We start from the raw sequence: 56,013 nt of genomic DNA, 5'->3' as shown, positions 1-56,013 counted from the left end.
GGCAAGCAGTGCCGGCAGGGCCTGCTCCAGGTCCTCGGCATCGCGCAGCACCTGTAATTGGCGCAGGCGCTCATCGCTGCGACGCTGACGGCTTGGGGCGAACGGGTCGAGCACCTTGCCGCCCCCCAGGGTGCGCTGGGCACGCTGGTCGCGCAGTACCAGACGATCGCCGTGTACCGCCTGCAGCGGCGCGTTCAGCAGCAACTGGGCGAACATGCGCTGGCCCGCCGCCAGGGTTTCACCTTCGAGCAAAGCCACCCGGGCGGTTACGTCCTGGGTGCCGAGGTGCACGTGCACAGCGCTGAAATGTTCGAAGGTACGGGTCTCGCCCGGCAACAGGTTCAGCTCGATATCCACCCGCACGCTGGGAGCGTGCAGCCACTCGGGCACCAGCCAGTCACCCCGGCGCACCTGCTCCACCGTCAGCCGTTCGGCAGCGATGTTCAGTGCCACCCGCTGGCCCGCCTCGGCCACCAGCGCGGCCTGGTTCTGTGCATGCAGGCCACGCACCCGCACCGGTTTGCCGGCCTTGCCCAGCAACAGGGTGTCGCCGGCACTCACCCGCCCGGCCAGCGCCGTGCCCGTGACCACGACACCCGCACCGGTAACGGCGAAGGCGCGGTCGACGGCCAGACGGAACCCGCCACGCACGCTGCGCTGGCGTACGCGCTGTTGCGCGGCCAGCAAGGCCTGGCGCAGGGCATCGATACCTTCGCCGGTCACACTCGACAACGGAAACTGCCGTGCACTGGCATAAGGGCCCGGCGCCAGCAGTTCGCTGACCTGTGCCTGCACTTCGGCCAGACGGGTTGGCTCTACCCGGTCGCATTTGCTGATCGCCACCAAGGCCAGGGGGATCCCCAGCAGTTCGATGATCGCCAGGTGCTCTCGGGTTTGTGGCATCACCCCGTCGTCGGCCGCCACCACCAACAGCACCAGGTCGATACCGTGGGCGCCGGCCAGCATGTTGTGGATAAAGCGCTCATGGCCCGGTACGTCGATGAAGCCGGTCAGCGCTACCCCCTCGGTCAGCGCCGCATAGCGGTAGCCAAGGTCGATGGTCATGCCACGGGCGCGCTCCTCCTGGCGATGGTCGCCGGCTTGGCCGGTCAGGGCCTGGAGCAGTGCGGTCTTGCCGTGGTCGATGTGGCCGGCGGTACCAACGATCACTGTACCGGCCCCAATTGCAAGGCAAGCAACTGCGCCAGCCACTGGGCTTCGTCATCCAGTTGGCGCAGGTCCAGCCACAGTGCGTCATCGGCGATACGGCCGAGCACCGGCACCGGCAAGTCACGCAAGGCCCGCTCCAGAACATGCAGGCTGCGCCCGCGCAACTTCTTCGACACCTGCGGGCGCAGGCACAACGCCGCGCTCGGCAGGCGGGCCACCGGTTGGCTGCCACTGCCGATCATACCCAGCGCCGGTTCCACGCTGACCGCCCATTGCTCGCCGAGGCGGGCTTTGAGCTCTGGTGCCAGACGCTCGGCCTGGGACTGGATTTCGGCTTGGCTGCGGGTCAACAGGCGCAGACTGGGCAGGCGCTCGGCCAGGCGGTCGGGGTTGCGGTACAGCGCCAGCACCGCTTCGAGTGCGGCCAGGGTGATCTTGTCGACACGCAGCGCGCGCTTGAGCGGGTTCTTCTTGATCCTGGCGATCAGCTCCTTGCGCCCGACGATGATCCCGGCTTGCGGCCCGCCCAGCAGTTTGTCGCCGCTGAAGGTGACGATATCGGCGCCGTCAGCCAGGGCCTGGCGCACGGTCGGCTCGGCGGGCAGGCCCCAGCGGGTAAGGTCAAGCAGGCTGCCGCTGCCCAGGTCTTCGAGCAGCGGCAGGTCATGTTGGTGGGCGATGCGCGCCAGCTCGCCGGTGTGCACCTGGGTAGTGAAGCCCTGGATGCTGTAGTTGCTGCAATGCACCCGCATCAGCAGGCCGGTACGTGGGCTGATGGCGGCCTCGTAGTCACGGGCGTGGGTGCGGTTGGTGGTGCCGACTTCGTGCAGCTTCACGCCGGCGCGGGCCATGATGTCGGGGATGCGGAAGGCACCGCCGATCTCGATCAGTTCGCCGCGGGAGATGACCCCCTCCTTGCGGGCGCCCAGGCTGTTGAGCGCCAGCAGCACGGCGGCGGCGTTGTTGTTGACCACGGTTACGGCTTCGGCGCCGGTCAACTCGCGGATCAGGCCTTCGATCAGGTCATCACGATCGCCGCGCTTGCCGGTGGTCAGGTCGAATTCCAGGTTGAGCGGGTAGCGAGCGGCGGTCTGCATCGCCTCGATGGCCTCCTCTGGCAACAGGGCGCGGCCTAGGTTGGTGTGCAACACGGTGCCGGTAAGGTTGAACACACGGCGGACCTGGCTGCGTTGCTGTGTAGCCAAGCGTTCGCCAGTGCGGCCCAGCAGGACTTCAGCAGCCAGTTCGGCAGCGCTGAGCTGGCCGGTGCGGGCGGGGTCGCGCAGGTCATCGAGCAATTGCCGCAGGGTGGCGAGGACCGCGTCGCGGCCGTGGCGGTCGATCAGCGGGAGGCAGGCTGGGTGGCGCAAAAGGGTGTCGATGGAGGGCAGGCGTGGGGTGTCGCTGGCAAGGCTGGAGGACATGCGGTACTACCTTGGACTGATCCGTTGTCTGTACTGGCCTCTTCGCGGGTAAACCCGCTCCCACAGCGGCAGCGCAAGCCTCAATAGCTGCGCTGGCCCCGCGGGAGCGGGTTTACTCGCGAAGAAGGCGACTCGGTCTTACAGTGTAGACACTCTCCACTACCCGGGTGCGAGCATCAGGTTCGGTGCCAACCGATGAAAGCCCTCCTCGTCCAGGCGAATGTCCAGTGCCAGGCTGGCCAGGTCATCGGCCAGCGGCTCGGCCGCAGCATCGTTTTCCAGGTAATTCTGCTTCAGGTAGCTCTCGCACTCCGGGCAGCACTCCGCGCGCAGCGGCGCCTTGCCCGGCGCATGGCGGTCATCGTCAAGGCTGGTATAGCGCAGGTCCTTGCTCGACTCGCAGTACACGCACTTGACCCGCACCACATGCCATTCGCAGGCACACAGCGAACAAGCCAGGTAGCGCAGGCCATTGTGCTTGCCGCGGTTGCGCACCACCCCGGCCATCGCCGGCGAACCGCAGGCCGGGCACTGGGCCAGGCTGCCGGCAGGCTTGAGCTCTGGCGTGGGCAGCGCCAGCAACCAGCTGGACCAGGCCGCCTGCAAGGCCGCCCCTATGAACGGCACCAGCGCCGCAGGCACGGCATCGTACTGACCGGCAAGCAAGGCAATGCCCCAACCCTTGCGTTGATGGTCGTCACTGCTGTGCAGGGCTTGCAGCGCCTCCCCCAACGGACCACTGGTGTACGTGTCGAGATGCTCAAGCAAGGCTTGCAACCAGACCAGCCACGGCCCCTCACGCACCAGGCTGTCCGCCGCCAGAGGCGGCAAACCATGACTTATGCACAGGCGCTGACGCTCCTCGGCCACCGGCATGCCAGCGGGCGGGTTATTCACAAGCTGCTGCTGGATAAGGCACAAACGAGCCACCAGCTTCAGGTATTCGCCAAGGGCATTGCCCTCGGCCAACTGCTCCAGGCGCGCGGCGCGCAGTTCGAACAGGTTGGCGGGGGGCAGGTGCAGAAACGGCGGCATTACCGCCGACGCTTCGATCTGCCCGGGTTCGAGTATCGTGCTCAAGCGCTCATCCTTCTTTTCGTCCGTGATTGCCCGGCGTCTTGTCGCCGGTCACTTCGCGGTACCACAACTCATGGTGCTTGCGCGCCCAGGCGCGGCTGACCCAGCCATGCAGCATGGCGCCGATCGAACCTTTGATCCAGATGCCGGCGTAGATGTGCACGATGATGCTGAGGATCAGCACAAACGCCGCCAGGGCGTGGAGCAGCGCGGACAGGCGAATGACCTCGATGCCGAACAAATGGCTGAAGTATGCGCGCCAGATCACCACGCCGCTGACCAACAGAACCAGCATGCACACCAGCAGGGTCCAGAACAACAGTTTCTGCCCGGCGTTGTACTTGCCGATCGGTGGTACACCCTCCTCCTTGTTGAGCATCACCCGGTCCACGCGGCGCAGCCACAGGCGATCGTTGGCAGTGATGAAGTTGGCCCGCCAGAAACGCAGCACCAGGCCGAGGAAGAACACGAACATCGCCACCCCGATGAAGGGGTGCAGGATGCGTGTCCACGGCCCACCGCCGAACAGGTTGCTGAGCCAGAACAGTGCCGGATGGAACAGCGCAAGCCCCGACAAGCCAGCCAGGACGAACAGGATCGCGACGACCCAGTGGTTGCTGCGCTCGTTGGCGTTGTAGCGCAGGATGGGTTTGTTGTCGTTCATGGCCGCTGCTCCCCTTGCCCACCGGGCTTGGTCGGATCATAGACATGGACCGACGGGTCCACCTGGTGCACGCTTTCATCCGCAGGTATCGGATGTTCGTCCTCTTCCACCCGCTGTGGCCCGACCCGCACATAGTGGAAAAACCCGGCCAGCACCGCCGCGCCCATGGCAAGCAGCGCCAGCGGCTTGGTGAAGCCCTTCCACAGCCCCACCAGCGGGCTGATCACCGGCTGGTCCGGCAGGCCGGCGTACAGCTTCGGCGTGTCGGCATGGTGCAACACATACATCACGTGGGTGCCACCGACGCCATCCGGGTCGTACAGCCCGGCCTTGTCGTAGCCCCGCGATTTGAGGTCGACGATGCGTTCGGCTGCATGAACCTTCATCTCGTCCTTGGTGCCGAACACGATCGCCCCGGTCGGGCAGGTTTTCACACAGGCCGGCTCCAGGCCCACGGTCACGCGGTCGGAACACAGGGTGCACTTGTACGCCTTGTGGTCCTTCTGCGAGATGCGCGGGATGTTGAACGGGCAACCGGTGATGCAATAGCCACAACCGATGCAGTGGTCCTGGTTGAAGTCGACGATGCCGTTGGCGTGCTTGATGATTGCCCCCGGGCTCGGGCACGCCTTCAGGCAACCTGGCTCGGCGCAGTGCATGCAGCCGTCCTTGCGAATCAGCCACTCCAGGTTGCCGTCGTCGCGCTCGTGTTCGGTGAAGCGCATCAGGGTCCAGGTCTCGGCGGTGAGGTCCTGGGGATTGTCGTAGGTGCCGTGGTTGTGGCCGACCTCGTCACGCAGTTCGTTCCACTCCGAACACGCCACCTGGCAGGCCTTGCAGCCGATGCACTTGGTAGTGTCGATCAGCTTGGCGACTTCCTGCTGCTGGCGTACCGAAGGCGGTACGGTGGTGGTGGCCGAGCGGGCGATGATGTCTTGGCTGGCCATCAGAGTTTCTCCACTTTGACGAGGAACGACTTGGACTCTGGCGTCTGGGTATTGCCGTCACCCAGGAAAGGCACCAGGGTGTTTGTCAGATAGCCATGCCGCGTAGCCCCGGTGAAACCCCAGTGCAGTGGGATGCCGATCTGGTGCACGGTCTGGTTGTTGACCTTGAGCGGGCGAATCCGCTTGGTCACCACCGCCACCGCATCGATATGCCCGCGCTTGCTCGACACCCGCACCCGGTCGCCGGCCTTGATACCTTTCTCGTTGGCCAGCACCTCGCCGATTTCGACGAACTGCTCGGGCTGGGCGATGGCGTTCAGCCGGCAATGCTTGCTCCAGAAGTGGAAGTGCTCCGTCAGCCGGTACGTGGTCGCCGCGTAGGGGAACTCGTCGTGCTTGCCGAGGCTGTCCCACACCGAATCGAAGACCCGCCCAGCCGGGTTGCTGGTGGCCTTCTTGTTCTGCGGGTGCAGCGGATTGATGCCAATCGGCGTCTCGAACGGCTCGTAGTGCTCGGGGAACGGGCCTTCGGCCATCTTGTCGATGGCGAAGAACCGCGCCACGCCTTCGGGGTTCATGATGAACGGGTTCATCCCCGCCTCAGGCGGCGAGTCGACCTTGAAGTCAGGCACGTCTGTGCCGGTCCAGGCCTTGCCGTTCCACCACACCAGGCGTTTCTTCTCCGGGTCCCACGGCTTGCCTTGCGGGTCGCTGGAGGCACGGTTGTAGAGGATGCGGCGGTTGGCTGGCCAGGCCCAGGCCCAGTTCTGCACCTGGTGCATGCCGTACGGGTCGCTGTTGTCACGACGAGCCATCTGGTTACCCTGCTCGGTCCAGCTACCGGCGAAGATCCAGCAGCCGGACGCGGTGCTGCCGTCGTCCTTGAGCTGGCCAAAGCCCGCCAGTTGCTGGCCGGCCTTGATCACTGCGCCAGTCGGGTCGGTGACGTCGGTCACCGCCCAGCCGTTCATTTCCTTGGCCAGCTCCTCCGGGGATGGCTCTTCAGGGACCTTGTACGGCCAGCTGATGTTCATCAGCGCATCAGGGTAGGCGCCGCCCTCGGCCTGGTAGCGTTGGCGCAGGCGCAGGAACAGCTCGCTCATGATGTGAACGTCGGTGCGTGTCTCGCCCGGGCCGTCGGCGCCCTTCCAGTGCCACTGCAGCCAGCGGCTGCTGTTGACCAGCGAGCCGTCTTCCTCGGCAAAGCAGGTGGTGGGCAGGCGGATCACTTCGGTCTGGATATTGGCCGTGTCGACATCGTTGAACGGCCCGGCGTTGCGCCAGAACTCCGAGGTCTCGGTGGCCAGCGGGTCCATGATCACCAGCCACTTGAGCTTGCCCAGGGCCGCGGTTACGCGGTTCTTGTCCGGCAACGCGGCAATCGGGTTGAAACCCTGGCACATGTAGCCGTTGACCTTGCCTTGGCCCATCATCTCGAACATGCGCAGCACGTCGTAGGCCGGTACATCGAGCTTGGGCAACCAGTCGTAGCCCCAGTTGTTCTCTGCGGTGGCATTGGCGCCGTACCAGGCTTTCATCAGGCTGACGTGGAACTTGCCGTAGTTCTGCCAATACGACAGTTGCCCAGGGCGCAGCGGCTTGGAGGCGCGCTTGTCGATATAGGCGGCATAGTCCTGCTCTGCGTCGCCAGCCAGGGTCAGGTAGCCCGGCAGCGAGTTGGACAGCAGCCCAAGGTCGGTCAGGCCCTGGATGTTGGAGTGCCCCCTCAAGGCGTTGACACCGCCACCTGGCATGCCGACGTTGCCAAGCAGCAACTGGACCATGGCCGCGCTGCGGATGATCTGAGCGCCGATCGAGTGCTGCGTCCAGCCCAGCGCGTAGAGGATCGTCATGGTCTTGCCCGGTACCGAGCAGGTGGCGATCTCTTCCCAGATCTTCAGCATGGCGTCCTGCGGCATGCCACAGGTCATGCTCGCCAGTTCCGGGGTATAGCGGCTGTAGTGCTGCTTCATCAGCTGGAACACGCAGCGCGGGTGCTGCAGGGTCGGGTCGACCTTGGCAAAACCGTCCTCACCCAGCTCGTAACCCCAGCCGGACTTGTCGGCATACACGCGCTTGGCCTCGTCGTAGCCGCTGAACAGGCCATCCTCGAAGCCATAGTTCTCTTTGACGATGAACGACACATCGGTGTAGTTGCGCACGTACTCGTGCTGGATCTTGTCGTTGCTCAGCAGGTAATTGATCAGCCCGCCCATGAAGGCGATATCGGTACCAGTACGGATCGGTGCGTAGTAGTCCGCCACCGAAGCGGTACGGGTAAACCGCGGGTCGACCACGATCAGCCGCGCCTTGTTGTGCGCCTTGGCCTCGGTCACCCACTTGAAGCCGCACGGATGCGCTTCTGCTGCGTTGCCACCCATTACCAGGACCAGATTCGCGTTGGCGATATCGGACCAGTGATTGGTCATGGCGCCACGGCCGTACGTCGGGGCAAGACTTGCCACCGTCGGGCCATGTCAGACACGAGCCTGGTTATCGAACCCCAGCATGCCTGTTGCGCGGACGACCTTGTGGGTCAGGTAGCCAGCCTCGCTGGAGGCGGCGGAAGCAGCGAGAAAACCGGTGGTGATCCAACGGTTGACCGTTTGCCCCTGGGCGTTCTTTTCTATGAAGTTGGCGTCGCGGTCCTGCTTCATCAGGTCGGCGACGCGATCGAGCGCCTCATCCCAGCTGACCCGCACCCACTCCTGGCTGCCCGGCTTGCGTACCTCGGGGTAATGCAGGCGGCTCGGGCTGTGGATGAAGTCCAGCAGGCCAGCGCCTTTCGGGCAGAGGGTGCCGCGGTTGACCGGGTGGTCGGCGTCACCTTCGATATGGATGATGTTCTGTTTGACGTTCTTGCCCGCATCGCCCTGGCTGTACATGATCAGGCCGCAGCCGACCGAGCAGTAAGGGCAGGTGTTACGGGTTTCCTTGGTATGCGCCAGCTTGAAGTGACGCACCTGCTCGGCAAATGCTGGTGTAGGGGCCATGCCCAACGCCGCAAGGCTCGAGCCTCCAAGGCCGACGGCGGCGACCTTGAAGAACTGCCGACGGTTCAGGTCCATCGTGCACTCCTGATCAGGTGGTGGACGCACGGAACATGGCCGGCGCCTCTTGGTAGTCACGGTGGCGGCCAATTGATGGCCGCCAAGAGTTAAGACTAGCCAAGAATCGAGAAGGTGCGATGACATGGGTCAGTTGAAGGCGCTGTGTTGCCTGATTCGCGGGTAAAAACGCTCCCACAGGTACTGCACATGCCCGAAGCACGGCGCTATTTCTGTGGGAGCGGGCGTGCTCGCGAACACCGGCAACGCCGGTGCCATCCACCATCGGCCGATCAGCAAAGCGGCAGGTTGCGCACCACGTTCAGCGCCGCGCTGCTCTGCGCCACCGGCATGATCTCGATGGTATTGATGTTCACATGCGCCGGCTGCTCGGCAATCCATGCCACCGTGGCCGCGATGTCCTCGGGCAGGATGGCCTCCACATCCCGATACAGCGCCTGCACGGCATCCAGGTCACCATTCAGGCGCACCACCGAGAAATCGGTCCCCGAGCACAGCCCAGGCTCGATGTTGCTCACTCGCACGCGGGTGCCCGCCAGGTCGGCGCGCAGGTTGAGGCTGAACTGGCGGACAAAGGCCTTGCTGGCGCCATACACATTACCGCCTGGGTAGGGGTAGGTGCCGGCGATCGAGCCGATGTTGATGATCATGCCACTGTCGCTTTCCACCATCTGCGGCAGGATCTTGTGCGTGACCATGGCCAGGCCGGTGATGTTGGTGTCGATCATTCGCTGCCAGTTTTCCGCACTGCTTGCCTGGGCACGGTCCACGCCCAGCGCCAGCCCGGCATTGTTGACCAGCAGGTCGATCTGCAGCGAAGCATCACGAATCTGCTCGACCGCCGTCTCGAGCGACAACGGGTCGGTGACGTCCAGCGCCAGCGGAATGAAATTGACGCCCAGCTCGGCCTCCAGCGCTTGCAGCTTGTCCATGCGCCGGGCACCACCGATCACGCGGTAGCCTTTGCCGATCAAGGTACGGCAGATGGCGCGGCCAAAGCCCGAGGAGGCGCCGGTTACGAATGCGGTTTTCATCAGTTGTCTCCTATGGAAGGGTCAGGCCAGGTACTTCACGCCCAGGCTGGTGAACAGGCAGAGCATCGAGAACACCAGCGCCTTGCGCACCACTTCGTTGCCTTTGCGCAGGGCCAGCGCGCTGCCAAGGTGGTTACCGAGGATGTTGCAAGCCACCAGCGGCAACGCCAGCAGGTAGACGACCTTGCCGGCAATGACGAAGGCCACCAGGGCGCCGATATTGGATGCGAAGTTGAAGGTTTTGGAGTTGGCCGAGCTGGAGACCAGGTCCATGCGCAGCAGGTAATGGAAAGCGATGATGAACATGCTGCCGGTACCGGGACCGAAGAAGCCGTCATAGAAACCGATGGCCAGGCAGGTCAGGGGGACCACGGTGAACAGCATGCGCGATGACAGTTCGCGCTCTTCGACCGGGCGGTCCTTGGGAGTGAGGAAGATGAGGATGCCGAAGGGGATCAGCGCCAGGATGATCTTGCCTACGGTTTCCTGGGAGATCGACACGATCAGGTGCGCTCCAAGGTAGGCACCGAGCAGCGAGAATGGCACACCGACCAGCGCTACCTTCCAGACCATCTTGCTGTTCGCCAGGAAGTTGCGGATGGCCGCCAGCGTGCCGAGGGTACTGACCAGTTTTTCCTGGCCGAGGGCAACCTGGGGTGGCATGCCAACCAGCAGAAAGCCCGGCACCAGGAACAGCCCGCCGCCACCGGCAATGCTGTCGACGAAGCCGGCAACGAAGGCAATTGCCCCGAGCATGAGGATCGCCAACAACCAGTGTTCCGCCCAGAAAGCGCCTAACAGTTCCATAACAGTACGTCCATCGAGTCAGTGAAAGAGATCAGGAGAGAACTTCGTAGAGGTGATCGGCCCGGGCGAAGTGCACCCGGTTCAGGTCGTTTACTGCGAACAGACGCAGCAGCCAGCGGTCGGCACCATCGTTCTGTGGCTCGAAGCCATCGCGGGCATGCAGCACGCGCTGGTTCTTGAAGATCATGAAATCGCCAGGCAGCAGCAGGTGCGGCTCATCGAAGCGGCGGGTTTCCAGCACGCTGCGCAGGCTGCCCAGGGCCTGTTCGGCACGCAGGTTCAGGCCGTGGGTGTTTTCGCTGTCGAAGCGGCACAACCATTCGCCAGCGTGACCACGCGCCAGGACAGGCAACTCGGCGGTGCAACGACGGTTGCCTGTGAAGGAGTCCGGGCGACGGATTTCGAACTGGGGCAGGCACAGTTCGCGCACGGTCGATGCGGGTAGTGCTGCGACCACGGCATCGAGGTTTACCAGTGTGGTGCTGATGCGCGGGTCACAGCGCATACCGAAGAACGACAGGTACTCCGGGCAGCAGGAAGCGGTGCCAAGCGGCTCGGAAGAAAGCGGCAGGTCCGGGTTGTCCACATGATAGGAAAAGCGCAGCCGCGAACCATGGGAGCTCTTGTGGCTGGACGAACTGCGCGACGGTATGACATGGCGGAACAGGTGACCATCGTTCTCCCCTTCATAAACCACTGGGTTGATCCCCATCAGACTCTGCATGGTCAGGCTGACCAGGCAGGCAATGGGTGTGCTGCGCGGGCTGAGCACGCCCGAATAGGGCGTGGGCGGGATATCCCGGTCGCGCGGGCAGTTGCGCACGATCATGCTGGTCAGGTGCGGGTCTTCGACAAAACCGCGGATCTGCTGGCACAGCGCCTTGCCCAGCACTTCCTGCGCCTGATCCTTGATCTGTGGGTAAAGCTCTTTGCTCGTCTCGAAATCGAGCGGGGTGTTGTTCAGCAGGGTTTGCCAGGCGCTGGAGGTGACCCACGGCAGGCGGATCTCCAGTGCGGTCCGAGGCTCGGCCCCTTGATGCAGTTGTGCGCTTTCCATTTCGAGTGATATTCCATTGAGGCGGCTTGAGGCCGTTCGGTGTCGTGCTAAGCCGGGCAGAGGCGGCAGACGTTGTATTTTTTGAAGCCGTTCACAGCTGTGCGACGCCAGCGATTGACGCCGCTGGCCGCAATCGCACATTGCATCGACTCAATCATTGTAATTACAAAAATAAAATCGATTCAATTCATTTTCGATAGCGTAAACCTCCAGGATTGAATCGATTCAATCAACTCATTGATTTCAAAAGGTTTCTATCTATCGTCACGAGATACGGTGTACGACCGGCGAAAGGATCGCCTTTTGACGACGGGTGTCCGCTACGAACGCACAACAACCCAAAGCGACTCAATCAAGGTAATTTACCTGTACGAAAACACAATTACTTCCATCAGACCTTTCGTGCTAGGCTTCCGCGTTCTCGCAGATTCTGGTGCCATTTCTATGTGGGTTCCTCACTACAGCGACCTGGCGCAGCCGGTCTACCTGATGATTGCCGACGCCTTGGAACAAGACATTGGCAGTGGCCGGCTGGTGGCTGGCGAACGCTTGCCGACACTCAAGGATCTGGCCGAGTCCCTGAACGTGACCCCCGGCACCATCGGGCGCGCTTACGACGAAGCTGCCAAGCGCGGCCTGGTGGTAGGCGAAGTCGGCCGCGGCACCTTCGTGCTGCAGCAACGGCAGCTGCAAAGCTCTCCTCCTGCCCCGGTCGCACAGCCAAAGCCCGTGGCCGCCGAACGTGAGAGCGGCCAGATTGACCTGTCGATCATCAAGCCCAACGATGCCCACATGACCGACTGGCTGCGCGGAGCCATAAACGAGCTGGCCGCGTCGCCCGGCCTGGCGCAGGTACTCGACTACGTCACCGATGGCGGCCATGCGACCCACAAGCAGGCCGGTGCCGCCTGGATCCAGCGCTGGCTGCCCGAGGCGCGCTGGCAGCAGGTAGTTCTGACTTCAGGGGCCCAGCACGGCCTGCTGGTGGCCATCAGCAGCCTGTCGAAGAGCGACGATGTGGTGCTGTGCGAGTCGTTCTGCTACCCAGGCATCATCTCCCTGGCCCACAGCATGGGCCGCCGCCTGCGCGGCGTGGCCATGGACGAGCACGGCCTGATTCCCGAGGCACTGCGCGCGGCGTGCCTGGAGCACCGCCCTTCCCTGCTGGTGTGCGTCACCACCCACCAGAACCCGACCAACTCGATCATGCCCCACGCACGGCGCCAGGCCATCGCCGAGATCGCCCGCGAGTTCGACCTGTTCATCGTCGATGACGATATCTACGGTTTCCTTGAACCCGCACCGGATTACCAGCCACTGGCGGCGTATGCGCCCGAACGCTCGGTATACCTCACCAGCCTGTCCAAAAGTGTGCTGCCAGCACTGCGCATCGGATACCTGTATGCCCCACCGCAAACCCTCTCGCGGCTTTCGTCGATGGTACGCAGCAGTGTCTGGATGCCCTCTCCGTTGATGGCGCAATTGGCCAGCAACCTGGTCAACAGCGGCATGGCTGACCAGTTGGTGCGGGTGCAACAGGAGGAGGCGGCCGAGCGCCAGCAAATGGCCCGGGAGATCCTTGGCAAGTACAAGATCCGCAGCCAGCCCAACAGCTTCCATATCTGGCTGGAGTTGCCCGAGCCTTGGACAAGCGACGAATTCGCCAACCTGGCACGTAACAACGGAGTCACGGTAGTCAGTGGCAGCCAGTTCCTGCCAGAACGCAGCCACGCCAGCTGCGGCGTGCGCATCGCCCTGATGGCCCCCAGCCGCCAGGAACTGGGCTTTGCCCTGACCAAGCTGGTCAGCTTGCTGGACTCACCGGAGCCGCGGTTGTTTTATTGAACTGGACTGGTATTGGTGTAGCCGTGCCATTTTGGGGCACTATGCACCCGTTTCGCGACGCGAGGCCACTACAACAGGCACTCGGTGTCACAGGGTTTGATTTGTAGCCGTCAACAAAACAGGTGCAGCAGAACGGCACCAGCCAAGAACTGAGGGCAGACTGTCAAGTAAGAGGCATAACTTTAATCAATGACGCATGTGACTCTAACAAGGCCCGAGCATACTCGCTCGACTACAAGTCGATGAACACACTGAAATTATCGCCTTCCAGATATCGGACAGAAACCTGACCGCTAACATCTTGCCCATCTTCCGTTACAAACTTGTAATGGGACAGGAGAAAATCCTCCCGATAAACAATGCCTTCATCCCGCTGTTTCCCGCCCCACGCCATTATCAACCCGCCGGCAATTGCAACGAGGCCGGAGTTCGCTTGTATGTATTGAATCAGAGTAGGGCCTGAAAGCCGGTCATAATAAATAACCTCAGGACCGAACAGGAAGATGCCAAGGCCCAGTGCGGAAATTGCCAATCCAATGCCTATTAATACTCGACCGTAAAACGCAGCATCCCCAGCAGGCCCCTCAAGATGAGCTGCATATATCTCGGAAAAACCGGAGACATTGTAGTTTCGCGCCTCTGATTTCAGGTTTATTTGACCTAACAGGCATTCCTTCTCAGCACTTTGCATGATCCACTCCTTTAAAAAGTGAATACTAAGCGATCAGCATAGGAAAAAGTGCGCCCCACTAGAATTTCAGAAGTCTCTGACATTTACGGTCAGCGTTTCCTATAACCAATAAAGTTGGTAACTTCTTATAGGCACTTTTCCTGCTCAATGGGCTGCCGAGTTTCCCGCAATATCGCGAAGCTGGCGCCCTATCTTCGCCGCTTTCTTTTTAGAGGAAAGCCCGCACAGCACCACACTGTTTGCTCATAAAAAAACCCAAGACATCTGCCTTGGGTTTTTGGTTTTTTGCCAACTGCTTAACGGCTTGGATCAGAACGGAATATCGTCATCGAAGCTGTCGAAGTCAGCCGCTGGCTGAGGGGCTGGCTGCTGCGGTGCCGGGCGCTGAGGGGCCTGTTGCGGCCGTGGGGCCTGCTGGCGCGGCGCCTGGTTGTACTGTTGCTGCTGGCCACCGCCGTAGTTGCCGCCACCCTGGTTGTATGGGTCACCGCCCTGCTGCTGGTTCTGCGGACGACCGCCGAGCAGCTGCATGGTGCCGTTGATGTCGACGATGATCTCGGTGGTGTAGCGCTTGATGCCGTCTTTTTCCCACTCGCGGGTCTGCAGCTTGCCTTCGATGTAGCACTGCGAACCCTTGCGCAGGTATTCTCCGGCGATTTCGGCAACCTTGCCGAACAGCGACACACGGTGCCACTCGGTACGCTCGACCTTCTGACCCGACTGCTTGTCGGTCCACTGCTCACTGGTAGCCAGGCTCAGGTTGGTCACGGCGTTACCGTTGGGCAGGTAGCGGACTTCGGGATCCTGGCCACAGGTACCGACCAGAATGACTTTGTTAACCCCACGGGCCATAACGTTCTCCTAGGCTTCGCACGCCGAAGAGGCCGGGTTCACCAGGCGCTCAAGGGTCGTACGGTCCAAAATTTTCGTATCCAGTTTGATATAGATGGCGGCTTCTTCCGCCACCACGACGGCGTCGGTCACACCTGGCACAGCCATCAGGCGCTCGGTCAGGCCGGCTTCCCGCACTGCCTCTGGCGTCAGCGGCATGCGCAGACTGGTCACATAGGGCGGCTCGTTCATGCGCAAGGCAACAACCAACCAGATGGCACACAGTACCGCACAACCGAGGAACACCATGTTCAGCCCGCCATGCTGGAACAACCAGCCACCAAGGATTCCTCCCAGGGCAGCACCGAGGAACTGGCTGGTAGAGTAGACCCCCATCGCCGTCCCCTTGCCACCTGCAGGCGACACCTTGCTCACCAGTGAAGGCAGCGATGCCTCCAGCAGGTTGAATGCAGTAAAGAATACCACGGTGCCGATCACCAGTCCGCGCAAACCGTCAGCCCACTGCCAGAAGAATACCTCCACCAGCAGCAACACACTGACCGCCCCGGCCAACACGCGTTTCATCTTGCGCTTTTTTTCGCCATAGATGATGAACGGGACCATTGCAAAAAATGAGATGAACAACGCGGTCAGGTACACCCACCAGTGCTGCTCCTTCGGCAGGCCGCCGCGCTCGACAAAGGCCAGCGGCAGTGCGACGAAGCTGGCCATGAGGATCGCGTGGAGGATGAAGATGCCCACATCCAGCCGCAGAAGGTCCGGATGGCGCAGGGTCGGGCCGATGGCCTGGCGCGCCACACCTGACTCACGATGCTGCAGGATGCTGTGGGTATTGGGCACCACAAAGGCGATCAGCAGGATGCCGACCAAGGCAAGTCCTGCCGTGGCGAGGAACAATCCTGACAAGCCAAAGGCACGAGTCAGCAATGGGCCGACAACCATGGCGACCGCAAACGACAGGCCGATGCTCATGCCGATCATGGCCATGGCCTTGGTTCGATGCTGCTCGCGGGTGAGGTCGGACAGCAGTGCCATGACCGCAGCGGAAATCGCTCCGGCGCCCTGCAGGATACGCCCGGCGATCACTCCCCAGATGGAGTCGGCCTGGGCCGCCAATACACTGCCCAGCGCAAAGATGACCAACCCCAGGTAAATCACCGGCCGGCGGCCGATGCGATCGGAAATCATCCCGAACGGGATCTGCAATACGGCTTGCGTCAGGCCATAGGCACCAATGGCCAGGCCGATCAGCGCAGGCGTGGCACCGGCCAGGTCCATGCCGTAGGTGGCCAGCACCGGCAAGACCATGAACATGCCCAGCATACGAAAGGCAAAGACCAGGGCCAGGCCGCCAGCGGCGCGGGTTTCGCCGCCACTCATGCGCTCGTTGTGGGTGTCGTGCATGGATTAACCTCGTGTGAACCGGCGGCGATTCTATCAGTCCGACAGCTTGACGGCATCTACGCGACGCTTTGCCGCGTACTGGCAGGGCGCCGTATACTTCTTTGTTTATGCCCGCCGAGCGAGGCCGCAGTGGACAAGATCCTGATTCGTGGGGCACGTACCCACAACCTGAAGAACATCGACCTGACCCTGCCCCGGGACAAGCTGATCGTGATCACCGGCCTGTCCGGTTCCGGCAAGTCGTCCCTGGCGTTCGACACCCTGTACGCCGAAGGCCAGCGCCGCTATGTGGAATCGCTGTCGGCCTACGCCCGGCAGTTCCTGTCGATGATGGAAAAGCCCGACGTCGACACCATCGAAGGCCTGTCGCCAGCCATTTCCATCGAGCAGAAGTCGACCTCGCACAACCCCCGCTCCACGGTCGGTACCATCACCGAAATCTACGACTACCTGCGCCTGCTGTACGCCCGCGTCGGCACTCCGCGCTGCCCGGATCACGATATCCCGCTGGAAGCGCAAACGATCAGCCAGATGGTAGACCTGGTCCTGGAGCGCCCGGAAGGCAGCAAACTGATGCTGCTGGCGCCCGTTGTGCGCGAGCGCAAGGGCGAGCATCTGGCAGTGTTCGACGAGTTGCGCGCCCAGGGCTTTGTGCGCGCTCGGGTCAACGGCAAACTCTATGAACTCGACGAACTGCCCAAGCTGGACAAGCAGAAAAAACACAGCATCGATGTGGTGGTGGACCGCTTCAAGGTCCGCGCCGACCTGCAACAGCGCCTGGCCGAGTCGTTCGAGACCGCGCTCAAGTTGGCCGACGGGATCGCCCTGGTGGCACCGATGGATGACGAACAAGGCGAAGAGACGATCTTCTCCGCGCGTTTCGCCTGCCCGGTCTGTGGCCATGCCATCAGCGAGCTGGAGCCGAAGCTGTTCTCCTTCAACAACCCCGCCGGCGCCTGCCCTACCTGCGATGGCCTGGGGGTGAAGCAGTTCTTCGACACCAAGCGCCTGGTCAATGCCGAGCTCACCTTGGCCGAAGGCGCGATCCGCGGCTGGGACCGGCGCAACGTGTACTACTTCCAGATGCTGGGTTCGCTGGCCGCGCACTACGGCTTCAGCCTGGAGGAGCCGTTCGGCCAGCTGTCGGCCGAGCACCAGAAGGTGATCCTGCAAGGCAGCGGCAAGCAGAGCGTCGACTTCAAGTACCTCAACGACCGAGGCGACATCGTCAAGCGCTCGCACCCCTTCGAAGGCATCGTACCGAACCTGGAACGTCGCTACCGGGAGACCGAATCGGCCACCGTGCGTGAAGAACTGGCCAAGTTCCTTGGCACCCAACCCTGCCCAGATTGCCGCGGCACCCGTCTGCGCCGAGAGGCACGGCACGTGTGGGTGGGCGAGAAGACCCTGCCGGCGGTGACCAACCTGCCGATTGGTGAAGCCAGCAATTATTTCGGCGAGCTGACCCTGACCGGTCGCCGTGGCGAGATTGCGGCGAAGATCCTCAAGGAAATCTGCGAGCGCCTGCAGTTCCTGGTCAACGTCGGTCTCGACTATCTCACCCTGGACCGCAGCGCCGATACGCTGTCCGGTGGCGAGGCGCAGCGAATCCGCCTGGCCAGCCAGATCGGCGCTGGTCTTGTGGGGGTGATGTATATCCTTGATGAACCGTCCATCGGCCTTCATCAGCGAGACAATGACCGCCTGCTTGCCACCCTCAACCACCTGCGCGACCTGGGCAACACGGTGATCGTGGTGGAACACGACGAGGATGCCATCCGCCTGGCCGACTACGTGGTGGACATCGGACCGGGGGCCGGCGTGCACGGTGGGCAGATCGTCGCCGAGGGCTCGCCGCAGGAGGTCATGGACCACCCCGACTCGCTGACTGGCAAGTACCTGTCCGGCCGCAAGAAGATTGTCGTGCCGGCCAAGCGTACCCCGCGCAACAAGAAGCTACAGCTCAAGCTAAAGGGCGCACGTGGCAACAACCTGCAAAACGTCGACCTGGAAGTCCCGATCGGCCTGCTGACCTGCGTGACCGGTGTATCCGGCTCAGGTAAGTCGACGCTGATCAACAACACTCTGTTCCCACTGGCCGCAACTGCCCTGAATGGCGCAAGCAGCCTGGAGGCGGCGCCGCATGCCAGCATGGATGGCCTGCAGCACCTGGACAAGGTCGTGGACATCGACCAGAGCCCGATCGGCCGCACACCTCGCTCGAACCCGGCGACCTACACCGGCATCTTCACGCCGATCCGCGAGCTGTTCTCCGGTGTGCCGGAGTCGCGTTCGCGCGGCTATGGTCCGGGGCGTTTCTCGTTCAACGTCAAGGGGGGCCGTTGCGAGGCCTGCCAGGGCGATGGCCTGATCAAGGTGGAGATGCACTTCCTGCCGGACATCTACGTGCCGTGCGACGTGTGCAAGAGCAAGCGCTACAACCGCGAAACCCTGGAGATCAAGTACAAGGGCAAGAACATCCACGAGGTGCTGGAGATGACCATCGAGGATGCCCGCGAGTTCTTCGACGCAGTGCCGGCGCTGGCGCGCAAGCTGCAGACGTTGATGGATGTGGGGCTGTCGTACATCAAGCTGGGGCAGTCGGCGACCACCCTGTCGGGTGGTGAGGCCCAGCGAGTCAAGCTATCGCGCGAACTCTCCAAGCGTGACACCGGCAAGACACTGTACATCCTTGATGAGCCAACCACGGGCCTGCACTTTGCCGATATCCAGCAGTTGCTGGATGTGCTGCATCGCCTGCGCGACCACGGCAATACCGTGGTGGTGATCGAGCACAACCTGGATGTGATCAAGACCGCAGACTGGCTGGTGGATCTGGGGCCGGAGGGTGGCTCGAAAGGTGGGCAGATCATTGCCTGCGGTACGCCGGAAGAACTGAGTACGATGAAACAGTCGTATACCGGGCACTACCTCAAACCGTTGCTGGAGCGGGATCGGGCGTAAGGCCTTGGGGGCGCTTTGCGCCCCTTTCGCGGCACAAGGCCGCTCCTACAGGCGATCGCGTAATCTCTGGATTGACGCGTTCAAATGTATGAGCGGCCTTGTGTCGCGATAGGGCTGCAAAGCAGCCCCAGGCTTTTACATCTGCGACTGCAGGTAATTCTCGAGGCCAATGGCCTTGATCAGCCCCTGCTGCTTCTCCAGCCAGTAGGTGTGATCTTCTTCGGTATCAGCCAACTGAGCGCGCAGAATGTCGCGGCTGATGTAATCCTTGTGCAGCTCGCACAGCTCGATGCCTTTGCACAGCGCGCCGCGTACCTTGTACTCGAGCTTGAGGTCGGCCTCGATCATTTCCGGCACGGTGCTGCCCACTTCCAGGTCGTCCGCGCGCATGTCGGGGGTGCCTTCAAGCATGAGGATGCGACGCATCAGAGCATCGGCGTGCTGCGTCTCTTCTTCCATTTCGTGGTTGATGCGCTCGTAGAGCTTGGACAGGCCCCAGTCTTCGTACATACGCGAGTGAATGAAGTACTGGTCGCGCGCCGCCAGTTCGCCCTTCAGCAGCGTAACGAGGTAATTGATTACGTCCGGGTGACCTTGCATCGCCCTGCTTCTCCATGTGAAAACGTCTATGCCATATAGTGTGAACCAGCTTTTGCCTGGGGTCACTGAAAACCGCGCAATCAGAAGCAAAAAATCGGTTAAACAGTAGTGATATTCATTGAAAAACCGCCCAAATGAGGGCGGTTCTTCTTATCACTTCGACTTAGGCGAGATTGATGCCCAAGGCCTTGGCAACCCCTTCGCCATAGGCCGGATCGGCCTTGAAGAAGTATTGCAGCTGACGCTGGATCACATCTTCGCTGACGCCTGCCATGGTGCCGGCAATGTTGTTTATCAGCAGGGCTTTCTGCTCATCGTTCATCAGGCGGAACAGCGCACCGGCGTGGCTGTAGTAGTCGGTGTCTTCGCGGTGGTCGTAACGGTCTGCGGAACCATTCAGGGCCAGCGCAGGCTCGGCGTGGCGTGGCGACTGCTTCGGTGCATCGTTGTAGCTATTGGGCTCATAGTTCGGCGCGCTGCCATAACTGCCAGCGGCCATGGAACCATCACGCTGGTAGCTGTTGACCGGGCAGCGTGGTGCATTCACCGGCAGCTGCTGGTGGTTGGTACCCACCCGGTAGCGGTGCGCGTCGGCGTAGGCGAATACCCGCCCTTGCAGCATGCGGTCCGGCGACAGGCCAACACCCGGCACCATGTTACTCGGGCCAAACGCAGCCTGCTCGACCTCGGCAAAGTAGTTCAGCGGGTTACGGTTGAGCTCCAGCACGCCCACTTCAATCAACGGGTAGTCCTTCTGCGACCAGGTCTTGGTAACGTCGAAGGGGTTTTCGTCGCGGCTGGCAGCCTCGGCTTCGCTCATCACCTGGATGCATACGGTCCAGCGTGGGTAATCGCCCCGCTCGATGGCTTCGAACAGGTCGCGCTGGGCGTAGTCCGGGTCGGTACCTGCCAGGCGCGCGGCATCTGCCGGTGCGAGGTTCTTGATGCCTTGCTGGGTCTTGAAGTGCCATTTGACCCAGGTGCGTTCACCCTTGGCATTGATCAGGCTGTAGGTATGGCTACCGAAGCCGTGCATGTGGCGGTAGCCGTCCGGAATGCCGCGATCGGAGAACAGAATGGTGACCTGATGCAGCGCCTCGGGAGAGTGCGACCAGAAGTCCCACATCATCTGAGCGTTCTTCAGGTTGGATTGCGGGTGACGCTTCTGGGTGTGGATAAAGTCCGGGAACTTCAGTGGGTCGCGGATGAAGAACACCGGCGTGTTGTTACCGACGATGTCCCAGTTGCCTTCCTCGGTGTAGAACTTGACGGCAAAACCACGGGGGTCGCGCTCGGTATCTGCGGAGCCACGCTCACCACCAACAGTGGAGAAGCGCAGAAAGGTATCGGTCTGCTTGCCAACCTGTTCAAACAACTTGGCACTGGTGTAACCGGTGATATCGCGGGTGACGGTAAAGGTGCCGTAGGCGCCCGAGCCTTTTGCGTGTACGCGGCGCTCAGGAATGTTCTCGCGGTTGAAGTGGGCGAGCTTCTCGATCAGGTGGAAGTCGTCGAGCAGCAGCGGGCCGCGCGGTCCGGCGGAACGGGAATTTTGATTATCTGCTACAGGTGCACCACTGGCTGTGGTGAGAATCTTGCTCATGGGCTCTCCTTATCGGTCTTCAAGCGCCGGCTAATCGGCTCTGGAGAGAGTATTGACGAGCAAGGTTACAAGAACAAATGCATTACATGACTTGTATCAATAGAAATAAACAATAAACCTTGAAACAAAAAACCGGGCACTAGGCCCGGTTTTTTGTAGCAGACAGAACGTCTTACTCAGCAGCTTCTACAGCACCGCCGACCGGACGATCAACCAGCTCGACGTACGCCATAGGAGCGTTGTCGCCAGCGCGGAAACCGCACTTCAGGATGCGCAGGTAGCCGCCCTGACGGGTGGCGTAACGCTTGCCCAGGTCGTTGAACAGCTTGCCAACAGCGGACTTCGAACGGGTACGATCGAAGGCCAGACGGCGGTTAGCTACGCTGTCTTCCTTGGCCAGGGTGATCAGCGGCTCGGCAACGCGGCGCAGTTCCTTGGCTTTCGGCAGGGTGGTTTTGATCAGCTCGTGCTCGATCAGCGACACTGCCATGTTCTGGAACATAGCCTTGCGGTGAGAGCTGGTACGGCTCAGGTGACGTCCACTTTTACGATGACGCATGATTCATTCCTTACCAAACACTACGTTCGGTGATTACGACGATCAGGCGGTCGCCTTGTCGTCTTTCTTAAGACTTGCAGGCGGCCAGTTGTCGAGGCGCATGCCGAGAGACAGACCACGAGAGGCCAGGACGTCCTTGATTTCAGTCAGGGACTTCTTGCCCAGGTTAGGAGTCTTCAACAGCTCTACTTCGGTACGCTGAATCAGGTCGCCGATGTAGTAGATGTTCTCCGCCTTGAGGCAGTTGGCCGAACGTACAGTCAGTTCCAGGTCGTCAACCGGACGCAGCAGGATCGGATCGATCTCGTCTTCCTGCTCGACTACGACAGGCTCGCTGTCACCTTTGAGGTCGACGAACGCGGCCAACTGCTGTTGCAGGATGGTCGCAGCGCGGCGGATAGCCTCTTCAGGATCCAGGGTGCCGTTGGTTTCCAGATCAATGACCAGCTTGTCCAAGTTGGTACGCTGTTCAACACGGGCGTTCTCGACCACATAGGCGATACGACGCACCGGGCTGAACGAAGCGTCCAACTGCAGACGGCCAATGCTACGGCTTTCGTCTTCGTCGGTTTGACGGGAGTCGGCCGGCTCGTAACCACGACCACGAGCTACAGTGAGCTTCATGTTCAGGGCGCCGTTCGACGCCAGGTTCGCGATTACGTGATCGGGGTTGACGATCTCGACATCGTGATCCAGCTGAATATCGGCAGCGGTAACCACCCCCGAACCCTTTTTCGACAAGGTCAGCGTAACTTCGTCACGACCGTGCAGTTTGATAGCCAGGCCTTTCAGGTTCAACAGGATTTCAATTACGTCTTCCTGAACACCTTCGATCGCGGAGTACTCGTGGAGTACGCCGTCGATCTCGGCCTCGACTACTGCACAGCCAGGCATGGAGGACAACAGGATGCGGCGCAGCGCGTTGCCCAGGGTATGGCCGAAGCCACGCTCGAGAGGCTCGAGCGTGATCTTGGCGCGGGTCGGACTGACTACCTGCACATCAATGTGGCGGGGAGTCAGGAACTCATTTACCGAAATCTGCATGGATGCACCTATTTTCTAGCCCTTACTTGGAGTAGAGCTCGACAATCAGGTTCTCGTTGATGTCGGCAGACAGGTCGCTGCGAGCAGGAACGTTCTTGAAAACGCCCGACTTTTTAGCAGCATCCACGTCAACCCACTCAACGCGGCCACGCTGGGCGCACAGTTCAAGGGCTTGAACAATGCGCAGCTGGTTCAGCGACTTCTCGCGAACCGCGACCACGTCACCCGGACGAACTTGGTAGGATGGAATGTTTACAGTCTTACCGTTGACGCTGATCGCTTTGTGCGAAACCAGCTGACGGGACTCGGAACGAGTCGAGCCGAAGCCCATACGGTAGACGACGTTATCCAGACGGCACTCGAGCAGTTGCAGCAGGTTCTCACCGGTTGCGCCTTTTTTCGAGGCTGCAGCTTGGTAGTAACCGCGGAACTGACGCTCCAGAACACCGTAGATACGACGAACTTTTTGCTTCTCGCGCAGCTGGGTACCGTAGTCGGACTGACGGCCACGGCGCTGGCCGTGGATACCTGGGGCTGCTTCGATGTTGCACTTCGATTCCAGAGCGCGAACGCCGCTCTTCAGGAACAGGTCAGTGCCTTCACGACGAGACAGTTTGCATTTTGGACCAATGTAACGTGCCATTTATCTGTCTCCTGATTACACGCGACGCTTCTTCGGCGGACGGCACCCGTTGTGCGGGATTGGCGTCACGTCGGTGATGCTGGCGATCTTGTAGCCGCAGCTGTTCAGTGCACGAACGGCGGACTCACGACCTGGACCTGGACCCTTGACGTTTACGTCGAGGTTCTTCAGACCGTATTCCAGCGCAGCTTGACCAGCACGCTCAGCAGCGATCTGTGCTGCGAACGGGGTGGATTTGCGCGAACCACGGAAACCCGAACCACCGGAGGTCGCCCAGGACAAAGCATTGCCCTGACGGTCGGTGATGGTCACGATGGTGTTGTTGAAAGAGGCATGGATGTGGGCGATGCCATCAACCACTGTCTTTTTGACTTTCTTACGAGGACGAGCAGCAGGTTTTGCCATGTCTATATTCCTGGGCGATTACTTGCGGATCGGCTTACGCGGGCCCTTACGGGTGCGTGCGTTGGTCTTGGTGCGCTGACCGCGAACCGGCAGACCTTTACGATGACGCAGGCCGCGGTAGCAACCCAGGTCCATCAAGCGCTTGATCTTCATGTTGATGTCACGACGCAGGTCACCTTCGGTGGTGAACTTCGCGACTTCGCCACGCAGGGTTTCGATTTGCTCGTCGCTCAGATCCTTGATCTTAGCGGCTGGGTTTACACCAGCGTCTGCACAGATCTTCTGTGCAGTAGTGCGACCGACACCATAGATGTAGGTCAGCGAGATAACAGCATGCTTGTTATCTGGAATGTTGACGCCTGCAATACGGGCCATTCAGTGGGACTCCAATTGACAGCTACCTACGCCCCGGAAGCCAAGAAATAGGGCGCGAGATAATATCGCTGTAGAAACGAATAATCAACCCAGCAGCACACTAGCTGCTGGGTTTGAAGCGCAGATCACACTCAGCCTTGGCGCTGTTTGTGACGCGGTTCCGCGCTGCAGATCACTCGTACGACGCCTTCGCGACGGATGATCTTGCAGTTACGGCACAGCTTTTTCACCGATGCACGAACTTTCATTACCGACTCCTCGAACCTTAGGGGCGTATCAGCGCAGCAGACCGCTGCCACCGTAGCCTTTCAGGTTGGCTTTCTTCATCAGGGATTCGTACTGGTGCGAAACGAGGTGCGATTGTACTTGGGACATGAAGTCCATCACAACCACTACCACAATCAGCAACGAGGTCCCGCCAAGGTAGAACGGCACATTTGCTGCCACCACCAGGAACTGGGGCAGAAGGCAGACGGCCATCATGTAAAGAGCACCGAACATGGTCAAACGGGTCAGAACGCCATCAATGTAGCGTGCCGACTGCTCACCAGGACGGATACCCGGAATAAAGGCACCGGACTTCTTCAGGTTTTCCGCTACGTCTTTCGGGTTGAACATCAGCGCTGTGTAGAAGAAGCAGAAGAAAATGATCCCCGCACTAAACAGCAGAATGTTCAACGGCTGACCAGGAGCGATCGACTGCGAGATGTCCTGCAGCCAGCCCATACCCTCGGACTGACCGAACCAGGCACCCAGCGAAGCCGGGAACAGCAGAATGCTGCTCGCGAAAATGGCCGGGATTACCCCCGCCATGTTCACCTTCAGCGGCAAGTGGCTGGTCTGCGCAGCGAAGACCTTGCGGCCCTGCTGACGCTTGGCGTAGTGAACGGCGATACGACGCTGACCACGCTCAATGAACACCACGAAGCCGATAATCGCTACTGCCAGCAAACCGATAGCGACCAGGGCGAAAATGTTGATATCGCCTGTACGCGCAGACTCGAAAGACTGCCCGATTGCTCTCGGAAGACCGGCAACGATACCCGCGAAGATCAACATCGAGATACCGTTGCCCACACCGCGCTCGGTGATCTGCTCGCCCAGCCACATCATGAACATCGCGCCCGCCACGAAGGTGGAGACGGCGACGACATGGAAGCCCAGGCCTACAGAAAACGCCACGCCCTGGTTGGCCAGGCCAATGGACATGCCAATGGCTTGAACCAGTGCCAGGATAACGGTGCCGTAGCGGGTGTACTGGCTGATCTTGCGACGGCCAGCTTCACCTTCCTTCTTCAACTGCTCCAGTTGCGGGCTGACCGCAGTCATCAGCTGCATGATGATCGATGCCGAGATGTACGGCATGATCCCCAGTGCAAAGATGCTCATGCGCTCGAGCGCGCCACCGGAAAACATGTTGAACAAGCTAAGAATGGTCCCCTCATTCTGCCGAAACAGATCCGCCAGACGGTCTGGATTGATGCCAGGAACCGGGATATGCGCACCTATCCGATAGACGATGATCGCCATGAACAGAAAGCGCAGACGAGCCCAGAGTTCCGACATCCCGCCCTTACCGAGCGAAGAGAGAGCACCTTGCTTAGCCATTTATTCCTCGAACTTGCCGCCAGCTGCTTCGATAGCCGCACGCGCACCCTTGGTGGCTGCGATACCCTTGATGGTGACTGCGCGAGTGACTTCGCCAGACAGCATGATTTTCACGCGCTGTACGTTCTGGCCGATCACGTTGGCATCCTTCAGGGATTGCACGGAGATCACGTCGCCTTCCACCTTGGCCAGCTCGGACAGACGCACTTCGGCGCGGTCCATGGCTTTCAGGGAAACGAAGCCGAACTTCGGCAGACGACGGTGCAGCGGCTGTTGACCGCCTTCGAAGCCAGGAGCGATCGAACCACCCGAACGGGAAGTCTGACCTTTGTGACCACGGCCGCCAGTCTTACCCAGACCGCTACCGATACCACGACCTGGACGATGCTTCTCGCGACGGGAACCCGGCGCTGGACTCAGATCATTGAGTTTCATCGATTAACCCTCGACCTTCAGCATGTAGTAAGCCTTGTTGATCATCCCGCGGTTTTCGGGAGTATCCTGGACTTCTACAGTGTGACCGATGCGACGCAGACCCAGGCCCTTAACGCACAGCTTGTGGTTAGGCAGACGGCCCGAGACGCTCTTGATCAGCGTTACTTTTACGGTTGCCATGATCAGAAGATCTCCTCGACGCTCTTGCCGCGCTTGGCAGCAATGGATTCAGGAGATTGCATGGCTTTCAGACCCTTGAAGGTGGCGTAAACCACGTTCACTGGGTTGGTCGAACCGTAGCACTTGGCCAGAACGTTCTGAACACCAGCAACTTCCAGGACAGCACGCATTGCGCCACCGGCGATGATACCGGTACCTTCCGAGGCAGGCTGCATGTAAACCTTCGAGGCGCCGTGGGCAGCCTTGGTGGCGTACTGCAGGGTGGTGCCCTTCAGGTCAACCTGGATCATGTTGCGGCGAGCAGCTTCCATGGCTTTCTGGATCGCGGCAGGTACTTCGCGCGATTTGCCACGGCCGAAGCCAACACGACCCTTGCCATCACCTACCACGGTCAGCGCGGTGAAGGTGAAGATACGGCCGCCTTTTACGGTTTTGGCAACGCGGTTAACTTGAACCAGCTTCTCGATGTAGCCTTCGTCGCGCTTTTGATCGTTATTTGCCATAACTTAGAACTCCAGCCCGCCTTCACGAGCAGCATCAGCCAGCGCTTTGACGCGGCCGTGGTACTTGAAGCCGGAACGGTCAAAGGCAACTTGAGATACACCGGCGGCTTTCGCACGCTCAGCTACCAGCTTGCCAACCTTAGTGGCCGCGTCGATGTTGCCAGTGGCGCCATCACGCAGTTCTTTGTCCAAGGTCGAGGCGCTTGCCAGAACCTTGCTGCCGTCGGCCGAAATGACCTGGGCGTAGATGTGCTGCGAGGAGCGGAACACGCACAGGCGCACGACTTCGAGTTCGTGCATCTTGAGACGTGCTTTGCGAGCGCGACGCAGTCGAGTAACTTTTTTGTCGGTCATTTGCTAGGCCCTACTTCTTCTTGGCTTCTTTACGACGGACTACTTCGTCCGCGTAACGCACACCCTTGCCTTTGTAAGGCTCTGGCGGACGGAAGTCGCGGATTTCAGCGGCCACCTGACCTACCAGCTGCTTGTCGATACCCTTGATCAGGATGTCGGTCTGGCTTGGGGTTTCAGCGGTGATACCGGCTGGCAGTTCGTAGTCCACTGGGTGCGAGAAGCCCAGGGCCAGGTTCAGGACGGTGCCCTTGGCCTGTGCCTTGTAACCAACACCGACCAGCTGGAGCTTGCGCTCGAAGCCTTGGCTTACGCCCTGGACCATGTTGTTCACCAGGGCACGGGTGGTACCGGCCATGGCGCGAGCTTGCTGGTCACCGTTGCGAGCGACGAAACGCAGCTCGCCAGACTCTTCGGTAACTTCAACAGACGAGTGAACGTTCAGTTCGAGAGTGCCTTTGGCACCCTTCACCGAAAGCTGCTGACCGGCGAATTTGACTTCGACGCCTGCTGGCAGCTTAACGGGGTTCTTAGCGACGCGAGACATGCCTATCTCCCCTTAGAACACTGTGCACAGAACTTCGCCGCCGACACCGGCAGCGCGTGCAGCGCGATCAGTCATCACACCTTTGTTGGTGGAGACGATAGACACGCCCAGACCGCCACGTACTTTCGGCAGCTCTGCGACGGACTTGTACTGGCGCAGACCTGGACGGCTGGAGCGCTTCAGTTCCTCGATGACCGGACGGCCTTCGAAGTACTTCAGTTCGATCGACAGGGAAGGCTTGGCCTCACCAGTTACCTGGTAGCCGGCGATGTAACCTTCGTCTTTCAGAACTTTGGCAACCGCGACCTTCAGGGTGGAGGAAGGCATGCTTACGACGGACTTTTCAGCCATCTGGGCATTACGGATGCGAGTTAGCATGTCCGCTAACGGGTCCTGCATACTCATGGGCTAGATGCTCCTGATACAAGAATTATTAGCCTTGCGGCTATCACAACCACCCGAGCGGACAGGGCAAAAAACCCAGGCTCAGGTGAGCCGGTCATTCTAGACACAAGGCAGAAACGAAACAAGCCCCATATAGGGGCTTGTTTGTTGGCGGCGTCACCGGCGGTCGGAAGATTGCTCCCCTTCCGCCGGGTTCCTGCCTGCAGCGATTACCAGGAGGCCTTGACCAGACCTGGTACGTCACCGCGCATTGCAGCTTGACGCAGCATGTTACGGCCCAGGCCGAACTTACGGTATACACCGTGAGGACGACCGGTCAGGCGGCAACGGTTGCGCAGACGCGAAGCGGAGGCATCACGTGGCTGCTTCTGCAGGGCGACAACGGCAGCGAAACGCTCTTCAGGAGAGGCGTTCAGGTTGACGATGGTCGCTTTCAGCTCGGCACGCTTTTTGGCGTACTTGGCTACCGTGAGCTGACGCTTCAGCTCGCGGTTTTTCATGCTCTTCTTGGCCATTTTCCTACTCCAATCAGTTGCGGAACGGGAACTTGAAAGCACGCAGCAGAGCGCGGCCTTCGTCGTCCGAACGAGCAGTGGTGGTCAGGGTGATGTCCAAACCGCGCAGAGCATCGATCTTGTCGTAGTCGATTTCCGGGAAGATGATCTGCTCTTTCACGCCCATGCTGTAGTTGCCACGGCCATCGAAGGACTTGGCATTCAGGCCGCGGAAGTCGCGAACCCGAGGCAGGGAGATCGCCAGCAGGCGGTCCAGGAATTCGTACATCTTGTCGCGACGCAGGGTCACCTTGACACCGATCGGCCAGCCTTCACGGACTTTGAAGCCCGCGATGGATTTACGAGCGAAAGTCACGACCGGCTTTTGACCGGTGATCTTTTCCAGGTCGGCAACAGCGTGCTCGATGACTTTCTTGTCGCCGATCGCTTCGCCCAGACCCATGTTCAGGGTGATCTTGGTAACGCGCGGAACTTCCATCACGTTCGACAGCTTAAGTTCTTCCTTAAGCTTGGGAGCGATTTCGTTCCGGTAAATCTCTTTCAGTCGTGCCATGGTCTTCTACCTAGCAGTGTTCAAGCATCAACCGCTTTTTGGGTCGACTTGAAGACACGAATTTTTTTACCGTCTTCTACTTTGAAACCAACGCGGTCAGCCTTGTTGGTTTCACCGTTGAAGATGGCAACGTTGGAAGCGTGCAGAGGCGCTTCTTTTTCGACGATACCGCCCTGTACGCCCGCCATCGGGTTAGGCTTGGTATGACGCTTGACCAGGTTCACGCCACCAACAACCAGACGGTTGTCAGCCAGAACCTTCAGCACCTTACCGCGCTTACCTTTGTCTTTGCCGGCGATCACGATGATCTCGTCGTCACGACGAATCTTTTGCATGTCGGATCTCCTTACAGCACTTCAGGGGCGAGCGAGACGATCTTCATGAACTTCTCGGTACGAAGTTCACGGGTCACTGGCCCGAAGATGCGAGTGCCGATCGGCTCTTGCTTGTTGTTCAGCAGAACAGCAGCGTTGCCGTCGAAACGAATGATGGAACCGTCAGCGCGACGAACACCGTGACGGGTGCGCACGACAACAGCAGTCATCACTTGGCCTTTCTTGACCTTACCGCGCGGAATCGCTTCCTTGACGGTTACCTTGATGATGTCACCGATGCCGGCGTAACGGCGGTGCGAACCGCCGAGCACCTTGATGCACATGACGCGACGAGCGCCGCTGTTATCGGCCACATCGAGCATGGATTGAGTCTGAATCATAAAATTTCTCCGACCCTTCGCCCTTAGACTTCAACAGCGCGTTCGAGGACTTCAACCAGTGCCCAGGACTTGGTCTTGGCCAGCGGACGGGTTTCACGGATGGAAACCTTGTCGCCGATCTTGCACTGGTTGGCTTCGTCGTGCGCGTGCAGCTTAGTCGAACGCTTAACGTATTTACCGTAGATCGGGTGCTTGACGCGACGCTCGATCAGAACGGTGATGGTCTTGTCCATTTTGTCGCTGACGACACGGCCAGTCAGCGTACGGACGGTTTTTTCAGCTTCAGCCATGATCACTTACCTGCCTGCTGGTTGAGCACAGTTTTCACGCGAGCGATGTCACGCTTAACTTGCGAGAGCAGGTGCGACTGCCCCAACTGGCCAGTTGCTTTCTGCATACGCAGATTGAACTGGTCGCGCAGCAAGCCGAGCAGTTGCTCATTCAGTTGCTGTGCCGATTTTTCACGAAGTTCATTCGCTTTCATCACATCACCGTCCGCTTAACAAAGGAGGTGGCGAGAGGCAGCTTTGCAGCAGCCAGGGCGAAAGCTTCGCGCGCCAGCTCTTCAGAAACACCCTCGATTTCATACAGGACTTTGCCTGGCTGAATCTGGGCAACCCAGTATTCCACGGAACCCTTACCTTTACCCATACGAACCTCGAGAGGCTTCTTGGAGATCGGCTTGTCCGGGAACACACGGATCCAGATCTTGCCGCCACGTTTTACGTGACGGGTCAGCGCACGACGTGCGGACTCGATCTGGCGAGCGGTGAGGCGACCGCGAGCAACAGCTTTCAGGGCGAATTCGCCGAAGCTGACTTTGCTACCGCGCAGTGCCAGACCACGGTTGTGGCCGGTCATCTGCTTGCGGAATTTTGTACGCTTTGGTTGCAACATTTGGCGTACCCCTTACTTAGCAGCTTTTTTACGAGGCGCTGGTGCTTGTGGTTTCAGTTCTTCTTGGCGACCACCAATAACTTCGCCTTTGAAGATCCAAACCTTCACACCGATCACACCGTAAGTGGTGTGAGCTTCGTAGGTGTTGTAGTCGATATCGGCACGCAGGGTGTGCAGAGGCACACGACCTTCGCGATACCACTCGGTACGAGCAATCTCAGCACCGCCGAGACGACCGCTCACCTGGATCTTGATGCCCTTGGCACCAATACGCATGGCGTTCTGTACGGCGCGCTTCATGGCGCGACGGAACATTACGCGGCGTTCCAGCTGCTGAGCTACGCTCTGCGCAACCAGCATAGCGTCGAGTTCCGGCTTGCGGATCTCTTCGATGTTGATGTGCACAGGCACACCCATCTGCTTGGTCAGGTCCTGACGCAGCTTCTCGACATCTTCACCTTTCTTACCGATAACGATACCGGGACGAGCGGTGTGGATGGTGATGCGTGCAGTTTGAGCCGGACGATGAATATCGATACGGCTTACGGACGCGCTTTTTAGTTTGTCTTGGAGGTACTCACGCGTTTTCAGATCCTTCAACAGGTAATCTGCGTAAGTAGCACCGTCTGCGTACCAGACGGAGGTGTGCTCCTTGACGATTCCCAGGCGAATGCCAGTGGGATGTACTTTCTGACCCATCTGATCGACTCCGTTACTTGTCCGCAACCTTGACAGTGATATGGCAAGACCGCTTGACGATGCGATCAGCACGGCCTTTGGCACGTGGCATGATGCGCTTCAGCGAACGCCCTTCGTTGACGAAGACGGTGGAGACCTTCAGGTCATCAACGTCTGCGCCTTCGTTGTGTTCGGCGTTGGCAACGGCCGACTCGAGGACTTTCTTCATGATTTCAGCGGCTTTTTTGCTGCTGAAGGCCAACAGGTTGAGCGCTTCGCCCACCTTCTTCCCGCGGATCTGGTCGGCGACCAAGCGGGCTTTCTGGGCGGAGATGCGAGCGCCCGACAACTTAGCGGCTACTTCCATTTCCTTACCCCTTAACGCTTGGCTTTCTTGTCAGCCACGTGCCCGCGGTAGGTGCGGGTACCGGCGAACTCGCCCAGTTTGTGGCCGACCATGTCTTCGTTCACCAGAACTGGAACATGTTGACGACCGTTGTGTACCGCGATGGTCAGACCGACCATTTGTGGCAGGATCATCGAACGGCGCGACCAGGTTTTAACTGGCTTGCGATCGTTCTTCTCCACCGCCACTTCGACCTTCTTCAACAGGTGAAGATCGATAAAAGGACCTTTTTTCAGAGAACGTGGCACTGTCGTATCCCTCTAGTTACTTGCGACGACGGACGATCATGTTGTCGGTACGCTTATTACCACGGGTCTTCGCACCCTTGGTTGGGAAGCCCCATGGCGATACCGGATGACGACCACCGGAGGTACGACCTTCACCACCACCATGTGGGTGGTCAACCGGGTTCATGGCAACACCACGAACGGTTGGGCGAACGCCGCGCCAGCGTTTGGCACCAGCTTTACCCAGCGAACGCAGGCTGTGCTCGGAGTTCGAGACTTCGCCCAGGGTCGCACGGCACTCAGCCAGGACTTTACGCATTTCACCAGAGCGCAGACGCAGGGTCACGTAGACACCTTCGCGAGCGATCAGCTGAGCCGAGGCACCAGCGGAACGAGCGATCTGAGCACCTTTACCCGGCTTCAGTTCGATGCCGTGAATGGTGCTACCTACTGGAATGTTGCGCAGCTGCAGGGAGTTACCGGCCTTGATTGGGGCCAGGGCACCTGCGATCAGCTGGTCGCCAGCGCTCACGCCTTTAGGGGCGATGATGTAGCGACGCTCACCGTCTGCGTAGCACAGCAGGGCGATGTGAGCAGTACGGTTCGGGTCGTATTCGATACGCTCGACAGTGGCTGGGATGCCATCTTTGTCGTTGCGACGGAAGTCGACCAGACGGTAATGCTGCTTGTGACCACCACCAACGTGACGAGTGGTAATGCGGCCATTGTTGTTACGACCACCAGACTTCGATTTTTTCTCGATCAGCGGTGCGTGAGGAGCGCCTTTGTGCAGCTCCTGGTTGACCACCTTGACCACGAAACGGCGGCCAGGGGAAGTCGGTTTGCATTTAACGATTGCCATGATGCACCCCTTCCTTACTCAGCACTGCTGCTGAAATCGAGATCTTGGCCTGGCTGAAGGGAGACGATTGCCTTCTTCCAGTCATTACGCTTGCCCAGACCACGTGCGGTACGCTTGGTTTTACCCAGAACGTTAACAGTCGACACGTTTTCAACTTTTACGTTGAACAGGCCTTCGACAGCTTTCTTGATTTCCAGCTTGGTTGCATCGGTAGCAACCTTGAATACGAACTGGCCTTTTTTCTCAGCCAGAACGGTAGCCTTCTCGGAAACGTGCGGGCCAAGGAGGACTTTGAATACGCGTTCCTGGTTCATCCCAGCAGCTCCTCGAATTTCTTCACGGCCGAGACAGTGATCAACACTTTCTCGTATGCGATCAGACTGACCGGGTCGGAACCTTGTACGTCACGTACATCGACGTGCGGCAGGTTGCGAGCAGCCAGGTACAGGTTCTGATCAACAGCGTCGGAAACGATCAGTACGTCGTTCAGACCCATGCCGTTCAGCTTGTTCAGCAGATCTTTGGTTTTCGGCGCTTCAACAGCGAAGTCCTGAACCACGACCAGACGGTCGCTACGCACCAGCTCAGCGAGGATGGAGCGCAGGGCCGCGCGGTACATCTTCTTGTTGAGCTTCTGCGAGTGATCTTGAGGGCGAGCTGCGAAGGTTACACCACCGCCACGCCAGATCGGACCACGAGTGGTACCAGCACGAGCACGGCCAGTACCCTTCTGACGCCATGGGCGCTTACCGCCACCAGCCACGTCGGAACGGGTCTTCTGCTGCTTGGTGCCCTGACGGCCGCCGGCCATGTAGGCCACGACTGCTTGGTGTACCAGCGTCTCGTTGAATTCGCCACCGAAAGTCAGTTCGGAAACTTCGATCGCCTGAGCGTCATTTACATTGAGTTGCATGTCAGTTTCCCCTTAACCGCGAGCCTTGACAGCTGGACGTACAACCACGTCGCCGCCAGTAGCGCCTGGAACGGCACCCTTGACCAGCAGCAGGTTGCGCTCAGCGTCTACGCGAACTACTTCCAGGGACTGAACAGTCACGCGCTCGGCGCCCATGTGACCGGACATTTTCTTGCCCTTGAACACACGACCAGGAGTCTGGCACTGGCCGATGGAACCTGGGACACGGTGCGACACGGAGTTACCGTGGGTGTTGTCCTGGCCACGGAAGTTCCAGCGCTTGATGGTACCGGCGAAGCCTTTACCTTTGGACTGACCAGTAACGTCTACCAGCTGGCCTGCAGTGAAGAGTTCAGCTTTGATCAGATCGCCAGCCTGGAAATCGCCTTCTTCAAGACGGAACTCCCAGACACCGCGACCAGCGGCAACGTTGGCCTTGGCGAAGTGACCTGCCTGAGCGGCAGTCACACGCGAAGCACGACGCTCGCCGACAGTGACTTGCACTGCACGGTAGCCATCGGTTTCTTCAGTTTTGAACTGGGTGACGCGATTCGGCTCGATCTCGATGACCGTGACCGGAATGGAGACACCTTCTTCGGTGAAAATGCGGGTCATACCGCATTTGCGACCGATTACACCAATAGTCATGTTGTAAACCTCATGAGTGTACGGGGCTTTCACCCGCTATGGCCGCCCATTTCAGAGCGTTACACGACCAGACCGAAGTCTTAGCCGAGGCTGATCTGTACTTCCACACCTGCCGCCAGATCAAGCTTCATCAGCGCATCAACGGTTTTATCCGTTGGCTGGACGATGTCCAGAACACGCTTATGAGTGCGGATCTCGTACTGGTCACGCGCGTCTTTGTTGACGTGCGGGGAAACCAGAACGGTGAAACGCTCTTTGCGGGTAGGCAGTGGAATTGGACCACGCACTTGTGCACCAGTACGTTTCGCGGTTTCCACGATTTCCTGGGTGGATTGGTCGATCAGGCGATGGTCGAAAGCCTTCAACCTGATACGGATTTGCTGATTTTGCATTGGATTTCAGACTCCAGGCTGTTCCCAACGGACGCACTACGCCCGCTAAAAGGAGGCGTGATTCTATAGACGCCCCCATTTAGTGTCAACCCAATAAAAAAAACCCCCGCTGAGCGGGGGTTTTTTCAATCGGTCGAGTGATTACTCGATGATTTTTGCTACGACGCCGGCGCCGACGGTACGACCGCCTTCACGGATAGCGAAGCGCAGACCGTCTTCCATTGCGATGGTCTTGATCAGGGTAACAGTCATCTGAATGTTGTCACCTGGCATTACCATTTCAACGCCTTCCGGCAGTTCGCAGTTACCGGTCACGTCAGTGGTACGGAAGTAGAACTGAGGACGGTAGCCTTTGAAGAACGGAGTGTGACGACCGCCTTCTTCCTTCGACAGAACGTAGACTTCTGCGGTGAACTTGGTGTGCGGCTTGACCGAACCTGGCTTGACCAGAACCTGGCCACGCTCAACGTCGTCACGCTTGGTACCACGCAGCAGAACGCCGCAGTTCTCGCCAGCACGACCTTCGTCCAGCAGCTTGCGGAACATTTCAACACCGGTGCAGGTGGTGGTCGAAGTGTCACGCAGACCAACGATTTCCAGCGGATCCTGAACGCGGACGATACCACGCTCGATACGACCGGTAACAACGGTACCACGACCCGAGATCGAGAATACGTCTTCGATCGGCATCAGGAACGGCTGGTCAACGGCACGAACTGGCTCAGGGATGTAGGCATCCAGAGTTTCTACCAGCTTCTTGACAGCGGTAGTACCCATTTCGTTGTCGTCTTTGCCTTCCAGGGCCATACGAGCCGAACCGATGATGATCGGGGTGTCGTCGCCTGGGAAGTCGTAGGTGGACAGCAGGTCGCGAACTTCCATCTCGACCAGTTCCAGCAGCTCGGCGTCGTCTACCAGGTCAGCCTTGTTCAGGAAGACCACGATGTAAGGAACGCCTACCTGACGGGACAGCAGGATGTGCTCACGGGTTTGTGGCATCGGACCATCGGCGGCCGAGCAAACCAGGATCGCGCCGTCCATCTGGGCAGCACCGGTGATCATGTTCTTCACGTAGTCAGCGTGACCCGGGCAGTCAACGTGAGCGTAGTGACGAATGTTCGAGTTGTACTCGACGTGAGCGGTGTTGATGGTGATACCGCGCGCTTTTTCTTCCGGAGCCGAGTCGATCTTGTCGAACTCAACGACTGCCGAACCGAAAACTTCGGAGCAGACGCGAGTCAGAGCTGCGGTCAGAGTGGTCTTACCGTGGTCAACGTGGCCGATGGTGCCGACGTTAACGTGGGGAAGGGAACGATCAAATTTTTCTTTAGCCACGACAGTGAACCTCTTGCCTAAAGGGGATTAGCCTTGTTTTTTAACGAGTGCTTCGACGATGTTCGACGGAGCTTCGGCGTATTTGGAGAATTCCATGGAGTAGCTTGCGCGACCCTGAGACATGGAACGAACGTCGGTTGCGTAACCGAACATCTCTCCGAGCGGAACTTCAGCGCGGACGACACGGCCAGAGACCGATTCATCCATACCCTGGACCAGACCACGACGACGGTTCAGGTCACCCATCACGTCACCCAGGTAGTCTTCCGGGGTTACAACTTCGACCTTCATGATCGGCTCGAGGACCACGCCACCACCCTTCTGGGCCAGTTGCTTGGTTGCCATCGAAGCAGCGATCTTGAACGCCATTTCGTTGGAGTCGACGTCGTGGTACGAACCGTCGAACACGGTAGCCTTCAGGCCGATCAGCGGATAGCCGGCAACAACACCGTTCTTCATCTGCTCTTCGATACCCTTCTGGATCGCAGGGATGTATTCCTTCGGAACCACACCACCAACGACTTCGTTGGTGAAGACCAGGCCCTCAGTGATATTGCCCTTATCGTCTTCATCCGGCTGCGAGAAGCGAATCCAGCAGTGACCGAACTGACCACGACCACCCGACTGGCGAACGAACTTGCCTTCGATCTCCACACCGGACTTGGTGATCTTCTCGCGGTACGAAACCTGCGGCTTGCCGATGTTGGCCTCAACGTTGAATTCACGCTTCATGCGGTCAACGATGATGTCCAGGTGCAGCTCACCCATACCGGAGATGATGGTCTGACCAGTCTCTTCGTCGGTCTTGACGCGGAACGACGGGTCTTCCTGAGCCAGCTTGCCCAGAGCGATACCCATCTTTTCCTGGTCCTGCTTGGTCTTCGGCTCGACAGACAGCGAAATCACTGGCTCCGGGAAGTCCATGCGCTCAAGGATGATTGGCTTGTCGGCGTCGCACAGGGTTTCACCAGTGGTAACGTCCTTCATGCCGATCAGGGCCGCGATGTCGCCAGCGCGCACTTCCTTGATCTCTTCACGCTGGTTGGCGTGCATCTGCACCATACGACCAACGCGCTCTTTCTTGCCTTTGACCGAGTTGATGACCGAGTCACCGGAGCTCAGAACGCCCGAGTAGACGCGAACGAAGGTCAGGGTACCTACGAACGGGTCGGTAGCGATCTTGAACGCCAGAGCCGAGAACGGCTCGTTGTCGTCGGCGTGACGCTCGTCCTGCTGCTCTTCGGTGATCTCATCCTTCGGCACTTCGGCCAGATCAGGGTGGATACCCTTGATCGCAGGAATTTCGGTCGGAGCAGGCAGGAAGTCGATAACGGCGTCGAGAACCAGGGGAACCCCCTTGTTCTTGAACGACGAACCGCAGACAGCCGGAACGATCTCGCTGGCCAGGGTGCGCGCACGCAGACCTGCCTTGATTTCTTCGACGGTCAGCTCACCTTCTTCAAGGTACTTGTTCATCAGCTCTTCGCTGGCTTCGGCGGCGGCTTCAACCATGTTGTTGCGCCATTCGTTAGCCAGGTCGACCATATCCGCTGGAATTTCTTCTTCGCGGTAGGTAGTGCCTTTGTCGTCTTCGTTCCAGTAGATGGCTTTCATCTTGATCAGGTCAACCTGACCCTGGAAGTCGTCTTCTGCACCGATAGCCAGCTGGACCGGAACCGGGGTGTGACCCAGGCGGTTCTTGATCTGGCCGACAACGCGCAGGAAGTTGGCACCAGCACGGTCCATCTTGTTCACGTAGACAACACGTGGAACGCCGTACTTGTTGGCCTGACGCCATACGGTTTCGGACTGCGGCTCAACGCCGGAGGTACCGCAGAACACAACGACCGCGCCGTCGAGTACACGCAGCGAACGCTCTACTTCAATGGTGAAGTCAACGTGGCCGGGGGTATCGATGACGTTTACGCGGTAGTTGTCGTACTGACCACGGGAACCTTTCCAGAAGGTGGTAACGGCAGCGGAGGTAATGGTGATACCGCGCTCCTGCTCCTGCACCATCCAGTCGGTGGTCGCGGCGCCGTCATGCACCTCGCCCATCTTGTGGCTCAGACCTGTGTAGAACAGGATCCGCTCGGTAGTGGTAGTCTTGCCCGCGTCAACGTGGGCGCAGATACCGATGTTACGGTAGCGGTTAATTGCTGTAGTACGAGCCATAAAGCCCTCGCAAAATGATTGATGCTTGAATTAGAAGCGGTAGTGCGAGAACGCTTTGTTGGCCTCGGCCATACGGTGCACGTCTTCACGCTTCTTGACTGCAGCACCCTTGCCTTCAGCAGCATCCAGCAGCTCGCCAGCCAGGCGCAGAGCCATCGACTTCTCGCCGCGCTTGCGGGCGTAGTCTACGAGCCAGCGCATTGCCAGAGCGTTACGACGGGATGGACGAACTTCAACCGGAACCTGGTAAGTGGCACCGCCGACACGGCGGGACTTAACTTCGACCAGCGGAGCGATGGCGTCGAGAGCTTTCTCGAAGATTTCCAGGGGGTCGCTGTTCTTGCGTGCTTTGACGGTATCCAGAGCACCGTAAACGATGCGCTCGGCTACGGCCTTCTTGCCGCTTTCCATCACGTGGTTCATGAACTTGGCGAGGATCTGGGATCCGTACTTCGGATCGTCCAGGATCTCACGTTTTGCTGCTACACGACGTCTTGGCATGATAAGCCCTCAAACGGTCTTCAGGTTAGCCCGGGACCAGGTCTTTCGACCCCTGCCCGACCTTACTCTTATCGACTCAAATAAATGGATGTCTGCAAACGACCGATTACTTCGGACGCTTGGTACCGTACTTCGAACGACCCTGGTTACGGCCTTTAACGCCCGAAGTATCCAGAGAGCCGCGAACGGTGTGGTAACGAACACCTGGCAAGTCTTTTACACGGCCGCCACGGATCAGGACGACGCTGTGCTCTTGCAGGTTGTGGCCTTCACCACCGATGTACGAGGAAACCTCGAAACCGTTGGTCAGACGCACACGGCATACTTTACGCAGTGCCGAGTTAGGTTTTTTCGGCGTGGTGGTGTACACGCGGGTGCACACGCCACGACGCTGCGGGCAGTTCTGCAGCGCAGGTACGTCGGATTTCTCGACGGTACGCTTACGCGGCTGACGTACCAGCTGGTTGATAGTTGCCATCTACTAGCTCCACTGATTGTCTTGCGACGCTATTGTCTTGCAAGAAAGCCAAAAATTGGCGAGACGGAGCCTCACCAAATTTAAGGGTACAAAAGTCTAAAGAGGATCTTGCACCCAGTCAAGACGAGGCCCCGGCCCTCCCCGCCCGGTCATCGGCAACAATTGTTGTCACCGATGCCCTTGCGAGGCTTGCCGGGGCCCTGCCCTGTACTTAGTTACCGCTGGAGTTCAGCGCTTCGGTCAGTGCGGCTTCCACCTCACTGGCGCTCACACGCAGCGGCTTGTCGGCATCACGGCGACGCTTGCGCTCGCTGTGGTAGGCCAGACCAGTACCGGCCGGGATCAGACGACCCACGACCACGTTCTCTTTCAGGCCGCGCAGGTAGTCGCGCTTGCCGGTTACCGCCGCTTCGGTCAGCACGCGGGTGGTTTCCTGGAAGGAAGCCGCGGAGATGAACGACTCGGTCGACAGCGACGCCTTGGTGATACCCAGCAGCACGCGGGTGAACTTGGAGACGAACTTGTCCTCGGCGGCGAGACGCTCGTTCTCTACCAGTACCTGGGTCAGTTCCATCTGGTCGCCCTTGATGAAGCTGGAATCGCCCGACTCGGAGATCTCGACCTTGCGCAGCATCTGACGCAGGATGGTCTCGATGTGCTTGTCGTTGATCTTAACGCCTTGCAGACGGTAAACGTCCTGAATCTCGTTGACGATGTACTTCGCCAGCGCGCTCACACCCAGCAGACGCAGGATGTCGTGCGGATCGCTCGGGCCGTCAGAGATAACTTCGCCGCGGTTTACCTGTTCGCCTTCAAAGACGTTCAGGTGGCGCCACTTCGGAATCAGCTCTTCGTACGGATCGCTACCGTCGGTCGGGGTGATGACCAGACGGCGCTTGCCCTTGGTCTCCTTGCCGAATGCGATGGTGCCGCTGACTTCAGCCAGAATCGAGGCTTCTTTCGGACGGCGCGCTTCGAACAGGTCGGCAACGCGCGGCAGACCACCGGTGATGTCACGGGTCTTCGACGTTTCTTGCGGGATACGCGCGATAACGTCACCAACGCCAATCTGGGCACCGTCAGCTACGCCGACGAGGGCGTTGGCCGGCAGGAAGTACTGGGCAGGTACGTCGGTACCCGGCAGGTACAGGTCCTTGCCAGAGGCGTCGACCATCTTGATCGCCGGACGGATTTCCTTACCAGCGGCAGGGCGATCCTTGACGTCCAGGACTTCAATGTTGGTCAAACCAGTCAATTCGTCGGTCTGACGTTTGATGGTGATGCCTTCTTCCATGCCCACAAAGGTCACGGTACCTTTCAGCTCGGTAACGATCGGGTGGGTGTGCGGATCCCACTTGGCGACGATGGCGCCAGCTTCGACCTTGTCACCTTCCTTGACCGAAATCACCGCACCGTAAGGCAGCTTGTAGCGCTCACGCTCACGACCGAATTCGTCGGCAATGGCCAGCTCGCCGGAACGCGATACGGCAACCAGGTTGCCATCGGCACGCTCAACCTGCTTCAGGTTGTGCAGACGCACCATGCCGCCGTTCTTAACCTGGACGCTGTCGGCAGCCGAGGTACGGCTTGCAGCACCACCGATGTGGAACGTACGCATGGTCAGCTGGGTACCCGGCTCACCGATCGACTGCGCAGCGATAACGCCGACAGCTTCACCGATGTTCACCTGGTGACCGCGAGCCAGGTCACGACCGTAGCACTTGGCGCAGATGCCGTAGCGGGTTTCGCAGTTGATCGGCGAACGCACGACCACTTCGTCGATGCTGTTCAGCTCGATGAACTCGACCCACTTCTCGTCGACCAAGGTACCGGCCGGAACGATGACGTCCTCGGTGCCTGGCTTGAACACGTCACGGGCGATGACACGACCCAGTACACGCTCACCCAGCGGCTCTACAACGTCGCCACCTTCGATGTGCGGGGTCATCAGCAGGCCCTGGTCGGTGCCGCAGTCGATCTCGGTAACCACCAGATCCTGGGCAACGTCTACCAGACGACGAGTCAGGTAACCGGAGTTAGCAGTCTTCAGTGCGGTATCCGCCAGACCCTTACGAGCACCGTGGGTCGAAATGAAGTACTGCAGAACGCTCAGACCTTCACGGAAGTTCGCGGTGATCGGCGTCTCGATGATGGAGCCGTCCGGCTTGGCCATCAGGCCACGCATACCGGCCAGCTGACGGATCTGGGCTGCGGAACCCCGCGCACCGGAGTCAGCCATCATGTACATCGAGTTGAAGGACTCTTGCTCGACTTCGTTGCCTTCGCGGTCGATGACCTTCTCTTTCGAGAGGTTGGCCATCATCGCCTTGGACACTTCGTCGTTCGCCTTCGACCACAAGTCGATGACCTTGTTGTACTTCTCGCCCTGGGTTACCAGGCCGGAGGCGTACTGACTCTCGATTTCCTTCACTTCGTCGGTAGCGGTACCGATGATGCGGGCTTTCTCGTCCGGGATAACGAAGTCGTTAACACCGATGGAAACGCCGGAAATGGTCGAGTAAGCGAAACCGGTGTACATCAGCTGGTCAGCAAAAATAACGGTCTCTTTCAGACCAACCACGCGGTAGCACTGGTTGATCAGCTTGGAGATCGCCTTCTTCTTCATCGGCTGGTTGACCACGTCGTACGGCAGGCCTGCCGGTACAACCTGGAACAGCAGCGCACGGCCGACAGTAGTGTCGACGATACGGGTGTTCTTGACCACCGAACCGTCACGCTCTTTCACGGTTTCGTTGATACGAACCTTGATTTTCGCGTGCAGGGCAGCCTCGCCGGCGCGGAATACGCGGTCGACTTCCTGCAGGTCGGCGAACACGCGACCTTCGCCCTTGGCGTTGATGGCTTCGCGGGTCATGTAGTACAGACCCAGTACCACGTCCTGCGACGGAACGATGATTGGCTCACCGTTGGCTGGCGACAGGATGTTGTTGGTCGACATCATCAGCGCGCGCGCTTCGAGCTGGGCTTCCAGGGTCAGCGGCACGTGAACGGCCATCTGGTCACCGTCGAAGTCGGCGTTGTACGCGGCACAGACCAGCGGGTGCAGCTGGATGGCCTTACCTTCGATCAGAACCGGTTCAAAGGCCTGGATACCCAGACGGTGCAGGGTCGGTGCACGGTTGAGCAGCACGGGGTGTTCGCGAATCACCTCGGCGAGCACGTCCCAAACCTCTGGCAGCTCGCGCTCGACCATCTTCTTGGCAGCCTTGATGGTGGTCGCCAGACCACGCATTTCAAGCTTGCCAAAAATGAAGGGCTTGAACAGCTCGAGGGCCATCTTCTTCGGCAGACCGCACTGATGCAGACGCAGGGTCGGGCCTACGGTAATAACCGAACGGCCGGAGTAGTCCACACGCTTACCGAGCAAGTTCTGACGGAAGCGACCTTGCTTACCTTTGATCATGTCGGCCAGGGACTTCAGCGGACGCTTGTTCGAGCCAGTGATGGCGCGACCGCGACGGCCGTTGTCCAGCAGGGCGTCGACCGCTTCCTGCAGCATGCGCTTTTCGTTGCGCACGATGATGTCCGGCGCCGACAGATCCAGCAGGCGCTTCAGACGGTTGTTACGGTTGATCACCCGACGATACAGGTCGTTCAGGTCGGAGGTCGCGAAGCGGCCGCCATCCAGCGGAACCAGCGGACGCAGGTCCGGCGGCAGCACTGGCAGGACGGTCAGGACCATCCACTCAGGCAGGTTGCCCGAGCCCTGGAACGCTTCCATCAGCTTCAGACGCTTGGACAGCTTCTTGATCTTGGTTTCCGAGTTGGTCTGCGGAATCTCTTCGCGCAGGCGACCGATCTCGTGCTCCAGGTCGATAGCGTGCAGCAGCTCGCGGACAGCCTCGGCACCCATGCGGGCGTCGAAGTCGTCACCGAACTCTTCCAGCGCTTCAAAGTACTGCTCGTCGTTCAGCAGCTGGCCCTTTTCCAGGGTCGTCATGCCCGGGTCGATAACGACGTAGCTCTCGAAGTAGAGCACGCGCTCGATGTCACGCAGGGTCATGTCCATCAGCAGGCCGATACGGGACGGCAGCGACTTCAGGAACCAGATGTGGGCAACCGGCGAGGCCAGTTCGATGTGCGCCATGCGCTCACGACGAACTTTTGCCAGGGCAACTTCAACGCCGCACTTCTCGCAGATCACGCCGCGGTGCTTGAGGCGCTTGTACTTGCCGCACAGGCACTCGTAGTCCTTGACTGGGCCAAAGATCTTGGCGCAGAACAGGCCGTCACGCTCAGGCTTGAACGTACGGTAGTTGATGGTTTCCGGCTTCTTAACTTCACCGAACGACCACGAACGGATCATTTCAGGCGACGCCAGACCGATGCGGATGGCGTCGAACTCTTCGACTTGACCCTGGTTTTTCAGCAAATTCAGTAGGTCTTTCAAGGCCTTTCCTCCTGGCGGAGCAGGGAGCGGGCATTACCTGCCCCACTCCCCTTCGCGTCACGTGTTATTCGGTTTCCAGATCGATATCGATACCGAGCGAACGGATCTCTTTGATCAACACGTTGAAGGACTCGGGCATGCCCGGCTCCATACGGTGATCGCCATCCACGATGTTCTTGTACATCTTGGTACGGCCGTTCACGTCGTCCGACTTCACTGTGAGCATTTCTTGCAGGGTGTATGCCGCGCCGTATGCTTCCAGCGCCCACACTTCCATCTCCCCGAAACGCTGACCACCGAACTGCGCCTTACCACCCAGCGGCTGCTGGGTAACCAGGCTGTAGGAACCAGTGGAACGCGCGTGCATCTTGTCGTCCACCAAGTGGTTCAGCTTGAGCATGTACATGTAACCAACGGTCACAGGACGCTCGAACTTGTTGCCGGTACGGCCATCGAACAGCACCATCTGGCCGCTCTCTGGCAGGTCGGCCAGCTTCAGCATGGCCTTGATCTCGCGCTCCTTGGCACCGTCGAAGACCGGGGTAGCCATTGGCACACCCTTCTTCAGGTTGTGAGCAAGGGCCAGGATCTCTTCGTCGGTGAACTCGTCGAGGTTTTCCTGACGACCGCCGATCTCGTTGTAGACCTCGGTCAGGAACACGCGCAGTTCAGCGGCCTTGCGCTGCTCTTCGATCATGCGGTCGATCTTCTCGCCCAGACCCTTGGCCGCCAGGCCCAGGTGAGTTTCGAGGATCTGACCGACGTTCATACGCGAAGGTACACCCAGCGGGTTCAGTACGACATCGACCGGAGTACCGTTGGCGTCGTGCGGCATGTCTTCGACCGGCATGATTACCGAGACGACACCCTTGTTACCGTGACGACCGGCCATCTTGTCACCCGGCTGGATGCGACGGCGGATTGCCAGGTAAACCTTGACGATCTTCAGTACGCCCGGTGCCAGGTCATCACCCTGCTGCAGCTTGCGCTTCTTGTCTTCGAACTTGTCGTCCAGCAGACGGCGACGATCGACGATGTACTGCTGAGCCTTTTCCAGCTGCTCGTTCAGTGCATCTTCGGCCATGCGCAGTTTGAACCACTGGCCGTGCTCCAGACCGTCCAGTACTTCGTCAGTGATCACAGTGCCTTTCTTCAGGCCCGCGCCACCGTCGACCACCTGGCCGTTCAGGGCAGAACGCAGACGCTCGAAGGTTGCACCTTCGACGATGCGGAACTCTTCGTTGAGGTCCTTGCGGATCTCGTCCAGCTGCATCTTCTCGATGGCCAGGGCGCGGCTGTCGCGCTCGACGCCATCACGGGTGAAGACCTGTACGTCGATGACGGTACCCTTGGTGCCGGTTGGCACGCGCAGGGAGGTGTCCTTAACGTCGCTGGCCTTCTCACCGAAGATCGCGCGCAGCAGTTTTTCTTCCGGAGTCAGCTGGGTTTCGCCTTTTGGCGTTACCTTGCCGACCAGGATGTCGCCAGCGCCGACTTCGGCACCCACGTAGACGATACCGGCTTCGTCCAGCTTGTTCAGTGCGGCTTCACCCACGTTCGGGATGTCCGCAGTGATTTCCTCTGGGCCAAGCTTGGTGTCACGCGCCACACAGGTCAGTTCCTGGATGTGGATGGTGGTGAAGCGATCTTCCTGGACCACACGCTCGGACAGGCAGATGGAGTCTTCGAAGTTGAAGCCGTTCCACGCCATGAACGCGATGCGCATGTTCTGACCCAGTGCCAGCTCACCCATGTCGGTGGACGGGCCGTCGGCCATGATGTCGCCACGCTGAACCTTGTCACCCTTGCTCACCAGCGGACGCTGGTTGATGCAGGTGTTCTGGTTCGAACGGGTGTACTTGGTCAGGTTGTAGATATCCACACCTGCTTCGCCGGTTTCAACTTCGTCGTCTGCAACGCGAACAACGATACGGCTGGCGTCGACCGAGTCGATCACGCCACCGCGGCGAGCAACCACGCAGACACCGGAGTCACGGGCAACGTTGCGCTCCATGCCGGTACCTACCAGCGGCTTGTCGGCGCGCAGGGTCGGTACAGCCTGACGCTGCATGTTCGAACCCATCAATGCACGGTTGGCGTCGTCGTGCTCGAGGAACGGAATCAGCGACGCAGCAACGGAAACAACCTGCTTCGGCGAAACGTCCATCAGGGTGACGTCTTCCGGCGCCTTGACGGTGAATTCGTTCAGGTGACGAACAGCTACCAGCTCATCGATCAGCTGCTTCTTCTCGTTCATCGCGGCCGAAGCCTGGGCGATGACGTGATCCGCTTCTTCAATGGCCGACAGGAACACGATTTCGTCGCTGACCACGCCTTCCTTCACCACGCGGTACGGGCTTTCCAGGAAGCCATACTGGTTGGTGCGGGCATAGGCAGCCAGGGAGTTGATCAGACCGATGTTCGGACCTTCAGGGGTCTCGATCGGGCACACACGGCCGTAGTGGGTCGGGTGTACGTCACGGACTTCGAAGCCGGCACGCTCACGGGTCAGACCACCTGGGCCGAGTGCGGAGACGCGGCGCTTGTGGGTGATCTCGGAGAGTGGGTTGTTCTGGTCCATGAATTGGGACAGCTGGCTGGAACCGAAGAACTCTTTCACCGCCGCCGCAACCGGCTTGGCGTTGATCAGGTCTTGCGGCATCAGGCCTTCGCTTTCCGCCATCGACAGGCGTTCCTTGACCGCGCGCTCGACACGCACCAGGCCAACGCGGAACTGGTTCTCGGCCATCTCGCCGACGCAACGTACGCGACGGTTACCCAGGTGGTCGATGTCGTCGACGATGCCTTTGCCGTTACGGATGTCGACCAGGGTCTTCAGAACCTCGACGATATCTTCCTTGCTCAGCACGCCCGAACCTTCGATCTCGGTACGCCCGATACGACGGTTGAACTTCATGCGGCCAACCGCGGACAGGTCGTAACGCTCGGCACTGAAGAACAGGTTGTTGAACAGGGTCTCGGCAGCATCCTTGGTTGGCGGTTCGCCAGGACGCATCATGCGGTAGATCTCGACCAGGGCTTCCAGCTGGTTGCTGGTGGTGTCGATCTTCAGGGTATCGGAGATGAACGGACCGCAATCGATGTCGTTGGTGTACAGGGTCTCGATACGGACAACCTGCGCCTTGGCGACCTTGATCAGCAGTTCGGTGGTCATCTCGGTGTTGCATTCGGCCAGGATCTCGCCGGTAGCCGGATGCACGATGGCCTTGGCGGTAGTGCGGCCCAGGACGTATTCCATAGGAACGTCCAGCTGCTTGACGCCGGCCTTCTCGAGCTGGTTGATGTGGCGCGCGGTAATACGACGGCCCTGCTCGACGATGACTTTGCCGGTTTCGTCATGGATATCCATGACTGCAACCTCACCACGCAAACGCTGTGGTACCAGTTCCAGGCTGAGTTTCTCGCCGGAAATGTGGAACACGTTGGTGGTGTAGAAGGTGTTCAGCACTTCTTCAGTGCTGTAACCCAGGGCACGCAGCAGCACCGAGGCCGGCAGTTTGCGACGACGGTCGATACGTACGAACACGCAGTCCTTCGGGTCGAACTCGAAGTCCAGCCAGGAGCCGCGGTAAGGGATGATGCGAGCGGAGTACAGCAGCTTGCCGGAGCTGTGAGTCTTGCCACGGTCGTGGTCGAAGAACACACCAGGCGAACGGTGCAGCTGGGAAACGATCACACGCTCGGTACCGTTGATAACGAAGGTACCGTTCTCAGTCATCAGGGGGATTTCACCCATGTAGACTTCTTGCTCTTTGATGTCCTTGATCGCTTTGTTCGACGATTCCTTGTCGAAGATGATCAGGCGCACCTTGACCCGCAGTGGGACCGCGAAGGTCACGCCACGCAGGACACATTCCTTCACATCGAAGGCGGGTTCGCCCAGGCGATAGCCTACGTACTCCAGGGCAGCATTGCCGGAGTAGCTGATGATCGGGAATACCGATTTGAAGGCCGCGTGCAGGCCGACGTCGCGGAACTGATCCTTGGATGCTCCCGCTTGCAGGAATTCGCGATACGAATCCAGCTGGATGGCCAGGAGGTAAGGCACATCCATGACGTCCGGCAACTTGCTAAAGTCCTTGCGGATACGTTTTTTCTCAGTGTATGAGTAAGCCATCAGCGTTCCCCAGCTTGGTCACCTGCTTGTTTGGCTTCTCCCGGCGGGAGCAGCCAGAAAATCGTGCAAACCCCTTGGTTTGCGCCACCCACATGGGTGTCTTGCAGCTTGTTATCGGGGCCGGCCTGACCGGCCACCAATAACGGAAAAAGGCCGGTGGCATAAGCCACCAGCCATCAGCCCTTCGCTCAACGCTCGGACTGGAGTCGCAAAGTCGAGATTACTTCAGCTCGACTTTAGCGCCAGCTTCTTCCAGCTTCTTCTTCGCGTCTTCAGCGGCTTCTTTCGAAACGCCTTCAGCGATAACCTGAGGAGCGCCGTCGACTTTCTCTTTGGCTTCTTTCAGGCCCAGACCGGTCAGTTCACGAACGGCCTTGATCACGTTTACTTTCTTGTCGCCAGCTTCGGTCAGAACGACGTTGAATTCGGTCTGTTCTTCAACAGCGGCAGCAGCACCAGCAGCTGGGCCAGCGGCAACAGCGGCAGCAGCGGTAACACCGAAGGTTTCTTCCATCGCTTTGATCAGTTCAACAATTTCCAGAACAGTTTTCTGGCCGATCGCTTCGATGATTTGCTCGTTAGTCAGAGACATGACTTAAATCCTGTATTGGGGTGACAGCCTACGCAGCCATCAAATTAAACGTATGATTTTGAAAGAGTTGCGGGTGCCTTAGGCAGCAGCAGCTTCTTTCTGGTCGCGCAGAGCTGCCAGGGTACGAGCCAGCTTGCTGGTTGCACCTTGGATTACGCTCATCAGCTGTGCGATAGCCTCGTCGCGAGTTGGCAGGGTCGCCAGCACGTCGATCTGGTTAGCGGCAAGGAACTTGCCGTCAAACGCAGCTGCCTTGATCTCGAACTTGTCCTGACCCTTGGCGAACTCTTTGAACAGACGAGCAGCAGCGCCCGGGTGTTCGTTGGAGAAAGCAATCAGGGTCGGGCCTTTGAACGCGTCGTTGAGGATCGAGAATTCGGTGCCTTCAACAGCGCGCTTCAGCAGGGTGTTACGTACGACACGTACGTAAACGCCAGCTTCGCGGGCCTCTTTACGGAGTCCGGTCATTGCGCCTACAGTCACACCACGGGCATCAGCCACGACAGCGGACAGAGCGACTTTGGCAGCCTCGTTGACTTCAGCGACGATGGCCTTCTTGTCTTCGAGTTTAATTGCCACGGGTTTACTCCTGGTTTTTACCGTTTCATCTGGCCGAAGCCGGATGTCGTTTTGGTGTCTGATTCGGTAACGAATCGGGAGCACCATCTGCGTGGGCTGGTGTTTTAAGGCTTGCGCCGCCTACGGTCTTGGATAGCCCCCGCCAGGCAGGGACCCCAATTTTTGCTGGTGGCGCGACAGGTCGCGCCACCATGTTCTTACACGTTCAGCGAGCTCTGATCGATGACCAGACCTGGGCCCATGGTGGTGCTCAGGGTAACGCGCTTGACGTAGATACCTTTCGAGGAAGCTGGCTTGATACGCTTCAGATCAGCGATCAGGGCTTCAACGTTTTCCTTCAGCTTGCCGGCTTCGAAACCGACCTTGCCAACGGAGGTGTGGATGATACCGTTCTTGTCGGTACGGTAGCGAACCTGACCAGCCTTGGCGTTCTTGACGGCGCCGGCTACGTCTGGGGTCACGGTACCAACTTTCGGGTTAGGCATCAGGCCGCGAGGACCCAGAACCTGACCCAGCTGACCTACAACGCGCATGGCATCAGGCGATGCGATAACGACGTCATAGTTCAGGTCGCCGCCTTTCATTTCGGCAGCCAGATCGTCCATACCTACGCGGTCAGCGCCGGCAGCCAGAGCGGCTTCAGCAGCTGGACCCTGGGTGAAGACAGCAACGCGAACGGTCTTGCCAGTGCCGTGCGGCAGCACAGTAGCGCTACGTACGACCTGGTCGGATTTACGCGGGTCAACACCGAGGTTAACGGCGATGTCGTAGGACTCTACGAACTTGGCAGCAGGCAGCGAAGCCAGCAGAGTGGCCGCTTCTTCGAAGTTGTAGGCCTTGCCTGCTTCGATTTTCTCGGCGATTGCCTTTTGGCGTTTGGTCAGCTTAGCCATTACACACCCTCCACGTTCAGGCCCATGCTGCGGGCAGAGCCAGCGATGGTGCGTACAGCAGCGTCCAGGTCAGCGGCAGTCAGGTCAGCCTGTTTGGCTTTCGCGATATCTTCCAGCTGAGCACGGGTAACGGTACCGACTTTAACGGTGTTCGGGCGAGCCGAACCACTGGTCAGGCCAGCAGCTTTCTTCAGCAGAACCGAGGCAGGGGTGCTCTTGGTCTCGAAGGTGAAGCTACGGTCGCTGTAGACAGTGATGATCACAGGAGTCGGCAGGCCGGCTTCTTGACCCTGGGTACGGGCGTTGAAGGCCTTGCAGAATTCCATGATGTTCACACCGTGTTGACCCAGTGCTGGACCAACGGGTGGGCTTGGGTTGGCCTGGCCGGCCTTAACTTGCAGCTTGATGTAAGCCTGAATCTTCTTAGCCATGAGCTACTCCAAAATCGGGTACGAACGCCTGTTGGCTCCCCGGATGACTTGCGTTTTATCCCAGTGACGACAAAACCCCGCAGCACACAGGGCTGCGGGGTATGGGATGCTTCGTCCGCCTAGACCTTTTCGACCTGGCTGAACTCGAGCTCCACCGGAGTAGAGCGACCGAAAATGAGCACCGCTACCTGCAGGCGACTCTTTTCGTAGTTAACCTCTTCGACACTACCATTGAAGTCTGCGAACGGACCGTCAATGACTCGAACCACTTCACCAGGCTCGAACAGCGTCTTCGGCTTCGGCTTGTCGCTACCGTCGGCAACGCGACGCAGGATAGCCTCTGCTTCTTTATCGGTAATCGGCGCAGGCTTGTCTGCGGTACCACCAATAAAGCCCATCACGCGAGGGGTATCCTTGACCAAGTGCCAAGTCCCTTCGTTCATCTCCATCTGGACAAGTACATAGCCAGGGAAGAATTTACGCTCACTCTTGCGCTTCTGGCCGTTGCGCATTTCGACGACTTCTTCGGTCGGGACCAGGATCTCGCCGAAACCGTCTTCCATGCCAGCCAGCTTGACGCGCTCGATCAGGGAGCGCATTACATGCTTCTCGTAACCCGAGTAAGCATGCACAACATACCAACGCTTAGCCACGGGACACCTTTAGCCAACGATCAAGGAGACCGCCCAGCCGAGCAGGGAATCAAGACCCCACAGCAGCAGTGCCATAACCAGCACGACAGCCACGACAATCAACGTGGTCTGGGTGGTTTCCTGGCGGGTCGGCCACACGACTTTACGAATCTCGGTACGAGCTTCCTTCGCCAGCGCAAAGAACGACTTGCCCTTCGCAGTCTGCAGAGCTACAAAGCCCGCGACAGCAGCCAGGACGAGAAGTGCGAGGACGCGATACAGGATCGGGGAGGCGGAGTAATATTGGTTACCCACTACACCGACAACCACCAAAGCCACTACAGCCAGCCACTTGAACAGATCAAAACGCGATTCTTGGGCTTCAGTTTTGGGAGTCATCGAGGAGGATCCTGTGAGAAGAAAGCCATCACACCGAGGTGAAATGGCAGGTCAGGAGGGAATCGAACCCCCAACCTACGGTTTTGGAGACCGTCGCTCTGCCAATTGAGCTACTGACCTGTAACGCTGTATCAGGCCGGCCATTATACCGGCCTGATCAAGTAAATCAACTACTTATTCAATAATTTTTGCTACGACACCGGCGCCGACGGTACGACCGCCTTCACGGATAGCGAAGCGCAGACCGTCTTCCATTGCGATGGTCTTGATCAGGGTAACAGTCATCTGAATGTTGTCACCTGGCATTACCATTTCAACGCCTTCCGGCAGCTCGCAGTTACCGGTCACGTCAGTGGTACGGAAGTAGAACTGAGGACGGTAGCCTTTGAAGAACGGAGTGTGACGACCGCCTTCTTCCTTCGACAGAACGTAGACTTCTGCGGTGAACTTGGTGTGCGGCTTGACCGAACCTGGCTTGACCAGAACCTGGCCACGCTCAACGTCGTCACGCTTGGTACCACGCAGCAGAACGCCGCAGTTCTCGCCAGCACGGCCTTCGTCCAGCAGCTTGCGGAACATTTCAACACCGGTGCAGGTGGTGGTCGAAGTGTCACGCAGACCAACGATTTCCAGCGGATCCTGAACGCGGACGATACCACGCTCGATACGACCGGTAACAACGGTACCACGACCCGAGATCGAGAATACGTCTTCGATCGGCATCAGGAACGGCTGGTCAACGGCACGAACTGGCTCAGGGATGTAGGCATCCAGAGTTTCTACCAGCTTCTTGACAGCGGTAGTACCCATTTCGTTGTCGTCTTTGCCTTCCAGGGCCATACGAGCCGAACCGATGATGATCGGGGTGTCGTCGCCTGGGAAGTCGTAGGTGGACAGCAGGTCGCGAACTTCCATCTCGACCAGTTCCAGCAGCTCGGCGTCGTCTACCAGGTCAGCCTTGTTCAGGAAGACCACGATGTAAGGAACGCCTACCTGACGGGACAGCAGGATGTGCTCACGGGTTTGCGGCATCGGACCATCGGCGGCCGAGCAAACCAGGATCGCGCCGTCCATCTGGGCAGCACCGGTGATCATGTTCTTCACGTAGTCAGCGTGACCTGGGCAGTCAACGTGAGCGTAGTGACGAATGTTCGAGTTGTACTCGACGTGAGCGGTGTTGATGGTGATACCGCGCGCTTTTTCTTCCGGAGCCGAGTCGATCTTGTCGAACTCAACGACTGCCGAACCGAAAACTTCGGAGCAGACGCGAGTCAGAGCTGCGGTCAGAGTGGTCTTACCGTGGTCAACGTGGCCGATAGTGCCGACGTTAACGTGGGGAAGGGAACGATCAAACTTTTCCTTAGCCATCGATACAATCCTCCGCAGAAGAAATAGTCTTGCACTGATAAAACAAAGGCAGATATTTTCATATCTGCCTTGTTTATATGGAGCTCTTGAGCGGACTTGAACCGCTGACCTCACCCTTACCAAGGGTGTGCTCTACCAACTGAGCTACAAGAGCGAAACACTTTGTGCAAAATCCAGCAAACTTGGAGCGGGTAGCGGGAATCGAACCCGCATCATCAGCTTGGAAGGCTGAGGTTCTACCACTAAACTATACCCGCGGAGCTTACGGCTCTCGCTAAAACTGGTGGAGGGAGAAGGATTCGAACCTTCGAAGCTCTCGCAACGGATTTACAGTCCGTCCCCTTTGACCGCTCGGGAATCCCTCCAGATGTGGCCGGCATTCTATTTGTCTGCCGTCCTAGTGTCAAGCGTTTTTTCAAATTTTTTCAATCAAATCTGAAACTTAGCTGCTTTGACACCGCTTCCAGTTCTACCCCCTGAGTGGTGTTCCCTGTGAAGCGGGCGCCATTCTATCAAGCTATTCGCCAGTTGCAATACCCTGGCAGAAAATAATTTTGTGTTTTAAGTCTTTGAAATCGTTGGAAAGAGTCGCGAGGACGGTTTGGTCCAGCAAACGCTCGCTATCCGGGGCAACCTTGAGCCAACGACCATCCGCCCCTGGCAACTGACCCGCCACCGGCACGGTGACAATATCCAGGCTCAAAAGGCGCTGACGCAGCGCATCGAGCTGGCCCTGCCCCATCACACCACCTACCACCAGGCACTCATCCCGGCGCTTGGGCGGAGCCGAAACCCCTGTTTCGCGCAACAGGCGGATTTCTTGCTGATTCCCCTTGTACAGCGACAGGGGCGCGACTTCCTTGACCTTCAGCGGGGCTTCCTGCTGGTGCCACACGTAATAGAAGACGTTGAGCACCAGTAACAGCAGAAACAACCAACGCATAGGCACCTCAATCCAATGGGCAGGCCATGGCCAGGCCTACAAAAACCAGGTCAGGCACGACACGTGCCTGGGGCACCGCCTCCCTTACCAGCGGCGCATCGCCCCCAGTGAGGAACACTGTGAAGTCCTTCCCCCACAACGCTCGCGCCTGTTCGAGCTGGGTATGCGCAAAACCCTGGAGCATCAACACGCAACCGCGCTCGACCGCCTCGACCGTCGAGCGACCTGGCGCCAGGCTGGCCAATGCACGCTCGGCCGAGGCATCGTCATAACGGATACGCCGGGTGTGAGTACGCAACTGGCTACGCATCAATGGCATACCTGGGCAGATGTAGCCACCCAGGTGCTCGCCGTCCGCCGCAACGAAGTCCGCTTTGGCAGCGGTCCCCAGGTCAATGACCAGGCAAGCGCCTTTGGCCAGGTGAAATGCTCCCAGCGCCGCCAACCAACGGTCCATGCCCAGACGCTGGTAGTCGTCATAGCCATTGCGCACACCCGCCATTTCCTGAGCCGGGTGCGCCACGCGCGCTTGCACGGCAAATGCCTGGGCAATCAGCGCGCAAAGCGCATCGGTTTCTTCCTCACTGCGCACACTGACAATGCGGCAGCCGGTCAGACGTACCGAAGCCCGCGCGGCCACTTCGGCCACCAGCGCCTGATCGGAGTCAACGATACCGCCGCTTTCAATCGCTGCATCAGCAACGTGGATTACCCGCCACTTGATGAAGCTGTTACCGCAATCGAGCTCAAGAATCATCACGCAACCTCAAACTGAGCTCACCACCACTGAAGCTCTTTTCCACCCCGTCCACCTCAAGGCGCAAGCCGCCCTGCCCGTCGACGCCAAGAACCACGCCATCAATACGCGTGCTACCTGCAACCAGAGAAACCTTGCGCCCCTGCCAGAGGTGCGCCTGCTCCCATTCTTCCTGGAATGCGGCAAACCCGTAGCGACGATGCCGCGCCAATTCGTGCTGCAATTGCTGATTGAGCAATGCTACCAGCCGGTTACGGTCGACTGCCGCCCCTACTTCGCGACGCATCGAGGTCCACACCTGGTCGACCTGATCGTTGACCTGCATGTTCACATTGATGCCTATACCCAGCACCACATGACAGACATCTGCCGGGTCCCCCACCAACTCCAGGAGGATGCCGGTGATCTTCTGCCCGCGAACGAGAACATCATTGGGCCATTTGAGCCCCACATCCTTTACCCCAAACGCCTGCAGGGTACGCATTACCGCCAACCCCACCACGAGACTCAAGCCCTCGAGCTGGCGCATGCCGCCATCCACACGGAGCACCAGGCTGTAATAGAGGTTTTCGGCAAAAGGGCTGACCCACTGCCGACCGCGCCGACCACGGCCGGCGCTCTGGCGCTCGGCCAGGACCAGGAATGGCGCGACTTGCCCCTCTCCAGCGAGTCGCAGGCCTTCAGCATTGGTCGAGTCGATGGTTTCGTGAATGAAAACGGGCCACTGTTCGCCGTCGGCAAACCCGGCGATCGCTTGCGCATCGAGCAAAGCCAGCGGCGCCGCCAGCTGATAGCCACGCCCACGGACCTTGTGAATGGTGAGGTTCAGTTCGCTCTCCAGGTGCTGCAGCTGCTTCCAAACGGCGCTGCGACTTACCCCGAGGGCCGCCCCCAGAGCTTCTCCGGAATGGAACCGACCATCCCTGAGGAGGTTCAACAACTTCAGCATGCCAGTCTCGACTTGGAATAAGGCAGGCATGATAGCTATGGGCTGTTGGCTTGCATAGGAAAAGGGCTGCCGGCGGGGTGAAGGCCGCTCCCGCAGCATACCCTGAACCTGCGCCATATCTGTGGGAGCGGCTTTAGCCGCGAAGCGGGCAACGCGGTGGATGGCACCGGCTTTGCCGTTGTTCGCGGGTGAACCCGCTCTCACAGAGGGGGGTGTGCAGGCCTGGGATTGGTAGGCCAGAAAGACAAAACCCCTACCTGCATGCGCAGATAGGGGTTTTGCGAAATGAATCTTGACGATGACCTACTCTCACATGGGGAAACCCCACACTACCATCGGCGATGCATCGTTTCACTGCTGAGTT

At 59.3% G+C, this 56,013-nt stretch carries 60 protein-coding genes and 4 tRNA genes (1 of these 64 only partly in view); 2 read left to right on the top strand and 62 right to left on the bottom strand.

Annotated features, from left to right (window positions below; translation table 11 throughout):
- The 9 genes from selB to CAF92_RS16575 form a co-directional block, all read right to left on the bottom strand.
- On the bottom strand, positions 1-1,170 hold the 5' portion of the coding sequence (selB, locus tag CAF92_RS16620; protein WP_085601400.1) for a selenocysteine-specific translation elongation factor. It extends 753 nt beyond the left edge of the window; 1,170 of the gene's 1,923 nt are visible here — the first part of the coding sequence; the start codon lies at positions 1,168-1,170; its stop codon lies off the left edge, out of view.
- The gene (gene selA, locus CAF92_RS16615; protein ID WP_085601399.1) at positions 1,167-2,594 is read right to left on the bottom strand and encodes an L-seryl-tRNA(Sec) selenium transferase; all 1,428 of its coding nucleotides are present in this window, start codon (positions 2,592-2,594) and stop codon (positions 1,167-1,169) included. Before selA ends, selB begins: the two co-directional genes overlap by 4 nt.
- Before the next feature lie 159 nt (positions 2,595-2,753).
- Complete coding sequence (fdhE, locus tag CAF92_RS16610) at positions 2,754-3,674, bottom strand: formate dehydrogenase accessory protein FdhE (protein ID WP_085601398.1); 921 nt, start codon at positions 3,672-3,674, stop codon at positions 2,754-2,756.
- Between the two features lie 4 nt (positions 3,675-3,678).
- Positions 3,679-4,335, bottom strand: coding sequence for a formate dehydrogenase subunit gamma (locus CAF92_RS16605; protein ID WP_075044437.1), 657 nt, complete (start codon positions 4,333-4,335; stop codon positions 3,679-3,681).
- Positions 4,332-5,282 (bottom strand): formate dehydrogenase subunit beta, encoded by a 951-nt coding sequence (gene fdxH, locus CAF92_RS16600; RefSeq protein ID WP_046615930.1) that lies wholly within the window; start codon positions 5,280-5,282, stop codon positions 4,332-4,334. The genes CAF92_RS16605 and fdxH overlap by 4 nt, the downstream gene beginning before the upstream one ends.
- Positions 5,282-8,350 carry a formate dehydrogenase-N subunit alpha gene (gene fdnG, locus CAF92_RS16595; RefSeq protein ID WP_143516149.1) on the bottom strand — a complete coding sequence of 1,023 codons (3,069 nt, stop codon included), beginning with the start codon at positions 8,348-8,350 and terminating at the stop codon, positions 5,282-5,284. The genes fdxH and fdnG overlap by 1 nt, the downstream gene beginning before the upstream one ends.
- A gap of 272 nt (positions 8,351-8,622) precedes the next feature.
- Positions 8,623-9,384, bottom strand: a complete 762-nt coding sequence (locus CAF92_RS16585; RefSeq protein ID WP_085601396.1) for an SDR family NAD(P)-dependent oxidoreductase — start codon at positions 9,382-9,384, stop codon at positions 8,623-8,625.
- 21 nt (positions 9,385-9,405) lie between these two features.
- Complete coding sequence (locus CAF92_RS16580; protein ID WP_046615926.1) at positions 9,406-10,191, bottom strand: TSUP family transporter; 786 nt, start codon at positions 10,189-10,191, stop codon at positions 9,406-9,408.
- Between the two features lie 31 nt (positions 10,192-10,222).
- Complete coding sequence (locus CAF92_RS16575) at positions 10,223-11,248, bottom strand: TauD/TfdA family dioxygenase (protein WP_085601395.1); 1,026 nt, start codon at positions 11,246-11,248, stop codon at positions 10,223-10,225.
- Positions 11,249-11,692: 444 nt separating this feature from the next.
- On the opposite strand from CAF92_RS16575, the gene CAF92_RS16570 reads away from it, so the two are divergent.
- On the top strand, positions 11,693-13,093 hold the full coding sequence (locus CAF92_RS16570) for a PLP-dependent aminotransferase family protein (RefSeq protein WP_046615924.1): 1,401 nt from the start codon (positions 11,693-11,695) through the stop codon (positions 13,091-13,093).
- Positions 13,094-13,325: 232 nt separating this feature from the next.
- On the opposite strand, the gene CAF92_RS16565 is transcribed toward CAF92_RS16570, so the two are convergent.
- The 3 genes from CAF92_RS16565 to CAF92_RS16555 all read right to left on the bottom strand — a co-directional run bounded on the left by CAF92_RS16565 (position 13,326) and on the right by CAF92_RS16555 (position 16,040).
- Complete coding sequence (locus CAF92_RS16565; RefSeq protein WP_178081803.1) at positions 13,326-13,784, bottom strand: hypothetical protein; 459 nt, start codon at positions 13,782-13,784, stop codon at positions 13,326-13,328.
- 309 nt (positions 13,785-14,093) lie between these two features.
- Complete coding sequence (locus CAF92_RS16560; protein WP_046615922.1) at positions 14,094-14,636, bottom strand: single-stranded DNA-binding protein; 543 nt, start codon at positions 14,634-14,636, stop codon at positions 14,094-14,096.
- A 9-nt stretch (positions 14,637-14,645) separates the two neighbouring features.
- On the bottom strand, positions 14,646-16,040 hold the full coding sequence (locus tag CAF92_RS16555; RefSeq protein ID WP_015268752.1) for an MFS transporter: 1,395 nt from the start codon (positions 16,038-16,040) through the stop codon (positions 14,646-14,648).
- Between the two features lie 129 nt (positions 16,041-16,169).
- Here CAF92_RS16555 and uvrA point away from each other — a divergent pair, with 129 nt between their 5' ends.
- On the top strand, positions 16,170-19,004 hold the full coding sequence (gene uvrA / locus CAF92_RS16550) for an excinuclease ABC subunit UvrA (protein ID WP_046615921.1): 2,835 nt from the start codon (positions 16,170-16,172) through the stop codon (positions 19,002-19,004).
- A 135-nt stretch (positions 19,005-19,139) separates the two neighbouring features.
- Here the strand turns inward: uvrA and bfr are convergent, their stop codons facing one another.
- From bfr to birA, 50 genes are all read right to left on the bottom strand, one after another.
- Positions 19,140-19,604, bottom strand: coding sequence for a bacterioferritin (gene bfr / locus CAF92_RS16545; protein WP_003257116.1), 465 nt, complete (start codon positions 19,602-19,604; stop codon positions 19,140-19,142).
- A 163-nt stretch (positions 19,605-19,767) separates the two neighbouring features.
- A complete protein-coding gene (locus tag CAF92_RS16540) occupies positions 19,768-21,207 on the bottom strand; it encodes a catalase (protein ID WP_085601394.1) in 1,440 nt (479 codons plus the stop codon).
- 172 nt (positions 21,208-21,379) lie between these two features.
- Positions 21,380-21,766, bottom strand: coding sequence for a 50S ribosomal protein L17 (gene rplQ / locus CAF92_RS16535; RefSeq protein WP_003255451.1), 387 nt, complete (start codon positions 21,764-21,766; stop codon positions 21,380-21,382).
- 42 nt (positions 21,767-21,808) lie between these two features.
- Positions 21,809-22,810 (bottom strand): DNA-directed RNA polymerase subunit alpha, encoded by a 1,002-nt coding sequence (gene rpoA / locus CAF92_RS16530; protein ID WP_003255452.1) that lies wholly within the window; start codon positions 22,808-22,810, stop codon positions 21,809-21,811.
- A 22-nt stretch (positions 22,811-22,832) separates the two neighbouring features.
- On the bottom strand, positions 22,833-23,453 hold the full coding sequence (gene rpsD / locus CAF92_RS16525) for a 30S ribosomal protein S4 (RefSeq protein WP_003257114.1): 621 nt from the start codon (positions 23,451-23,453) through the stop codon (positions 22,833-22,835).
- Between the two features lie 15 nt (positions 23,454-23,468).
- A complete protein-coding gene (gene rpsK / locus CAF92_RS16520; RefSeq protein ID WP_003255454.1) occupies positions 23,469-23,858 on the bottom strand; it encodes a 30S ribosomal protein S11 in 390 nt (129 codons plus the stop codon).
- Positions 23,859-23,876: 18 nt separating this feature from the next.
- Positions 23,877-24,233 carry a 30S ribosomal protein S13 gene (gene rpsM / locus CAF92_RS16515; protein ID WP_003257112.1) on the bottom strand — a complete coding sequence of 119 codons (357 nt, stop codon included), beginning with the start codon at positions 24,231-24,233 and terminating at the stop codon, positions 23,877-23,879.
- 131 nt (positions 24,234-24,364) lie between these two features.
- Complete coding sequence (gene rpmJ / locus CAF92_RS16510; RefSeq protein ID WP_002555468.1) at positions 24,365-24,481, bottom strand: 50S ribosomal protein L36; 117 nt, start codon at positions 24,479-24,481, stop codon at positions 24,365-24,367.
- 28 nt (positions 24,482-24,509) lie between these two features.
- The gene (gene secY, locus CAF92_RS16505; protein ID WP_003257108.1) at positions 24,510-25,841 is read right to left on the bottom strand and encodes a preprotein translocase subunit SecY; all 1,332 of its coding nucleotides are present in this window, start codon (positions 25,839-25,841) and stop codon (positions 24,510-24,512) included.
- Positions 25,842-26,276, bottom strand: a complete 435-nt coding sequence (gene rplO, locus CAF92_RS16500) for a 50S ribosomal protein L15 (protein WP_003257107.1) — start codon at positions 26,274-26,276, stop codon at positions 25,842-25,844.
- Positions 26,277-26,279: 3 nt separating this feature from the next.
- Positions 26,280-26,456, bottom strand: a complete 177-nt coding sequence (rpmD, locus tag CAF92_RS16495; RefSeq protein WP_003255463.1) for a 50S ribosomal protein L30 — start codon at positions 26,454-26,456, stop codon at positions 26,280-26,282.
- A gap of 2 nt (positions 26,457-26,458) precedes the next feature.
- The gene (rpsE, locus tag CAF92_RS16490; RefSeq protein WP_003255465.1) at positions 26,459-26,959 is read right to left on the bottom strand and encodes a 30S ribosomal protein S5; all 501 of its coding nucleotides are present in this window, start codon (positions 26,957-26,959) and stop codon (positions 26,459-26,461) included.
- 3 nt (positions 26,960-26,962) lie between these two features.
- A complete protein-coding gene (rplR, locus tag CAF92_RS16485; RefSeq protein WP_009397496.1) occupies positions 26,963-27,313 on the bottom strand; it encodes a 50S ribosomal protein L18 in 351 nt (116 codons plus the stop codon).
- Between the two features lie 10 nt (positions 27,314-27,323).
- On the bottom strand, positions 27,324-27,857 hold the full coding sequence (gene rplF / locus CAF92_RS16480) for a 50S ribosomal protein L6 (RefSeq protein WP_009681972.1): 534 nt from the start codon (positions 27,855-27,857) through the stop codon (positions 27,324-27,326).
- Positions 27,858-27,869: 12 nt separating this feature from the next.
- Positions 27,870-28,262: a 30S ribosomal protein S8 gene (gene rpsH, locus CAF92_RS16475; protein ID WP_009681971.1), complete on the bottom strand. Its 393-nt coding sequence runs from the start codon at positions 28,260-28,262 to the stop codon at positions 27,870-27,872.
- Between the two features lie 209 nt (positions 28,263-28,471).
- Positions 28,472-28,777 carry a 30S ribosomal protein S14 gene (gene rpsN, locus CAF92_RS16470; protein WP_013970638.1) on the bottom strand — a complete coding sequence of 102 codons (306 nt, stop codon included), beginning with the start codon at positions 28,775-28,777 and terminating at the stop codon, positions 28,472-28,474.
- 13 nt (positions 28,778-28,790) lie between these two features.
- Positions 28,791-29,330, bottom strand: a complete 540-nt coding sequence (rplE, locus tag CAF92_RS16465; protein WP_003257095.1) for a 50S ribosomal protein L5 — start codon at positions 29,328-29,330, stop codon at positions 28,791-28,793.
- A gap of 20 nt (positions 29,331-29,350) precedes the next feature.
- Complete coding sequence (gene rplX, locus CAF92_RS16460) at positions 29,351-29,665, bottom strand: 50S ribosomal protein L24 (protein ID WP_013970637.1); 315 nt, start codon at positions 29,663-29,665, stop codon at positions 29,351-29,353.
- Between the two features lie 11 nt (positions 29,666-29,676).
- On the bottom strand, positions 29,677-30,045 hold the full coding sequence (gene rplN, locus CAF92_RS16455) for a 50S ribosomal protein L14 (RefSeq protein WP_002555479.1): 369 nt from the start codon (positions 30,043-30,045) through the stop codon (positions 29,677-29,679).
- Positions 30,046-30,068: 23 nt separating this feature from the next.
- Positions 30,069-30,335, bottom strand: a complete 267-nt coding sequence (rpsQ, locus tag CAF92_RS16450; protein WP_003255478.1) for a 30S ribosomal protein S17 — start codon at positions 30,333-30,335, stop codon at positions 30,069-30,071.
- Between the two features lie 2 nt (positions 30,336-30,337).
- Positions 30,338-30,529: a 50S ribosomal protein L29 gene (rpmC, locus tag CAF92_RS16445; protein ID WP_002555481.1), complete on the bottom strand. Its 192-nt coding sequence runs from the start codon at positions 30,527-30,529 to the stop codon at positions 30,338-30,340.
- Positions 30,529-30,942 (bottom strand): 50S ribosomal protein L16, encoded by a 414-nt coding sequence (gene rplP / locus CAF92_RS16440; RefSeq protein ID WP_003255479.1) that lies wholly within the window; start codon positions 30,940-30,942, stop codon positions 30,529-30,531. Before rplP ends, rpmC begins: the two co-directional genes overlap by 1 nt.
- A 12-nt stretch (positions 30,943-30,954) precedes the next feature.
- Positions 30,955-31,641, bottom strand: a complete 687-nt coding sequence (gene rpsC, locus CAF92_RS16435) for a 30S ribosomal protein S3 (protein ID WP_003255481.1) — start codon at positions 31,639-31,641, stop codon at positions 30,955-30,957.
- Positions 31,642-31,654: 13 nt separating this feature from the next.
- Positions 31,655-31,987 (bottom strand): 50S ribosomal protein L22, encoded by a 333-nt coding sequence (gene rplV / locus CAF92_RS16430; protein ID WP_003103908.1) that lies wholly within the window; start codon positions 31,985-31,987, stop codon positions 31,655-31,657.
- An 11-nt stretch (positions 31,988-31,998) separates the two neighbouring features.
- Positions 31,999-32,274, bottom strand: coding sequence for a 30S ribosomal protein S19 (gene rpsS / locus CAF92_RS16425; protein ID WP_003255482.1), 276 nt, complete (start codon positions 32,272-32,274; stop codon positions 31,999-32,001).
- Between the two features lie 16 nt (positions 32,275-32,290).
- The gene (rplB, locus tag CAF92_RS16420) at positions 32,291-33,115 is read right to left on the bottom strand and encodes a 50S ribosomal protein L2 (protein ID WP_015268750.1); all 825 of its coding nucleotides are present in this window, start codon (positions 33,113-33,115) and stop codon (positions 32,291-32,293) included.
- A gap of 14 nt (positions 33,116-33,129) precedes the next feature.
- On the bottom strand, positions 33,130-33,429 hold the full coding sequence (gene rplW / locus CAF92_RS16415) for a 50S ribosomal protein L23 (protein ID WP_003255484.1): 300 nt from the start codon (positions 33,427-33,429) through the stop codon (positions 33,130-33,132).
- Positions 33,426-34,028, bottom strand: a complete 603-nt coding sequence (gene rplD / locus CAF92_RS16410) for a 50S ribosomal protein L4 (RefSeq protein WP_008089819.1) — start codon at positions 34,026-34,028, stop codon at positions 33,426-33,428. The genes rplW and rplD overlap by 4 nt, the downstream gene beginning before the upstream one ends.
- A 12-nt stretch (positions 34,029-34,040) precedes the next feature.
- Positions 34,041-34,676 carry a 50S ribosomal protein L3 gene (gene rplC, locus CAF92_RS16405; RefSeq protein WP_003257089.1) on the bottom strand — a complete coding sequence of 212 codons (636 nt, stop codon included), beginning with the start codon at positions 34,674-34,676 and terminating at the stop codon, positions 34,041-34,043.
- Positions 34,677-34,756: 80 nt separating this feature from the next.
- Positions 34,757-35,068, bottom strand: a complete 312-nt coding sequence (gene rpsJ / locus CAF92_RS16400) for a 30S ribosomal protein S10 (RefSeq protein WP_003186070.1) — start codon at positions 35,066-35,068, stop codon at positions 34,757-34,759.
- A gap of 141 nt (positions 35,069-35,209) precedes the next feature.
- A complete protein-coding gene (tuf, locus tag CAF92_RS16395; protein ID WP_013970634.1) occupies positions 35,210-36,403 on the bottom strand; it encodes an elongation factor Tu in 1,194 nt (397 codons plus the stop codon).
- Positions 36,404-36,430: 27 nt separating this feature from the next.
- Positions 36,431-38,578, bottom strand: coding sequence for an elongation factor G (gene fusA, locus CAF92_RS16390; protein ID WP_046617160.1), 2,148 nt, complete (start codon positions 38,576-38,578; stop codon positions 36,431-36,433).
- Positions 38,579-38,608: 30 nt separating this feature from the next.
- Positions 38,609-39,079, bottom strand: coding sequence for a 30S ribosomal protein S7 (rpsG, locus tag CAF92_RS16385; protein ID WP_003246741.1), 471 nt, complete (start codon positions 39,077-39,079; stop codon positions 38,609-38,611).
- 106 nt (positions 39,080-39,185) lie between these two features.
- Positions 39,186-39,557 (bottom strand): 30S ribosomal protein S12, encoded by a 372-nt coding sequence (gene rpsL, locus CAF92_RS16380; RefSeq protein ID WP_003257088.1) that lies wholly within the window; start codon positions 39,555-39,557, stop codon positions 39,186-39,188.
- Positions 39,558-39,768: 211 nt separating this feature from the next.
- Positions 39,769-43,968 (bottom strand): DNA-directed RNA polymerase subunit beta', encoded by a 4,200-nt coding sequence (gene rpoC / locus CAF92_RS16375; protein ID WP_046617161.1) that lies wholly within the window; start codon positions 43,966-43,968, stop codon positions 39,769-39,771.
- A gap of 64 nt (positions 43,969-44,032) precedes the next feature.
- Complete coding sequence (rpoB, locus tag CAF92_RS16370) at positions 44,033-48,106, bottom strand: DNA-directed RNA polymerase subunit beta (protein ID WP_046617162.1); 4,074 nt, start codon at positions 48,104-48,106, stop codon at positions 44,033-44,035.
- 220 nt (positions 48,107-48,326) lie between these two features.
- Positions 48,327-48,698, bottom strand: a complete 372-nt coding sequence (gene rplL / locus CAF92_RS16365; RefSeq protein ID WP_013970630.1) for a 50S ribosomal protein L7/L12 — start codon at positions 48,696-48,698, stop codon at positions 48,327-48,329.
- 78 nt (positions 48,699-48,776) lie between these two features.
- On the bottom strand, positions 48,777-49,277 hold the full coding sequence (rplJ, locus tag CAF92_RS16360) for a 50S ribosomal protein L10 (RefSeq protein ID WP_003257082.1): 501 nt from the start codon (positions 49,275-49,277) through the stop codon (positions 48,777-48,779).
- A gap of 197 nt (positions 49,278-49,474) precedes the next feature.
- Positions 49,475-50,170 carry a 50S ribosomal protein L1 gene (rplA, locus tag CAF92_RS16355; RefSeq protein WP_013970629.1) on the bottom strand — a complete coding sequence of 232 codons (696 nt, stop codon included), beginning with the start codon at positions 50,168-50,170 and terminating at the stop codon, positions 49,475-49,477.
- Positions 50,170-50,601, bottom strand: coding sequence for a 50S ribosomal protein L11 (gene rplK, locus CAF92_RS16350; RefSeq protein ID WP_003255500.1), 432 nt, complete (start codon positions 50,599-50,601; stop codon positions 50,170-50,172). The genes rplA and rplK overlap by 1 nt, the downstream gene beginning before the upstream one ends.
- 119 nt (positions 50,602-50,720) lie before the next feature.
- Entirely contained in the window at positions 50,721-51,254 is a 534-nt protein-coding gene (gene nusG / locus CAF92_RS16345; RefSeq protein ID WP_003255501.1) for a transcription termination/antitermination protein NusG, read from the bottom strand.
- Positions 51,255-51,263: 9 nt separating this feature from the next.
- The gene (secE, locus tag CAF92_RS16340; RefSeq protein WP_003257081.1) at positions 51,264-51,632 is read right to left on the bottom strand and encodes a preprotein translocase subunit SecE; all 369 of its coding nucleotides are present in this window, start codon (positions 51,630-51,632) and stop codon (positions 51,264-51,266) included.
- A gap of 44 nt (positions 51,633-51,676) precedes the next feature.
- Positions 51,677-51,752: transfer RNA gene (locus tag CAF92_RS16335), tRNA-Trp, on the bottom strand.
- A 54-nt stretch (positions 51,753-51,806) separates the two neighbouring features.
- On the bottom strand, positions 51,807-53,000 hold the full coding sequence (gene tuf / locus CAF92_RS16330; protein WP_013970634.1) for an elongation factor Tu: 1,194 nt from the start codon (positions 52,998-53,000) through the stop codon (positions 51,807-51,809).
- Positions 53,001-53,078: 78 nt separating this feature from the next.
- Positions 53,079-53,154, bottom strand: a tRNA-Thr gene (locus CAF92_RS16325).
- A 29-nt stretch (positions 53,155-53,183) separates the two neighbouring features.
- Positions 53,184-53,257, bottom strand: a tRNA-Gly gene (locus tag CAF92_RS16320).
- 24 nt (positions 53,258-53,281) lie between these two features.
- A tRNA-Tyr gene (locus CAF92_RS16315) sits at positions 53,282-53,365 on the bottom strand.
- Positions 53,366-53,517: 152 nt separating this feature from the next.
- Positions 53,518-53,943: a hypothetical protein gene (locus CAF92_RS16310; RefSeq protein ID WP_046617267.1), complete on the bottom strand. Its 426-nt coding sequence runs from the start codon at positions 53,941-53,943 to the stop codon at positions 53,518-53,520.
- Between the two features lie 7 nt (positions 53,944-53,950).
- Complete coding sequence (locus CAF92_RS16305; protein ID WP_085601393.1) at positions 53,951-54,700, bottom strand: pantothenate kinase; 750 nt, start codon at positions 54,698-54,700, stop codon at positions 53,951-53,953.
- Positions 54,690-55,649, bottom strand: a complete 960-nt coding sequence (gene birA / locus CAF92_RS16300; protein ID WP_085601459.1) for a bifunctional biotin--[acetyl-CoA-carboxylase] ligase/biotin operon repressor BirA — start codon at positions 55,647-55,649, stop codon at positions 54,690-54,692. Before birA ends, CAF92_RS16305 begins: the two co-directional genes overlap by 11 nt.
- Positions 55,650-56,013: the final 364 nt, after the last annotated feature.

The organism is Pseudomonas sp. B10(2017) (assembly GCF_002113295.1).
GTDB classification, from domain to species: domain Bacteria; phylum Pseudomonadota; class Gammaproteobacteria; order Pseudomonadales; family Pseudomonadaceae; genus Aquipseudomonas; species Aquipseudomonas pudica.
Note: the sequence above shows the minus strand (reverse complement) of the source record. Positions and strands in the feature narration are given on the sequence as shown.

Coding starts and splice junctions, on each gene's coding strand:
- selA (WP_085601399.1), bottom strand. CDS start 2,594: ATGTCCTCCAGCCTTGCCAGCGACACCCCACGCCTGCCCTCCATCGAC.
- CAF92_RS16605 (WP_075044437.1), bottom strand. CDS start 4,335: ATGAACGACAACAAACCCATCCTGCGCTACAACGCCAACGAGCGCAGC.
- fdxH (WP_046615930.1), bottom strand. CDS start 5,282: ATGGCCAGCCAAGACATCATCGCCCGCTCGGCCACCACCACCGTACCG.
- CAF92_RS16585 (WP_085601396.1), bottom strand. CDS start 9,384: ATGAAAACCGCATTCGTAACCGGCGCCTCCTCGGGCTTTGGCCGCGCC.
- CAF92_RS16580 (WP_046615926.1), bottom strand. CDS start 10,191: ATGGAACTGTTAGGCGCTTTCTGGGCGGAACACTGGTTGTTGGCGATC.
- CAF92_RS16575 (WP_085601395.1), bottom strand. CDS start 11,248: ATGGAAAGCGCACAACTGCATCAAGGGGCCGAGCCTCGGACCGCACTG.
- CAF92_RS16570 (WP_046615924.1), top strand. CDS start 11,693: ATGTGGGTTCCTCACTACAGCGACCTGGCGCAGCCGGTCTACCTGATG.
- CAF92_RS16565 (WP_178081803.1), bottom strand. CDS start 13,784: ATGCAAAGTGCTGAGAAGGAATGCCTGTTAGGTCAAATAAACCTGAAA.
- CAF92_RS16560 (WP_046615922.1), bottom strand. CDS start 14,636: ATGGCCCGTGGGGTTAACAAAGTCATTCTGGTCGGTACCTGTGGCCAG.
- CAF92_RS16555 (WP_015268752.1), bottom strand. CDS start 16,040: ATGCACGACACCCACAACGAGCGCATGAGTGGCGGCGAAACCCGCGCC.
- bfr (WP_003257116.1), bottom strand. CDS start 19,604: ATGCAAGGTCACCCGGACGTAATCAATTACCTCGTTACGCTGCTGAAG.
- CAF92_RS16540 (WP_085601394.1), bottom strand. CDS start 21,207: ATGAGCAAGATTCTCACCACAGCCAGTGGTGCACCTGTAGCAGATAAT.
- rplQ (WP_003255451.1), bottom strand. CDS start 21,766: ATGCGTCATCGTAAAAGTGGACGTCACCTGAGCCGTACCAGCTCTCAC.
- rpoA (WP_003255452.1), bottom strand. CDS start 22,810: ATGCAGATTTCGGTAAATGAGTTCCTGACTCCCCGCCACATTGATGTG.
- rpsD (WP_003257114.1), bottom strand. CDS start 23,453: ATGGCACGTTACATTGGTCCAAAATGCAAACTGTCTCGTCGTGAAGGC.
- rpsK (WP_003255454.1), bottom strand. CDS start 23,858: ATGGCAAAACCTGCTGCTCGTCCTCGTAAGAAAGTCAAAAAGACAGTG.
- rpsM (WP_003257112.1), bottom strand. CDS start 24,233: ATGGCCCGTATTGCAGGCGTCAACATTCCAGATAACAAGCATGCTGTT.
- rpmJ (WP_002555468.1), bottom strand. CDS start 24,481: ATGAAAGTTCGTGCATCGGTGAAAAAGCTGTGCCGTAACTGCAAGATC.
- secY (WP_003257108.1), bottom strand. CDS start 25,841: ATGGCTAAGCAAGGTGCTCTCTCTTCGCTCGGTAAGGGCGGGATGTCG.
- rplO (WP_003257107.1), bottom strand. CDS start 26,276: ATGAAACTCAATGATCTGAGTCCAGCGCCGGGTTCCCGTCGCGAGAAG.
- rpmD (WP_003255463.1), bottom strand. CDS start 26,456: ATGGCAACCGTAAAAGTAACGCTGATCAAGAGCGTCTCGGGCCGTCTG.
- rpsE (WP_003255465.1), bottom strand. CDS start 26,959: ATGGCAAATAACGATCAAAAGCGCGACGAAGGCTACATCGAGAAGCTG.
- rplR (WP_009397496.1), bottom strand. CDS start 27,313: ATGACCGACAAAAAAGTTACTCGACTGCGTCGCGCTCGCAAAGCACGT.
- rplF (WP_009681972.1), bottom strand. CDS start 27,857: ATGTCTCGCGTCGCTAAGAACCCCGTTAAGCTGCCAGCAGGCGTCGAA.
- rpsH (WP_009681971.1), bottom strand. CDS start 28,262: ATGAGTATGCAGGACCCGTTAGCGGACATGCTAACTCGCATCCGTAAT.
- rpsN (WP_013970638.1), bottom strand. CDS start 28,777: ATGGCCAAGAAGAGCATGAAAAACCGCGAGCTGAAGCGTCAGCTCACG.
- rplE (WP_003257095.1), bottom strand. CDS start 29,330: ATGGCACGACTGAAAGAGATTTACCGGAACGAAATCGCTCCCAAGCTT.
- rplX (WP_013970637.1), bottom strand. CDS start 29,665: ATGCAAAAGATTCGTCGTGACGACGAGATCATCGTGATCGCCGGCAAA.
- rplN (WP_002555479.1), bottom strand. CDS start 30,045: ATGATTCAGACTCAATCCATGCTCGATGTGGCCGATAACAGCGGCGCT.
- rpsQ (WP_003255478.1), bottom strand. CDS start 30,335: ATGGCTGAAGCTGAAAAAACCGTCCGTACGCTGACTGGCCGTGTCGTC.
- rpmC (WP_002555481.1), bottom strand. CDS start 30,529: ATGAAAGCGAATGAACTTCGTGAAAAATCGGCACAGCAACTGAATGAG.
- rplP (WP_003255479.1), bottom strand. CDS start 30,942: ATGTTGCAACCAAAGCGTACAAAATTCCGCAAGCAGATGACCGGCCAC.
- rpsC (WP_003255481.1), bottom strand. CDS start 31,641: ATGGGTCAGAAAGTACATCCCACTGGCATTCGCCTGGGAATCGTCAAG.
- rplV (WP_003103908.1), bottom strand. CDS start 31,987: ATGGAAGTAGCCGCTAAGTTGTCGGGCGCTCGCATCTCCGCCCAGAAA.
- rplB (WP_015268750.1), bottom strand. CDS start 33,115: ATGGCAATCGTTAAATGCAAACCGACTTCCCCTGGCCGCCGTTTCGTG.
- rplW (WP_003255484.1), bottom strand. CDS start 33,429: ATGAACCAGGAACGCGTATTCAAAGTCCTCCTTGGCCCGCACGTTTCC.
- rplD (WP_008089819.1), bottom strand. CDS start 34,028: ATGCAACTCAATGTAAATGACGCTCAGGCGATCGAAGTTTCCGAACTG.
- rplC (WP_003257089.1), bottom strand. CDS start 34,676: ATGACTATTGGTGTAATCGGTCGCAAATGCGGTATGACCCGCATTTTC.
- rpsJ (WP_003186070.1), bottom strand. CDS start 35,068: ATGCAAAATCAGCAAATCCGTATCAGGTTGAAGGCTTTCGACCATCGC.
- fusA (WP_046617160.1), bottom strand. CDS start 38,578: ATGGCTCGTACTACAGCAATTAACCGCTACCGTAACATCGGTATCTGC.
- rpsG (WP_003246741.1), bottom strand. CDS start 39,079: ATGCCAAGACGTCGTGTAGCAGCAAAACGTGAGATCCTGGACGATCCG.
- rpsL (WP_003257088.1), bottom strand. CDS start 39,557: ATGGCAACTATCAACCAGCTGGTACGTCAGCCGCGTAAGCGTACCGTC.
- rpoB (WP_046617162.1), bottom strand. CDS start 48,106: ATGGCTTACTCATACACTGAGAAAAAACGTATCCGCAAGGACTTTAGC.
- rplL (WP_013970630.1), bottom strand. CDS start 48,698: ATGTCTCTGACTAACGAGCAAATCATCGAAGCGATCGGCCAGAAAACT.
- rplA (WP_013970629.1), bottom strand. CDS start 50,170: ATGGCTAAGCTGACCAAACGCCAAAAGGCAATCGCCGAGAAAATCGAA.
- rplK (WP_003255500.1), bottom strand. CDS start 50,601: ATGGCTAAGAAGATTCAGGCTTACATCAAGCTGCAAGTTAAGGCCGGC.
- secE (WP_003257081.1), bottom strand. CDS start 51,632: ATGACTCCCAAAACTGAAGCCCAAGAATCGCGTTTTGATCTGTTCAAG.
- tuf (WP_013970634.1), bottom strand. CDS start 53,000: ATGGCTAAGGAAAAGTTTGATCGTTCCCTTCCCCACGTTAACGTCGGC.
- CAF92_RS16310 (WP_046617267.1), bottom strand. CDS start 53,943: ATGCGTTGGTTGTTTCTGCTGTTACTGGTGCTCAACGTCTTCTATTAC.
- CAF92_RS16305 (WP_085601393.1), bottom strand. CDS start 54,700: ATGATTCTTGAGCTCGATTGCGGTAACAGCTTCATCAAGTGGCGGGTA.
- birA (WP_085601459.1), bottom strand. CDS start 55,649: ATGCTGAAGTTGTTGAACCTCCTCAGGGATGGTCGGTTCCATTCCGGA.